Below are 57,671 nucleotides of genomic sequence, written 5' to 3'. Positions count from 1 at the left end.
AGCCGCGCGGCCAGTTGATCGAGATTGACCGAGGTCTTGCCTTCGCGCTGCAGGGTTTTTTCAACCATCGCGCGACCGTTCGCGATGTGCTCCTGTAACTCCACCGCGTTGAACCACGCGCGCACCTTCTGCCGCGCGCGCGGGCTTTGCAAATAGCCAAGTTGCGGATTAAGCCAGTCGCGCGACGGACCGCCCTCCTTCACCGCCACGATCTCGACCGTCTGGCCGTTCTGCAGCGGCGTGTTGAGCGGCACCATCGCGCCGTCGACGCGCGCGCCGCGGCAACGATGCCCAAGCTCGCTGTGCAGGTGAAATGCGAAGTCGATCGGCGTCGCGCCGTGCGGCAACGGAATCACGCGCGCCTGCGGCGTCAGCACGTAGATGTGATCGTCGTCGAGCGTGGCCTGGCGCAACTGCTCCCACGGCTGTGCCGAGCCCGCTTCGCCATGCTCGGCCTCGGAGACTTCGTCCTTCCACGCGAGCAACTGTCGCAGCCAGGCGATCTTCTCGTCGTATTTCTCGCTCGCGGTGAACGTGCCGCCATAGCCGCGCGCACCCGCTTCCTTGTAGCGCCAGTGCGCGGCCACGCCGTATTCGGCGAAGCGATGCATTTCCTGCGTGCGGATCTGCACTTCGAACGCGCGGCCGTCGTCGCCGATCACGACGGTGTGCAGCGACTTGTAGCCGTTCGGCTTCGGCCGGGAGATGTAATCGTCGAACTCCTTCGGCACCGGCTGCCACAGGTTGTGCACGATGCCGAGCACGGTGTAGCAGTCCTTGATGTCCGGCACGATCACGCGAAACGCGCGCACGTCGTACAGCTCGGCGAAGTCCAGCTCCTTGCCGCGCATCTTGCGCCAGATGCTGTAGATATGCTTCGGCCGACCGCTCACTTCCGCGCGGATATGCGCGGCAGCCAGCTCTTGCTGCAGGCGTTCGATCGCCTGCGCGACATAGCTCTCGCGCTCGACGCGCTTCTCGTCGAGCAGTTTCGCGATGCGCTTGTAGGTGTCCGGCTCCTCGAAACGGAACGCGAGGTCCTCGAGCTCCCACTTCAATTGCCAGATGCCGAGGCGGTTCGCGAGCGGCGCGTAGATATCGAGCGTTTCGCGTGCGACGTCGGGCGACGGCGCGAGCTTCGCGGCCGCGTAATAACGCAGCGTTTGCAGCCGCGACGCGAGGCGGATCAGCACGACGCGAATGTCTTGCGCGAACGCGAGCAGCATTTTGCGCAGCGCCTCGACCTGCACGCGGCGCGCAGCCTGCGCGTCACGCCCGGCCTCGGGCATCGCGTTTTGCGCCGCGCGCAAACTGACCGTGCCGAGCCGCAGCAGCTTGCGTACGTCGCCGACCAGTTGGGCGACTTCTTCGCCGAAGTCGTCGGCGATCACGCGCTCCGGATCGCGCAGATGCGGTGTCAGCGCAAACAGCGCAGCGGCCAGCACCGCCGGCGGATCGACGTTGAGCTTGCGCATGATCGACGCGGTGCCCGCCGCGTGATCCGCGAGCAATTCGCCCGACGACAGCCGCACCTCGCCCGCATGTTCGCGCACGAACGCCATCGCTTCGTCGAAGGAACGATGGGGATGAGGCGCGCTCGGAACGGTATCGGTGTTCATGGTGCGACGGCCCGCCGGGCCAGACGATTCAACGGAAAATCAACCACGGTGCTGCCGGACGGCCGCGACTCAGTTGCGCTGCGCCGCGATCACGACGATTTCGACGAGGCACTTCGGATTCGCAAGCTTTGCCTCGACGGTCGCGCGCGGCGGCGTGTCGCCCTGCGCGACCCACTCGTCCCACACGGCGTTCATGCCGGCGAAATGCGCCATGTCCGAGATATAGATCTGCACCGACAGCAACAGCGACTTGTCGCTGTTCGCTTCGGCGAGCAGACGGTCGATGTGGCCGAGCACTTCGCGCGTCTGGCCGGCGATGTCCAGATCGTCGTCTTCGGCGATCTGACCCGCGAGGTACACGGTGCCGTTGTGCACGGCCATTTCCGAGAGACGCTTGCCGACGTGATAACGAATGACTGCCATGAAAAGTCCTGAGCTGAGGGGTTAATCGAACTACGTCCCACACGACACTGCCGATGAAATCGTCATGCGGAACTCAATATTATGACGCGTTCGCGGCCTAACCGATGAAGAACTCCCTCGCGAGCGCGATCTGGTCCGCCGCCAGGAACGCCGGCGCATGCCCGACGCCGGCGATCTCCACGCTCGATGCGGCACGCGCGGTCGACACCATCTTCGCGACCGTTTCACGCGACAGCAAATCCGACTGCTCGCCGCGCACCACCAGCACCGGCCCCTGGAACGACGCGAGCGAATGCCACAGCGCCGCCTCGCCGAGCTTCGCCGCTTCCTCGGTGACCGCCGCGAACGGCTGCGCGATGCGCGGGTCATAGCGCAGCACCCATGCGCCGTCCTCTTCGCGCAGCAACGGCGTATTGATTTCGCGCCATTCGTCCGGAGTCAGCGGTCCGAAGCTCTGCGCGAGCTGCGCGGCATAGTCAACGCCCTGCTGCAGCGTTTCGAAGCGTGCGGGCTTGCCAAGGTAATCGCCGATGCGCTTGACCGCGACCGGCTCCAGATGCGGCCCGACGTCGTTCAGCAGCAGCTTGCGGATCGGCGTGTCCGGCAGGCCGGCGAGCCCCATGCCGATCAGGCCGCCCATCGAGGTGCCGAACCAGTCGACGGTGTCGACGTCGAGCCGCGCGATCAGTGTGACCATGTCGGCGACGTACTGCGGCACCGCGTATAAGTTGGGGTTCGCGAGCCACGACGACAAGCCCCGGCCAACCACGTCCGGGCACACCACGCGATAGGTGTCCGCGAAGTTGGCGGCGAGGCGGTCGAAATCGCGCCCCGATCGCGTGAGTCCGTGCACGCACAGCAACACGCGCGGATTGTCCGGGTCGCCCCACTCGGTATAGGCGACGCGATGCAGGCCGGCAGGGCTCGCGCACCGCACGTAACGTTGACGCGGCGCGGGCCGCCCGGTGGTGGAAGCGGAAGTCGTTGCGGTCATCTGGTGTCCTTGCAAAGACGCTGCGGATTGGGCTGCGAACGATTGTAAACCGCTTCGTCGCGCGGCAAGCATCGGCCAGAAGGCTTAGGAAAGTCGATCCAACCGTCCGGCGCATCCGCCGCCGCGCGCCAAAAACAGAACGGGCGAGACTCGCGTCTCGCCCGTCCGGAACACACCGTTGCCGCCGCGCGGTCGCGCCGACGCGCGCAGCGGCGTTTCAACCCGCGTCAGCTCACCGCGCTCACATCGAGCGGCGCGCCGGTTTTCGCCTTGATTTCGTCGACGCTCACACCCGGCGCGAGTTCGGTCACTTTCAAGCCGTTTTCGGTCACTTCGATCACGCCGAGATCGGTGATGATCTCGTCGACCACACCCACGCCCGTCAGCGGCAGCGTGCATTCTTCGAGGATCTTGTGCTGATCGCCCTTCGCGACATGCTCCATCAGCACGACCACGCGCTTGACGCCCGCGACCAGGTCCATCGCGCCGCCCATGCCCTTGATCATCTTGCCCGGGATCATCCAGTTCGCGAGATCGCCCTTGCTGCTGATCTGCATCGCACCGAGAATCGCGAGATTGATGTGGCCGCCGCGAATCATCGCGAACGAATCCGCCGACGAGAAAATCGACGAACCGGGCAGCGTCGTCACCGTTTGCTTGCCGGCGTTGATCAGGTCGGCGTCGACTTCGTCTTCGGTCGGCGACGGGCCGATACCGAGCAGACCGTTCTCCGACTGCAGCCACACTTCGACGCCCGCCGGCACGTGGTTCGCGACCAGCGTCGGCAAGCCGATGCCGAGGTTCACGTAAAAGCCGTCCTGCAGTTCCTTCGCCGCGCGCGCGGCCATTTCGTCACGAGTCCATGCCATGATCAGTCTCCTTTCGCGCGGACGACGCGTTGTTCGATGCGTTTTTCCGGATGCGCATTCAGCACGATGCGCTGCACGAAGATGCCAGGCGTATGGATCGCGTCCGGATCGAGCTCGCCCACTTCGACGATCTCTTCGACTTCCGCGACGGTGATGCGGCCCGCCATCGCGCACATCGGATTGAAGTTGCGCGCGGTGCGGCGATAGATCAGGTTGCCGGCCTTGTCGGCCTTCCATGCCTTGACGAGCGCGACATCGGCGGTCAGCGAATGTTCGAGCACGTAGTGGTTCTCGCCGAACTGGCGGGTTTCCTTGCCCTCGGCGATCTGCGTGCCGTAGCCGGTGTTCGTGAAAAACGCCGGGATGCCCGAGCCGCCCGCGCGCAGCTTCTCGGCGAGCGTGCCTTGCGGCGTGAATTCGAGCTCGAGTTCGCCGGCCAGGTACTGGCGCTCGAACTCCTTGTTTTCGCCGACGTACGACGAGATCATTTTCTTGATCTGACGCGTCTCGAGCAGCAGGCCGAGGCCGAAACCGTCGACGCCCGCGTTGTTGCTGATGCACGTGATGCCCTGCACCTTCGAATCGCGCAGCGCAGCGATCAGCGCCTCAGGAATGCCGCACAGCCCGAAGCCGCCGACGGCGAACGTCTGCCCGTCCTTGACGATGTCCTTCAGCGCCTCGGCGGCGCCTGGATAGACCTTGTTCATCTGTATGTCCCTTCCTCTATGGAAACCCGAAACGTGTACGCAGGCCGCCGGATCATTGCGGCTGATATCGCAACGGGCGAACTTCACGTCGCCTCACGATACCGCTACGTCATTCTAGTCATCCGCAGCTTGAGCCGCGTTGTCATCTGCGCGAAAGAGTACGCTGGGCCCGCCATGCGGCACAATACGCAAAAATACATAAGTACTTGCCTCCCGCCCATGCCCGCCCTGGATTACCGCACTGCGTTTCACCTCGCGCCGATCGGACTCGTGCTGTCCCGCGAGCGGACCATCGAAGACTGCAACGACGAGCTAGCGTCGATATTCGGCTACGCGCGCGACGCGCTGATCGGTCAGTCGTTCCAGGTGTTGTATCCATCGGCGGACGAGTTCGAGCGGATCGGCGCGCGCATTCCGCCGATCATGACCGCGCAAGGCAGCTACGCGGACGACCGGATCATGAAGCGCGCGAACGGCGAGCTGTTCTGGTGTCACGTGACGGGCCGCGCGCAGCAGCGCACCGACCCGCACGCGGCGGGTGTCTGGACCTTCGAGGATTTGAGCGCAACCCGGCGGGTCGCGGTGGAGCTGACGCCACGCGAGCGCGAAATCGCCGCGCAACTGGTGACGGGCAAGACCAGCAAGCAGATCGGCCGCGTGCTCGACATCAGCCCGCGCACGGTCGACGTCTACCGCGCGCGGCTCATGCGCAAATACGATACGGGCAATGCGACCGAGCTGTTGCAGCGGCTGCTCGGGGATTGAGAGAGGGCGTTTGAAGCGCGCGACAGCGCTGTCAAGCCGCGCGCTCAGGCCGCCTTGACGAGCGCCGCGCTCTCGATGGCCGCGCGCAGTACGTCAGGCACCGGCACCGACTTGCCCGCCGCGTAGTCGATCCACACGCATCGCGCGGCGCCTCGCGCATAGAGCGTATCCGGCTCATCGGCGCGCAGGAGCTCGAAAGCCGTATCGAAGCTGCTGCGCCCCGGTGTCGCCACCGACATCCGGCCGATCACGTCGCCCGGATAGTGCAGTTGCTTCAGAAACTCCATCGACGCATTGACGATCACCGGCCCCTGCCCGTGCGCGCGCTGGCCGACAAAGTCCATGTGCTCGAACCAGGAAATCCGCACCTGCTCCATGTAGCGGAAATAAACCGTGTTGTTGACGTGACCGAAGGCGTCCATGTCGCCCCAGCGGATCGGCATCGTCATTTCGAAAACTGCGTGAAAATCGCTCATTCTGTACTTCCGTTCTTCCTTTTTCTGCCTGGCTTTTGAAACTTTGGACGACCCGCTCACGCGAGTCCGAAGCCGTCGTCGGCGACGATCACCGAGCCGTTGATGAACTGCGATTCATCCGCCGCGAGCAGCAGGAGCAGCCCATCGAGATCCTCCGGCTTGCCGACCCGATGACGCGGCAGCATCGCCACGAGTTTCTGGCCCTGATCGGTCGACCAGTGGTGATGGTTGATCTCGGTGTCGATATACCCGGGGCAGATCGCGTTCACATTGATGCCATGCTTGCCCCACTCGAGCGCCATCGCCTTCGTCATGTGGACGACCGCGGCCTTGCTCATCGAATACAGGCCGATTTGCGGCAGCACGCGCAAGCCCGCCATCGACGCGATGTTGATGATCCGGTACGACGGCTTCTGCGCGTTGTTGCCGCGCATGATCATGCGCTTGGCGACTTCCTGCGCCACGAAAAACGCGCCGCGCGTATTCGTGTCGAACACGTATTCGAAGTCCGCCGGCGTGACCTCGGACAGCTTCTGCGTGGTCGACACGCCCGAGTTGTTGACGAGGATATCGATGGTGCCGGCCTCGGTCTCCGCATGCGCGACCGCCGACTTGATGCTCTGATAGTCGGTCACGTCGAGCGACACGACGTGCGCGGCGCCGCCGGACGCCTCGATTTCCGCGCGCAGCTCCTTGAGCCGCTCGGTACGTCGGCTCGCCAGCACGACCTTCGCGCCCGCCTGCGACAGCACCTGCGCGAAGCGCTTGCCCAGCCCGCTCGAGGCGCCCGTAATCAGCGCGACCTTGCCTTCCAGATTGATCGAACGGCCCATTGTCTTTCCTTGTTCGGTTGTGGTGACAACTGCGGTTGACGGGTTCGGTAGGACCCGACTAAGGGTCTATACCGTATCATGAAATAGTACGGTCGTGCTAATCTGCGGATTTCGGGTTGCGGCGCGGGAATCGATCGCCCACAATACGAACCCGAAAAAAGCATTCTAACGGTAAGAGGAGCATCAATGACCCCCGCAAGTCTCATTGAGCAGTACGGCCCGCGCGAGTCGATGGAGTATGACGTCGTCATCGTCGGCGGCGGCCCTGCGGGCCTGTCGGCGGCCATTCGCCTGAAGCAGCGCGCCGCCGAACGAGGCGCTGACATTGGCGTGTGCGTACTCGAAAAAGGCTCAGAGATCGGGGCCCATATTCTGTCGGGCGCGGTGATGGACCCGCGCGCGCTGACCGAGCTGATCCCGGACTGGAAGGAAAAAGGCGCGCCGCTGACGGTCGACGTGACCGAAGACCGCTTCCTGTTCCTGACGGAAACCGGTTCGAAGAGCGTGCCGACCTGGGCGCTGCCGGACAATTTCAAGAACCACGGCAACTACGTGATCAGCCTCGCGAACGTGACGCGCTGGCTGGGTCAGCAGGCCGAAGCGCTCGGCGTCGAGATATTCCCGGGCTTTCCGGCGGCCGAAGTGCTCTACAACGACGACGGCTCGGTCAAGGGCGTCGCGACCGGCAATCTGGGCATCGGCAAGGACGGCGAACCGACCGAAAACTTCCAGCTCGGCATGGAGCTGCACGCGAAGTACACGCTGTTCTGCGAAGGCGCGCGCGGCCACCTCGGCCGCCAGCTGAACGAGAAGTTCAAGCTGCGCGACGGCGTCGATCCGCAGGTGTACGGCCTCGGCATCAAGGAGTTGTGGGAAATCGATCCCGCGAAGCACAAGCCGGGTCTGGTGATGCACACGGCCGGCTGGCCGCTCGAAAACGACACCTACGGCGGCTCGTTCCTCTACCACATGGACAACAACCAGGTCGTGGTCGGCTTCGTGGTCGGCCTCGGCTATTCGAATCCGTATCTGTCGCCGTTCGAGGAATTCCAGCGCTACAAGACGCATCCGGCGATCCGCGCGATTCTCGAAGGCGGCAAGCGCGTGTCCTACGGCGCGCGCGCGATCACCGCGGGCGGCCTGATGTCGTTGCCGAAGCTGGTGTTCCCGGGCGGTGCCCTGGTCGGCGACGACGCGGGCTTCCTGAACGCGTCGCGCATCAAGGGTTCGCACGCCGCGATCAAGACCGGCATGCTCGCCGCCGATGCCGCGTTCGACGCCGTCCAGGCCGGCCGTCAGTCGGACGAACTGAGCGCCTACCCGGAAGCGTTCAAGACGTCGTGGCTCTACACCGAGCTGTATCGCGCGCGTAACTTCAAGCAGTGGATGAGCAAGGGTCTCTACCTTGGCACGCTGATGGTCGGTCTCGAGCAGAAGCTGCTCGGCGGCAACGTGCCGTGGACGCTGCATCATCAGCATTCCGATCACGAGATGCTGAAGCCGGCTTCGCAGTGCAAGCCGATCACGTATCCGAAGCCGGACGGCAAGCTGACGTTCGACCGGCTGTCCTCGGTGTTCATCTCGAACACGAATCACGAGGAAAATCAGCCGGCGCACCTGACGCTGAAGGATCCGACCGTGCCGGTCAACGTGAACTGGCAGACCTACGCGGGACCGGAGGCGCGTTATTGCCCCGCTGCAGTGTACGAGTTCGTGAAGAACGACGATGGCAGCGAGCGGCTCGTCATCAATGCGCAGAACTGCGTGCACTGCAAGACCTGCGATATCAAGGACCCGACGCAGAATATCGTGTGGGTCACGCCGGAAGGCGGTGGCGGTCCGAACTATCCGAATATGTGATGGATGTGCCGTCTGCCTTTGCGGCGCTGCGCGATAACCGGCAGCGTCGCGCAGGCAAATTCCGATAGCGCGCTCGCGCTTTCGTCTGCGCGCATTCTTGCGCGTTTCGTTGGTCCCCTTCCCTATTCTTTTTTATGGCGGCTCGTTCGCCGCCAATCGCGGGACCGCGTCAGGGTTACGGCGCGCTCGCCGCGATCTTCGGCGTGATCACGGCCACATCGCCGCATTGCGCGCGATGGCGCAGCGCGTGATCGATCAGCACGAGCGCAAGCATCGACTCGGCGATCGGCGTCGCACGAATGCCGACGCAGGGGTCGTGCCGCCCGAAGGTCTCGACGATCGCGGGGTTCCCCGCCTTGTCGATCGAACGGCGCGGCGTGCGAATGCTCGACGTCGGCTTGATCGCGATCGACACCGTGATGTCCTGCCCCGTCGAAATACCGCCGAGCACACCGCCCGCGTGATTGCCGACGAAACCTTCCGGCGTCAGCTCGTCGCCATGCACCGAGCCGCGTTGCGCGACGCTCGCGAAGCCCGCGCCGATCTCGACGCCCTTCACCGCGTTGATGCCCATCATCGCGTGCGCGATGTCGGCGTCGAGGCGGTCGAACAGCGGCTCGCCGAGGCCGACCGGCACACCGGAGGCAACCACGTTGATGCGCGCGCCGATCGAATCACCGTCCTTGCGCAGCGCGTCCATATACGCCTCGAGCTGCGGAACGATCTCCGCATTCGGCACGAAAAACGGGTTTTCGCGCACCTGCGCCCAATCGACGAATGGCACGTCGATCTCGCCGAGCGCGGCCATATAGCCGCGAATTTCGGTGCCGAACTTCTCGCGCAGCCACTTCTTCGCGACCGCGCCCGCCGCGACCGCCGGCGCCGTCAGCCGTGCCGACGAGCGGCCGCCACCGCGGTAATCGCGAATGCCGTACTTTTGCCAGTACGTGTAGTCGGCGTGGCCGGGGCGGAACGTTTCCGCGATGTTGCCGTAGTCCTTGCTGCGCTGGTCGGTATTGCGGATCAGCAGCGCAATTGGCGCGCCGGTGGTTTGACCTTCGAACACGCCCGACAGGATCTCGACCTTGTCTTCTTCCTGGCGCTGCGTCACGTGGCGCGACGTGCCCGGCTTGCGGCGATCGAGTTCGAACTGGATGTCGGCTTCGTTGAGCGCCATGCCCGGCGGGCAGCCATCGATCACGCAGCCGATAGCGGGGCCGTGCGATTCGCCGAAGGTCGTGACAGTGAAAAGCGTACCGAGCGTGTTGCCGGACATGAGCGTCGTCCAAAGAAATACGGGGAGAACGCTATTATGCCAGCCCGCCCGCCTCGAAGCCGGGCCTGGCGACGGCGATGGCCGATCGGCCAGGGCGCACTCGGCCGAAAGCGGGTGATGGTGTGCGAGTTCGCCATCTCGGCGTCCGCGCACCGGCCCACGGCTACTTGCGGGCGCCGCGCAGCTCGGTCACGATCCGCTGCAGCGTCTCCGGCGTCGCGAGCGCCGGGTCGATCGGCTCGCCGACGGCGAGGCTCAGCCGGCTCATCACACCTTTGCTGATCGGCCGCGGCCAGGTTGCGTCCACCGCACGCGAAAACACGCTGCCCCACAGCCCGCGCAACGCCATCGGAATGACGGGCGCCGGCGTCCGCCTGACGATCTCGGCGACGCCGTGGCGAAACGGATTCAGCTCGCCGGTACGCGTCAGCTTCCCTTCGGGAAAGATACAGACGAGCTCGCCGTCTGCGAGCGCCTGCGCGCACTGGTCGTACGCACGCGCGAGCAGCGCCGCGTCCTGATGCGCGGACGCGATCGGAATCGCCTTCGCGTGCCGGAACAGCCAGCCGACGAACGGCGAGCGGAAGATCTGGTGGTCCATCACGAAGCGGATCGGCCGCGGGCTTTCGGCCATGATGACGATCGCATCGACGAAACTGACGTGGTTGCACACGAGCACCGCCGCGCCCTGCTCCGGAATCCGCTCCGCGTGCACGAGCCGGATCCGGTAGAACGTATGCACGAGCAGCCACGCGATGAAGCGCAGCAGGAACTCGGGCACGAGCGAATAGATGTAGCCCGCGACGACCACATTCAGAAGCGCGGTGACGAGGAAGATCGCCGGAATACTGAAGCCCGCGGCGGTCAGGCCCACCGCCATCAGCGCCGACACGATCATGAACAGCGAATTGAGGATGTTGTTCGCGGCGATGATGCGCGCGCGATGGCTCGGCTGACTACGACTCTGGATCAGCGCATACAGCGGCACGCTGTAAAAGCCGCCGAACATCGCGAGCAGGAACAGATCGGCGAGCACGCGCCAATGCGCTAGCCGCGCGAGAAATTCGCCAACGCTGAGCAGATGCCCCGCCGGCGGCAGCGCGTGGCTCGCGAAAAAAAGATCGATCGCGAACACGCTCATGCCGATCGAGCCGAGCGGCACGAGGCCGACTTCGATCCGCCGCTTCGAGAGCCGTTCGCACAACAGCGAGCCGATGCCGATGCCGATCGAAAACGTGGCGAGCAGCACGGTCACGACGTCGGGATCGGCGGACAGCACGTCCTTCGCGAAGTTGAAGAACGACGCGAGGAACGTCGCGCCGACGAACCACAGCCACGAAATGCCGAGCAGACCAAGAAACACCGTGCGGTTTTCACGCGCGAGCTTCAGATTGCGCCACGTTTCGCTGACCGGGTTCCAGTTGATGCGCAACCCGGGCTGCGGCGCGGGCGTAGCCGGCACGAAGCCCGACACGGCGCGCCCGATCAGCGCGATCGCGATACACGCGCAAGCGAGCACCACCGCGCCATGCTCGGCGAACCCCGCGCCCGCGCCGCCGACGATCGTGCCGATCAGGATCGCGACGAAGGTGCCCATCTCGACCATGCCATTGCCGCCGACCAGCTCGGCCTGCGACAGATGCTGCGGCAGATACGAGTACTTGACCGGCCCGAATACCGTCGAATGCACGCCCATCAGGAACGTGCACAGGTACAGCAACGGCGCGGCATGCAGCCAGAACCCCACGCCGCCGACCAGCATCACCGCGATCTCGAAAGTCTTGACGAGGCGCGTGAGCAACGCTTTGTCGTACTTGTCCGCGATCTGGCCGGAAGTGGCCGAAAACAGCACGAACGGCAGAATGAAAATCGCGGAGATCAGGAACGCCGCGGTTTTCGGGTCGACGCCCGAAAACCGCGCCGCCTGATACGTGACGAGCGACGTGAAGCCGATCTTGAACACGTTGTCGTTCATCGCGCCGAGAAACTGTGTCCAGAAGAACGGCGCGAAGCGGCGCTGGCCGAGCAGGCGGAACTGGGATTCGTGCGCTTCGTGCGCGCGAGCGGCGCGGCGGGCAGCGGGCAACGGACGATCGTTCATGAAGTCAGGAGAACGGCGCGGAAAAATGGCGATGACGCGGGCGGCACGGCCGGCAAGCGGATCGCCGCGACTCGCGCACGCGGCTCCCGCAATCCGTCCGCACCAGCTCCAGACACAAAAAAAGCGCCCGCTTGCGCGCGCGCCCTGTCGGCGGATTCGCGCTCGCGGCGACGGCCGGAGCGCGACCTTCGAGCCACGCGCATCAACGCGCCGGCTGCTGGTCCTGTCCTTCCTGCTCTTCCGGCCAGTCGCGGATATAGGCCTTCAGCATGCGGTTCTCGAACCCCTGCTCCTCGACCACCGCCTTCGCGACGTCGTAAAACGAGATGACGCCCATCAGCGTGCGGCTTTCCATGACGGGCAGATAGCGCACGTGATGCTCGAGCATCATGCGGCGCACTTCGTTGACGTCGGTTTCGGGCGTGCAGGTGAGCGGATGGTCGTCCATCACCTTGCGGATCGTCGAGGTGCCGACGCTGCCGCCGTTCTCGCTCAAGGTCAAAATGATTTCGCGAAACGTCAGCATGCCGACGAGGTCGCCGTACTCCATCACGACGAGCGAGCCGATGTCGTGCTCGGCCATGGTATTGACGGCGTCATGCAGCGTGGTATCCGGCGTGACCGTAAAAAGGGTATTGCCCTTGACTTTAAGAATGTCGCTGACTCGCATGATCTATCTCCTGATACCGCCAATCTTGCAGTGCATGAAATGTTTTTTCGATCCTATCGGAAAGGCCCATAAAAGGAAAGCGGCCCGCCAGCCAAGGCGCGGCGGGCTTCGGAGACTCCAATTCGTCTGACTTCCAGATTGCGAGCATGCCCCGCTCCCGGCACGAGCCGCAGGAACCCGCGGGAAAACCGCGCTTGAAGCGGCGCGCGCCAATGGTAGGATGGCCGCCCACCCCGATCTTTCGCGAGGCCGCTCGCGGCCCGCCGCCCACGATGTCCGCCAACCGTTTCGATACGCTTGCGCTGCACGCCGGCGCAGCCCCCGACCCTGCCACCGGCGCGCGCGCGACGCCGATCTACCAGACCACGTCGTTTTCGTTCCGCGACTCGGATCATGCCGCCGCGCTGTTCAACATGGAGCGCGCCGGCCACGTCTACTCTCGCATCTCGAATCCGACCGTCGCCGTGTTCGAGGAGCGCGTCGCCGCGCTCGAAAACGGCGCCGGCGCGATCGGCACCGCGAGCGGGCAGGCCGCGCTGCATCTGGCGATCGCGACGCTGATGGGCGCGGGTTCGCACATCGTCGCGTCGAGCGCGCTGTACGGCGGCTCGCACAATCTGCTGCATTACACGCTGCGACGCTTCGGTATCGAGACAACCTTCGTCAAGCCCGGCGACTTCGACGCGTGGCGCGCCGCGCTGCGCCCCAACACGCGCCTGCTATTCGGCGAAACGCTCGGCAATCCGGGCCTCGACGTGCTCGACATCGCCGCGCTCGCACAGATCGCGCACGCGCACCGCCTGCCGTTGCTGGTCGACTCGACCTTCACGACGCCCTACCTGCTGCGCCCCTTCGAGCACGGCGCCGACCTCGTCTACCACTCGGCGACCAAGTTTCTCGGCGGCCACGGCACGACGATCGGCGGGGTGCTGGTCGACGGCGGCACGTTCGACTTCGAGGCTTCCGGCCGCTTTCCCGAATTCACCGAGCCGTACGACGGTTTCCACGGCATGGTATTCGCCGAGGAAAGCACCGTCGCGCCGTTCCTGCTGCGCGCGCGTCGGGAAGGCTTGCGCGACTTCGGCGCGTGCCTGCATCCGCAGGCCGCGTGGCAGCTGCTGCAAGGCATCGAGACACTGCCGTTGCGCATGGAGCGTCACGTCGTCAACACACGGCGCGTGGTCGAGTTTCTCGCCGGTCATGCGGCGGTCGAATCGGTCGCCTATCCCGAGTTGCCGACGCATCCCGACCACGCGCTCGCCAGGCGGCTGCTACCGCGCGGCGCGGGCGCCGTGTTCAGCTTCAACCTGCGCGGCGACCGCGCGGCCGGCCGCGCCTTCATCGAAGCGCTCACGCTCTTCTCGCACCTCGCGAACGTCGGCGACGCGCGCTCGCTGGTGATTCACCCGGCATCGACGACGCACTTCCGCATGGATGCCGCCGCGCTCGCCGCGGCCGGTATCACCGAAGGCACGATCCGTCTGTCGATCGGGCTCGAAGATCCGGATGACCTGATCGACGATCTCAAGCGCGCGCTGAAAGCCGCGCAAAAAACCGCGCAACCGGCGAGCGGCGGTCGTACCGCAACGCCGAGCAGCGCCTCGCAACAGACCGCCACTGCCGCGCCCGCCGCCACGAGCACCCCCGCCCGCCCGGAGTCCGCATGATCGTCACCGTTCAAGGCAAACCGGCCTACGCCTACACCGGCAGCAAACCCTTCGACGCGAGCCTGCCAACCGCCGTGTTCATCCACGGTGCCGAGCACGATCACAGCGTGTGGGCGCTGCAAAGCCGCTACTTCGCGCATCACGGCTTCGGCGTGCTCGCGGTCGATTTGCCGGGCCACCGACGCAGCGCCGGCCCCGCGCTCGTCAGCATCGCCGCGCTGGCCGACTGGCTCGCTGCGCTGCTCGACGCCGTGGGCGTCACGCGTGCGTTCGTCGCCGGTCACAGCATGGGCTCGCTGATCGCGCTCGACTTCGCCGGCCGCTATCCGCAGCGCGCAACGCATCTTGCGCTGCTCGCCACCGCGCTGCCGATGACGGTCTCCGACGCGCTGCTCGACGCCGCGCTCAATCGCGAGCCCGAGGCAATCGGCATGGTCAACCAGTGGTCGCATTCGACGCTCGCCGCGAAGCCCTCGTGCCCCGGCCCCGGTTTCTGGCTGCACGGCATGAACCAGCGGCTGATGGAGCACGTGTCCGCCAGCGGCGAGCCGCATCTGTTCCACACCGACTTCACCGCCTGCCATACCTATGCGGACGGCCACGCTCGTGCGGCGCAGGTGCGTTGCGCCACGCGCCTGATCGTTGGCCGGCGCGATGCGATGACGCCGCCGCGCGCGGCGAAAGCGCTTGCCGATGCGCTCGCGCAGGCGGGCACGCCGGTCGACACCGTCACGCTCGATGCGGGCCACGCGTTGATGACCGAGCAACCCGACGCGACGCTCGATGCGCTGTACGGCTTCGCTTCGCGGCCGCCGCACGAAGCGCGCTGATGGGGCGCGCGATGGCCGCTCGCCGCGCGCCTCGGTGCTCCGCGGGCGGCCGTCGGGAATGCCGTTGCGAATCGCCACCGAATCACTACCGAACGACCACGATACCCACGCCGAACCCGCCGCGCCATCTGCCGAATGGCCAGGTTGCGCCAGGCAGGCGATCGCCGGAGAATGATTGAAGCTGTCTTTCTCAGCCTCCGGAGGCCGTCATGGCTCATACAGCACATACCGATCACTTCACGAACTTCGCGGAGTTTTATCCGTACTACCTGAGCGAGCATCGCAATCTCGTGTCGCGGCGGCTGCATTTCGTCGGCTCGCTCGGCGTCATTGGCTGCCTCGCGATGGCGCTCGCCACCGGCAACTGGCTATGGTTGCCGGCGGCCGTGGTGTGCGGCTACGGCTTCGCGTGGGTCGGCCATTTCTTCTTCGAAAAGAACCGGCCTGCCACCTTCCGTCATCCGTTTTACAGCCTGATGGGCGACTGGGTGATGTTCAAGGACATCTGCGTGGGGAAGATTTCGTTGTAGTTTTATCGGGGCGGCTCGAAGTCTGGCCGCCCTGTCACGCTGCCTGGTGCGGCATCGAAGCCGCCGCGCGCTCGCCATCGCCGGGTCGCGCCGCCCGTGCCGCCGCGCGCGAGGCGAGCAACGCGGCGAGCGTCACCTTCAGTTGGTCGTTGTCGAGCGCGGCGAGCAGCATGCCGCCGTCCACGCGTGTGGAGTCGAGTTCGAGCTGATACGTAAGCTCCGCGCGGTCGATCACGAACAGGTCGTACAGCCGCTGCACGGTCACCTGCGCCGGGTTCGCGAGCAGCACGAAGTGCGGGCCGGTATGGTCCTCCTCCAGCCGCGCGATCCACTCGATCTCCTCGAGACGCTGCAACAGCATCAGCGTCGTATCCTTGTCGCGGCGAAGCATCCGGGCAAGCTCGGGCATCGTGTAGCCGCGTCTGCCGCCCTCACGCGCCTCGCACAGCCGCGCGAGCAATTCGAGCGAATCGAACAGATTGCTGCCATAGAACACAGGGCGGTGAAACTGACCGATGCGAATCGCCGGCAACGCCGATGCGATCATCGCGCCGGTCAGCGTGATGAACCAGCACAGGTACATCCACACCAGGAACAGCGGCACCGCTGCGAACGCGCCGTACACCGCCGTATAGGTCGGAATACGGCGCACGTAGTAGCCGAAGCCGCGCTTGGCGAGCTCGAACGCGACCGCGGCGATCACGCCGCCGACCACCGCGTCGCGCCATTCGACACGGCAGTTCGGCAGATAAACGTAAAGGATCGTGAACGCGAGCATCGTGAACGGCAGCGAGGCGCTCGCGAGCGCCCATTCGATCAGCGGTGTGATGCGCTGCGCGGCGCTAAACGACATCGATTGCGTGAACACATACGACGAAATGGACAGGCTCACGCCGATCAGGATCGGACCGAGCGTAATGATCGCCCAGTACACGAGAATGCGCTGCGCGACGGGCCGCGCCTTGCGCACGCGCCAGATCACATTGAACGCGGACTCGACGGTCATCATCGTCATCACCGCGGTGACGAACAGGATGATCATGCCGATCGTGGTCAGCCCTTTGGCCTTCGATGCGAACTGGTTCAGATACTTGAAGATCTGATCGTTCAGTTGCGCGGGCATCAGGTGGTCGGCAAGAAAAAACTGCAGCGACGCCTGGAACGAGCTGAAGATCGGAAACGCGGTGAACAGCGCAAACGCGACGGTGGCGAGCGGCACGAGCGCCAGCATCGTCGTGAACGTCAGGCTGCCCGCGACCTGCGGAATCCGGTCCTCGCCGATGCGTTGCGCCGCGAATTGCGCGAGCCGTTTGAGCGTGTCGAGATCGAAACGCATCCTAACCAACAAACCTGCCTCCTTGCTTGCTGAACCGTCAGACCGGGACTGCGGGAACTCCGCGCGGCGTTTGGCCGAAGCTCCTGGCCGAACGGCTATGAGCGGCCTGTGCAACTGACCGAACCCCTATAATACCCGTTCAATGATGAGGCCTATGAAAGACATTCTCGTGCTTTATTACAGCCGTCACGGCGCCACCCGCGAGCTCGCGCTGGCAATCGCGCACGGCGTCGACAGCGTCCCCGGCATGCAGGCGCGCGTGCGCACCGTGCCGGCGGTTTCCACGGTTTGCGAGGCGAGCGAGCCGGACATTCCCACCGAAGGACCACCGTACGTCGAGCTGCGCGACCTCGAAGAATGCGCGGGCCTCGCGCTCGGTTCGCCGACCCGCTTCGGCAACATGGCGGCCGCGCTCAAATACTTTCTCGACGGCACCACGCCGCAGTGGCTATCCGGTGCACTGTCGGGCAAGCCGGCCTGCGTGTTCACGTCGACCGGCAGCCTGCACGGCGGCCAGGAATCCACGCTGTTGTCGATGATGCTGCCGCTGCTCCATCACGGCATGCTCATCGTCGGCATTCCATACACGGAGAGCGCGCTGTCCACCACGCAGACCGGCGGCACGCCGTACGGCGCCTCGCATTACGCGCGCGCGGGCACGACCGGCCATGGCATCTCCGCCGACGAACGGACGCTGGCGATTGCGCTTGGTGCGCGCGTTGGGCGCACGGCGGCGTCGATGTCCGAAAGGCCGTGAGCGTAAAGCCGTGAACGAACCGGATCCGCAACCCACCGAACGCGACGACGCCCGTCGTGACGCGGGTGGCGCTGAACTCGCGGCCACGAACTCCGGGGACCACGCGAACGCGGCGCCCGCAAGCCTCGCGGCCAACGCGTCGGCATCTACAACCGTCGTGCCCGTGCAACCCAAAGCTGCCGCCGCGCTCGTCGCCGCTTTCACACTGGTCTCGATGATCGTGCTTGCCGTCGCATGGGAATGGTGGCTCGCGCCGTTGCGCTCTGGCGGCTCGCTGCTCGTGCTGAAAGCGTTGCCGCTACTCTGCGCGTTGCCGGGCGTGTGGCGACGTCGGCTTTACACGATGCAATGGGCGTCGATGCTGATCCTGCTGTATTTCGCCGAAGGCGTCGTGCGTGGCTGGAGCGATCATGGCTTGAGCGCGCGGCTCGGCTGGCTTCAAGCGGCACTCGCCATGATCTTCTTCACCTGCGCACTCGCGTATGTCGGACCGTTCAAGCGCGCGGCGAAACGAGCCGCGAAGCAGGCTGCAAAGCAGGCTGCAAAGCAGGCTGCAAAGCAAGCCGCCAGCGAACCGATCCCGCCCGCCTGAGGCCCAAGCCCCAACACCGTCAACCGATCCACATGACCCACACCGCTTTTCTCGCCGCCTGCCGCGACGCCATCGGCGCGACTTACGTACTGACCGATCCGCACGACACCGCTCCCTTTCTGACCGACTGGCGCCGCCGCTACACCGGCGCGGCCTGCGCGGTGCTGTGCCCAGCCACGTCCGCGGAAGCCGCCGCGCTCGTCAGGCTCGCGGTCGAACATTGCGTCGCGCTGGTGCCGCAGGGCGGCAACACCGGCCTCGCGGGCGGCGCGACACCCGACGCGAGCGGCGCGCAGGCGGTCATCAGCCTGCGCCGCCTGAATCGCGTGCGCGACATCGATCCGCACAACAACACGATCACGGTCGAAGCCGGCGTGATCCTCGCCGACGTGCAGAAGCACGCCGAAGCGGCCGGGCGTCTGTTTGCGCTGAGCCTCGCCGCCGAAGGCAGCTGCACGATCGGCGGCAATCTGTCGACCAATGCGGGCGGCACCGGCGTGCTGCGCTATGGCAACTCGCGCGAGCTATGCCTCGGCCTCGAAGTGGTGACGCCGCAAGGCGAACTGTGGGACGGCCTGCGCGGGCTGCGCAAGGACAACACCGGCTACGATCTGCGCGACCTGTTCATCGGCGCGGAAGGCACGCTGGGCCTGATCACCGCGGCGGTGCTCAAGCTGCATCCGCAGCCGGCCGCGCGCGTCACCGCGCTCGCCGCGCTCGCGTCGCCGCATGCGGCGCTCGATTTTCTCGCGCTCACGCAACGCGTCGCCGGACCGCTCCTGACCGGCTTCGAACTGATGTCGGATTTCTGCCTGCGCCTCGTCGGCCGGCACTTCGAGCAGACGCGTTATCCGTTCGCCGAACCACATGCGCAGGTCGTGCTGCTCGAACTGTCGGACAGCGAAAGCGAAGTGCACGCGCGCACGCTGTTCGAGGGGCTGATGGAAACCGCGCTCGAACAAGGTCTCGTGGAAGACGCCGTGGTGGCGGAAAACCTCGCGCAGTCTCGCGCGTTCTGGAATCTGCGCGAGCACATTCCGCTCGCCCAGGCCGAGGAGGGCCTGAACATCAAGCACGACATCGCGGTGCCGATTTCACGCATCGGCCACTTCATCGAAGCGACCGATGCGGCAATCGCGCAAGCCGCGCCGGGCGCGCGCATGGTCACGTTCGGCCATCTCGGCGACGGCAATCTGCACTACAACGTGCAGGCGCCCGAGGGCGTCGATGCGAAGGCGTTTCTGCGGCAGTACCAGAGCCCGATCAACCGGATCGTCTACGACAGCGTCGATGCGCATCGCGGCAGCATCAGCGCGGAACACGGACTCGGCCAGTTGAAGATCGACGAAGCCGCCCGCTACAAGCAGGACGTCGAGGTGCGGATGATGCGCGCGATCAAGCAGGCGCTCGATCCGCTGAACCTGATGAATCCGGGCAAGGTGCTACGCTAATATCTGAAGCCTGCGCGATCCGGCGCGCAGGCGTTTTGCAGGAGTCGCGTCCGTGAAGATTCGCGTGCTGTCCGATCTGCATCTGGAAAACGACGAGCCTGAACTGATCCCGCATGCGCAGGCGGATCTCGTGGTGCTGGCGGGCGACATCCACAATCATGCGGCCGGCCCGCGCTGGGCCGCGCAGGCGTTCGACGACGCGGTGCCGGTCGTCTACGTGCCGGGCAATCATGAGTACTACGACGGTGAATTCGGCGCGCTGGAGAGCGCGATGCTCGACGCGGCCGCGCAGGTCGACAACGTGCATATGCTGAACAACGCCGCGCTGGTCGACAGCCAGGGCCGCTGGCGCGTGCTCGGCACGACGTTGTGGACCGACTTCGCGCTGTACGGCGCGACGCCGGATGCAATCGAGGAATCGATCGTCGCCGCGCGCCGGGTCATGCTCGACTATCGCGGGCTGATCCAGATGAACTGGCCGCACGACCCGCGCGACGCCGCGCGCGACTTCACGCCCGCCGATTCGCTCGCGCTGCACCAGCATGCGCGCGCGTGGCTCGAAAGCGAGCTTGCCAAACCGTTCGCCGGCCAAACGATCGTGGTCACGCATCACGCGCCGCATCGGCTGAGCCTGGCCGGGCGTTTTGCCGAAGACCGCGTGTCGGCGGGCTTCGTCAACCATCTGCCCGAACTCGTGCGCGCGCCTGTCGCGTTGTGGATTCATGGCCACACGCATACGTCGTTCGACTACGTGGTGGACGGCACGCGCGTCGTGTGCAATCCGCGCGGCTATTTCGACCGGCGCACGCGCCAGTGGGAAAATCCGCTGTTTGCGTGGGACAAGGTCGTCGAGATCTAGCGGGTGCTCGGGCCTCTTGCATCAGATCAACCCGCCGCCGCTCACCGCTCGCGCCGCGGCGCATCCTGTGACTCGACCTCGACCGGCACGAGCCGCGGTTGCTGTTCGCGCATGCGGCGCAGCAGATCGCGCGACGCGGCGACGCCGATCAGTCCAAACATGACGGCCAAGCCGATCATCAGGTGCGTATCCATGAGTGTGTCGTCCTTCAGTGGTTGCGAGGCGCCGAACGGCGCCGAATCCAGCGCGTCCGGCCGAAGCGCCGGCGCGTGAACGACACGTTAACAAATCGACTGCGCGTGAGAAGTAAAGAAATGTTGCGGCGCGGCGCGTGTGTAACAGGCTGTCACGCCGCGTGCCCACGCCGCGTGCCCACGCCGCGTGCCCACTCCGCTTGCCGCACTCCGCGTGCCGCTCGAACGTCAATGCATGACGAGCAGATCGGTCAGGTCCGCGCGAACTGCCGCAACTCCTCCTGATCCGCCGCCAGCGTCGAAGGCAACTCGTCGCGCAGGAATTCGACCCACGTGCGGATCTTCGCATCGAGATACTGCCGCGACGGATACAGCGCATACAGATTCATCTGCTGCGACGTGTACCCGGGCATCAGCCACAGCAGTTCGCCGCTGCGCAAACGGCTGATCGCCGAGTAGATCGGAATCAGCGCTACGCCCATGCCCTGGGCGACGGCCACGACCATCGCCTCGGCCACGTTCACCTGAAACGTCGCCGCGCCGAGCGAGACCACTTCCTCGCCGTTCGGGCCGTCGAAGGTCCATTTGTCCGGCGGATTCACCGGCGTCACCATCTGCAGGCAGACGTGCTGCGCCAGGTCCGCAGGCGTTTGCGGCACGCCGCGCCGTTCGAGGTACGCCGGCGACGCGCACGCAATGCTGAACGCGCTGCCAAGGCGCTGCGACACGAGCCCCGAATCCGGCAGGTTGGTCGCGAGCGTCAGCGACACGTCGAAGCCTTCGTCGAGCAGATCGGGCATGCGCTGCGCGAGCGTCAGTTCGATCTGCACGTCCGGGTAGCGCTGCTGGTAACGGCCCACGGCCGGCACCACGTAGTGCTGGCCGAAGCTCGTCATCGCGTGAACCTTCAGCTTGCCGGACGGACGCGCGTGCGCATCGCTCGCCTCGGCCTCCGCCTGATCCACGTACGCGAGAATCTGCTCGCAGCGCTGCAGATAGCGCTCGCCAGCTTCGGTCAGCGCGATGCGGCGCGTGGTCCGGTTCAAAAGCCGCGTGCGCAGATGCGCTTCCAGATCGGAAACCGCGCGCGACGCGTAGGCCGTCGTCGTATTCAGATGCTGCGCGGCGCCCGTGAAGCTGCCCGCTTCGACGACGCGGACGAAAACGCGCATGTTTTGAAGCGTGTCCATACCTATCCTCAGAAATCGGCAGCGATTGTTACACGATCAGCAATGGCGATTGTCTCATGTCTGGTAAAAATGCCTTGCATCCTTACCGGTTATTCCGCAATCGATCAAAAAATATAATTGCGCACAAGCTTCTATAGTCAAATTTGGAGGAAACCGTGCAGTCTCCGGTACCCAAAGGGATCGCCGCAGTCGCGGTTCTTACGATCCTATTAACAATCGCCGGATGCGCAAGTACCGGAGGCGTCGCGCCGCAAACGCACACGATCAATCCTGCGTCGCTTGATGCGGGCAACGCAATCCGCGCCGCCAACGCCGATGCGCAGTGGCCCGCCGCCGACTGGTGGCGCGCCTATGACGATCCGCAGCTGGACCGGTGGATCGCGGACGCGCAAGCCGGCAATCCCAGTCTCGCGGTCGCCCAGGCGCGCGTGCGTGAGGCGGCGTCGATGGCCGGCGTCGCGCGCGCGGCGCTCGCGCCGCAAGTCAACGGCAGCCTGTCGATCCAGCGCCAGCAGTGGGCCGACAACGTGTTCTACGGCCCGGGCCCGCTCGCCGGCGAGCAGTCGTGGAACAACACCGGCACGCTCGGCCTCGCCTATCACCTCGACTTCTGGGGCAAGGACAAGAACGCCGCCGAGCGCGCGCTCGACCTCGCGCACGCCAGCGCCGCCGACGCGCGCGCCGCGCAGCTCGAACTGCAGGCGAATGTCGTGCGCACCTATATCGAGATGTCGCTGAACTACGCTTTGCTCGACATCGCGAAGGCCACGCTGCAGCAACAGCAGCAGATCGTCGACCTCGCGAACCGGCGCCTGAAGGGCGGCATCGGCACGCAGCTCGAAGTGAGCCAGGCCGAGACGCCGATGCCCGAGTACGAGCGCCAGATCGACGCGATCGAGGAGAAGATCGCGCTCGGCCGCAATCAGTTGGCCGCGCTCGCGGGCAAGGGTCCGGGCGCCGGCGACGCGATCCAGCGCCCGGCGCTGTCGCTCGCCGCGCCCGCCGGTCTGCCGGCCGCGCTGCCCGCGGATCTGATCGGCCACCGGCCGGACGTGGTCGCGGCACGCTGGACGGTCGCCGCGCAGGCGCGCGGCATCGACGTCGCCAAGGCCGGGTTCTATCCGGACATCAACCTGCTCGCGTCGATCGGCGGCTATGCGGCGATGGGGCCGCTGTTCCAGTTCCTGAAGAGTCCGTCGCATAGCTGGAGCGTGGGTCCCGCGCTGACGCTGCCGATCTTCGACGGCGGCCGGCTGCGCTCGCAGCTCGGCGCGGCGTCGGCGGGCTACGACGAGGCCGTCGAGCGCTACAACCAGTCGATCGTGGGCGCGCTGAAGGACATCTCCGACCAGGTGATCCGCATCCGTTCGCTGACCACCCAGGCCGACGACGCCGACCGCTCGGTCGCCGCCGCGCGCAGGAACTACGAGCTGTCGCGCGAAGGCTACCGGCGCGGCTTGACCGACTATCTGAACGTGCTAGTCGCGCAAAACCAGTTGCTGCGCGCGCAGGAAGGTGTCGCCAAAGTGCAGGCCGAGCGGCTCGGCGCGCATGCGTCGTTGATGACGGCGCTCGGCGGCGGTCTCGACGATCCGGCCAACGGTCCGCGGGATAACGAAACGTTGCCGGCGCATGGCAAGGGCAGCGGCGAGAGCAAGAGCGGCGCGGCGAGTAGCGACAAGGCAACAGCGGATGCGAACGCCAACGCCAGGACCAACGCAGCCATCACCGCCGCCACCACCGCCTCGCGCGCCCCGAACGCGCCCGCGTCCGAGTAAGGAAGGCCATGTCCTCCTCGCCCTCCCCGTCGAGCGCGCGCCCCGCCTCGTTCGCCGCGCTCTACGAAGCCGCCGCCCACTGGGCGCGCACCGACGGCCTCGTATGGATCTATCTGTTCAAGGCGCTCGCCGCGTGCTTCCTCGCGCTCGGCATCGCGATGAAGCTCGATCTGCCGCAGCCGCGCACCGCGATGACCACCGTGTTCATCGTGATGCAGCCGCAAAGCGGCGCAGTGTTCGCGAAGAGCTTCTATCGGATCTGCGGCACGCTGGTCGGTCTCGTCGTGATGCTCGCGCTGATCGGACTGTTCGCGCAGCAGCCGGAGCTGTTCCTCGTCACGACCGCGATCTGGGTCGGCATCTGCACCGCCGGCGCCGCGCGCAATCGCAACTTCCGTTCGTACGGCTTCGTGCTGGCGGGCTACACGGCCGCGCTGATCGGCATCCCCGCTTCGCAGCATCCGGACGGCGCGTTCCTGAGCGCGCTCACGCGGGTCGCGGAAGTGGTGATCGGGATCATCTGCGCGGGCGCGGTCAGCGGCCTCGTGTTTCCGCAGTTCGCCGGCCTGCAGATGCGCAGCACCGTGCGTGCGCGCTTCTCCGCGTTCGTCGAGTACGTGTCGGCGTCGCTTGCCGGGCGCAACGACCGCGCCCAGATCGAGGCGACCAATGCACGCTTCGTCGCCGACATCGTCGGCTTCGAGGCCGCGCGCAGCATCGCCGTGTTCGAAGGCCCCGATTCGCGGATGCGCGGCGGGCGCCTCGCGCGTCTGAACAGCGAGTTCATGACCGCGTCGACGCGCTTTCACGCGCTGCATCAGCTGATGAACCGTCTGCGCGACAGCGGCACGCACGGCGCGGCGATCGCGATCGCCGCGCTCGAACCGTACTTCAAGGAGATCGCGCCGTTGCTCGCGAAGTCGGGCGAGCCGGTGCTGAGCGCGGCCGACGCCGCGCACGCCGCGGCCCAGCTCGACACCTACAGGAGCGAGTTGCCCAAACGCGTGCGCGCGACGCGCGACGAGCTCGAAACGCACCCCGACGCGCCGTTGCTCGATTTCGACACGGGCGCCGAGCTGCTGTACCGCTTCATCGACGACCTGCATGCGTACGCGGCGACCTACGCGTCGCTCGCCGTCGACAAGCACGCGCGCGAACGCTGGATCGAGCGCTACGAGCCGAAAACCAACGCAATCGCGGCCGGCGTCGCGGGCCTGCGCGCGGCCATCGTGATGATGGTGCTCGGGGCGTTCTGGATCGCCACCGCTTGGCCGAGCGGCTCGACGTTGACGCTGGTCGCAGCGGCCGTGTGCGCGCTCGCGTCGGCGTCGCCGGATCCGAAGCGCACCGCGTTCAAGATGGCCGGCGGCACGGTGCTCGCGACGCTGATGGGCATGATCGCGGTGTTCGGCGTGTATCCGCACATCGACGGCTTCGTGATGCTGTGCGTCGCGCTCACGCCGTTCCTGCTGCTCGGCGTGTTGATGACCACGCGTGCGACGCTCGCGGGCTACGGCGTCGGCTACTGCATCTTCTTCTGCTTCCTCGCCGGCCCCGACAACGTGATTCACTACGACCCGAGCGCGTTCATGAACGACGCGCTCGCGCTGGTGCTGTCGATGCTGGTGTCGTCGATCGCGTTCGCGGTGCTGCTGCCGCCGTCGACGCCGTGGCTGCGCAACCGCCTGCTCGTCGACCTGCGCCGCCAGGTGGTGCTGGCCGGCCGCGCGGATCTGGCACGCGTGCGCTCGCGCTTCGAAAGCGGCGCGCGCGATCTGATGTTCCAGATCAACGCGCTGTCGCAGAACGAGCCCGAAACGAAGCGCGACACGCTGCGCTGGCTGTTTTCGGTGTTGGAGGTCGGCAACGCGGTGATCGACCTGCGCCGCGAAATCGCGACGCTGCCCAACGAGCCGCGCTACCACCAAGCGGCACCGTGGCGCGTCGCGCTGCGCGCGCTGCGCGATGCGCTCGCGGCGCTGTTCGAGCGGCCGCGGCAGCAGCACTTCGCGCGCGCGCTCGCGGCGACCGCCGATGCGATCGCGCAAGTGCAGCAGCTGACGGCCGGCTTCACGCCATCGCGTGAAGAACGCCATCAGCTGTTGCGCATCCTCAGTCAACTGCATTTCATCCGTACCGCGCTGCTCGATCCGCAGTCGCCGCTTGCCTCGGCGATCGGCGCGCGCGCGGACGCATCAGAAGAAAAAGGAGTTCCTCATGCCGCGTGATATCGCCGTGCTCGATGCCTATGTGCCGGCCATTGTGCTGCTGTTCATCGCGGGCGCCGCGCTGACCTGGCTCGTCGATCGCGTGATCGCCTATACGGGCCTGTATCGCGTGGTGTGGCACCCCTCCCTGTTCCGGGCCAGCTTGCTCGTGTCCGTGTGCGGCCTTCTCGGCCTCGCCGTTTATCGTTGATCAGAGTCGAAACATGACCATCCGAAATCTTGTGGGCTTCATCGCGACAGCCGTCATTTTCATCGTCGCGATCGTGATTGGCCGCGTGCTGTGGGTCCATTACATGGACGAACCGTGGACCCGCGACGGCCGCGTGCGCGCCGAGATCGTCAACGTCGCGCCGGACGTGTCGGGCGCGATCGTCGATCTGCCGGTCAAGGACAACCAGTTCGTGAAGAAGGGCGACCTGCTGATGCAGATCGATCCGTCGCATTACCAGATCGCGGTCGAGCAGGCGCAGGCCGCCGTTGCCGCGCGCAAGGCCGAATTGCAGATGAAGCGCGACGACGCGCAACGGCGTGCCGACATGGATTCGCAGGTGGTGTCGAAGGAAAGCCGCGAAAACGCGACGCATACCGCGTCCGCCGCCGATGCCGCCTATCAGCAGGCACTCGCCGCGCTCGACGCCGCGAAGCTGAACCTCGAACGCACGCGCGTGGTGTCGCCGGTCAACGGCTACGTGACGAACCTGTCCGTGTTCCGCGGCGACTATGCGAGCGCCGGCGCCGCGAAGCTCGCGATCGTCGATAGTCACTCGTTCTGGGTGTATGGCTACTTCGAGGAAACCAAGCTGCCGCACGTGCGCGTCGGCGATCAGGCCGAAGTGCGGCTGATGAGCGGCGGCACGCTGCAAGGCCACGTGGAGAGCATCTCGCGCGGCATCTACGACCGCGACAATCCGCAAAGCCACGAACTGCTCGCGGACGTGAATCCGACCTTCAACTGGGTGCGCCTCGCGCAGCGCGTGCCGGTGCGCGTGCGGATCGACTCGGTGCCGCCCGACGTGATGCTGGCGGCGGGCACGACCTGCACGGTGGTGGTGCGGCCGGGGACGGGCTCCGGCTCCTCGTCGGCCAACGCGAGCTGACGCCCGCGCCGCCTTTTATAGCCTGAACTGCCCCACCATCGCCTTCAGCCCGCGCGCCTGATCGTCGAGCGAGCGGGCCGCGGCGGTGGCCTCCTCCACCAGCGCGGCGTTCTGCTGCGTGCCCGAGTCCATCTGCGTGACCGCGAGACTGATCGCCTCGATACCGGCGCTCTGCTCGGACGACGCCGCCGAAATCTCGCCCATGATGTCGGTCACGCGCTTCACGGCCTTGACGACTTCGTCCATCGTCTGACCGGCGTCCGCGGCGAGCGTCGAGCCGTTGCCGACGCGCTCGACCGAAGTCTGGATCAAGCCCTTGATCTCCTTCGCGGCCGCCGCGCTGCGCTGCGCGAGATTGCGCACTTCCGCCGCGACGACCGAAAAGCCGCGCCCCTCCTCGCCCGCGCGCGCCGCCTCGACGGCCGCGTTCAACGCGAGGATGTTGGTCTGGAACGCGATCCCCTCGATCACGCCGATGATGTCGCCGATGCTGCGCGCGCTGTCGTTGATGTCGTTCATCGTCGCGACCACGCGGCTCACGACCGCGCCGCCCTGCTCGGCGATCGCCGACGCGTTGTTCGCGAGCGTGCTCGCCTGCTTTGCGTTGTCGGCGTTCTGACGCACCGTCGAGGTCAGTTGCTCCATGCTGCTCGCGGTGCGCTCGAGCGCGAGCGCCTGCTGCTCGGTACGCTGCGACAGATCGAGATTGCCCATCGAAATCTGCGCGGACGCGGTCGCGATCGCATCGGCGCTCGACGCGATGTCGGCAACCGTCGTCGCGAGTCCGCTTTGCATGTCGGACAGCGCGAACAGCATGCTCGCACGGTCCTTGCCGCCGAGCGCGATGCGATTCGACAGATCGCCCGCGGCGATGCGGCGCGCGATCTCCTTCGCGTACGCGGGCTCGCCGCCGAGCTGCGCGGTGAGGCGCCGCACGACCCACGCGGCGATGCCGATCGCGAGCACGATCAGTGCGAACGTCATCACCGCGATCATCACGAACGACGAGTGATAGATGAAGCCGGACGCGTCGATCGTCGCCTTCGCGGCGGTGCCGCGCTGCGCGACGAGTTCGTCGACGAGCTTTTCGAGCTTGCCGGTTTCGACGAGCAGCGACACGTCCTGCGTGCCGACCTGCCAGTTCATCTGCGACAGATCGAGCGGCTGCGCTTTCACGAGCGTGACGAAGTCGCGCAGATGACTGCTCCATGCCGCGACCGCCGCGGTGAACGCCTTCTGCGCGTCGACCGCCTTCACGTCCGACTTATCGACGTACTGCTGGAGCGTACGCAGTTGCTCGTTGAGACCCGCGAGGCCGCTCTCGATGTCGGCCCCGAGTTCGTCGCGCTCCTTCGCGGTGGTCGCGGTGAGCAGCATCTTTTGCGCGCGGCTCGCGCGCAGCATGTGGCCGCGCGCTTCCTCGGCGGCACGGCTCGCGACGTGGCCCTGTTCGTAGATCGATTGCGCGGACGCGTTCAGCCGGCCGATCTGCAGCAGCGAAAACACGCCGATCAGCAGCGTGCCGGCGAGCAGAATCGCAAACGCGATCCGCAGCGTCGCCTTGACCGACAGGCCGTTGAACTTCGTTGCCGCTGCGCTGTGTGCCACTGCTTTCATCATCCCCGTCCCCACATGTCGACGCGCCGGACGGTCGGTTCCGGCATCACCACTTATCTCTCCGGGTCTACGGCAGCCCGCCCCGCGATCTTGAATTTCGCTTGCGCAGGCCGCGGCGGGTCGTGCGCCGCTTGCCGTTCCCGGTTCCATGTTCGACGCGCCGCTTCGTGAGCCGCGCAATCGCGAGCGCTTTATACCGTGGCCAAAAACTCGCCAAAAAAAGTTTCTTCAGGCAAAGAGCTGACGATTCGTCCTTTCACGTCCTTTCACCGCCGAATGAAAAGTCATCCGCCCCCTTGTCCGATTCGCGACAAAACTTGTCCTTACAATTCGCATCGGCCACATTAAACTTCGGCTAGATATTCAAAACGCCGGTTGCCGCGACGAAACGCCGCAGTGCTTCGCGCAACGCGCCTACGAGGCGTGCTGCCCGCACCGGTTTTCGGTGCCGATCTTTCATTCCACCGTTTTCCCGATCTTTTTTCTAGCGTATGGAAACGAGCCTCGATAAAAGCGCCCTTGCCGGCGCATCCGCCACGGGGGCGAGCGCGTCCCCGGCCGCCGCTGCGCCGGCGGCCGCCAAGGTCCAGCGCACGGTGTATTCCGTGCTCGGTGCGATCAGCTTTTCGCACCTGCTCAACGACATGATCCAGTCGCTGATCCTCGCCATCTACCCGATGTTCAAGGACAACTTCTCGTTGTCGTTCGGGCAGATCGGTCTGATCACGCTGACCTACCAGGTCACCGCGTCGCTGCTGCAGCCGCTTGTCGGCAGCTATACCGACAAACATCCGAAGCCGTACTCGCTGCCGGTCGGCATGGGCTTCACGCTGACCGGGCTGCTGTTGATGTCGGTCGCGCCGAACTTCGGCGTGCTGCTGGTCGCCGCGGCGCTGGTCGGCTGCGGGTCGTCGGTGTTCCATCCGGAGTCGTCGCGAGTCGCGCGGATGGCCTCGGGTGGCCGTCATGGGCTCGCGCAGTCGTTGTTCCAGGTCGGCGGCAATGCGGGTTCGTCGCTCGGGCCGCTGCTCGCCGCGCTGATCGTGATTCCGCACGGGCAACGCAGCATCGCGTGGTTCTCGGCGGCGGCGCTCGTCGCGATCGTCGTGCTCACGCAGATCGGCCGCTGGTACAAGCGTCATCCGTCGGTCAGGAAGACGCGCGGCCAGGGCGCGCATGTGACGCTGCCGCGTAACAAGATCATCCTGGCGATGAGCGTGCTGGTGTTGCTGGTCTTCTCCAAGTACTTCTATCTCGCCAGCATCAATAGCTATTTCACGTTCTATCTGATCGACAGGTTCCATCTGTCGGTGCAGGCCGCGCAGATCCATCTGTTCGTGTTCCTCGCGGCGGTCGCGGCGGGTACGGTGATCGGCGGGCCGATCGGCGACAAGATCGGGCGCAAGTACGTGATCTGGGTGTCGATTCTTGGCGTCGCGCCTTTTACGCTGCTGTTGCCGTATGCGAATCTGTTCTGGACTGGTGTGCTGACGGTTGTTATTGGGGTGGTGCTCGCCTCGGCGTTCTCGGCGATTCTTGTTTATGCGCAGGAGTTGATTCCCGGGAAGGTTGGGATGGTGGCTGGGTTGTTCTTTGGTTTTGCCTTTGGGCTTGGCGGCGTGGGCGCCGCCGTGCTTGGGGAACTCGCTGACGCTACCAGTATTGTGTTTGTTTATAAGGTTTGTTCGTTTTTGCCGTTGATTGGGGTGCTCACTGTTTTGTTGCCGGATGTTGAGGGGAAGCGGGTTAAAGGGTGAGCGCGTGCTGCGGGGTTGGGGCTTTTTCCTTATCGTGTGGTGTTGGCCTTTCCTTGCTGGCTTGTCGGTTTATTAGCGTTGCCCCTGTGCGGGGAATTTGTATAGTCCATGCCGGTGTACTAAAGTCAACTTTGTCAATAAAATCAGTGACTTACGTTAAAGGACGTCAACGGAAGGACACCGGTGTCTACCGCAGTCATAGTCAACGAATAGTCAACGGCGACACAGCCAGCGACGCGACGGCGGACGACAGACCCACTGACCGAGGGAAAACCATGGCACGCCAACGCATCAACCGCGAACGCATCCGCCAGCTGCTCGACATCAACCTCAGCGAGCCGAAGTTGCGCGAAATCTACGATGACCAGATCACCGGCTTCGGCGTGCGCGTCACGCCGAAAGGCACCGTCAGCTTTATCTATCGCTGGACCACGCCGGAAGGAAAACAGGATCGCAAGACGATCATGCCGATGACGTGCGAAGCGGACGTGAAGAAGGCGCGCGATCAGGTCCTTGAGGAAATCCGCCGCCTTGACCATGTGAGCGACACGCCCGCCGCACGCGTGCTGAAACACGAACGGCGCACCGCCGACCGAAAGATGCTGGCAATGCCGACCGTGGGCGACTACCTCGATGGCGACTATCGCACGTACTGGCTCGGCGCGACGCAGAGCGAGACACCCGAGCAGAACCTGAAGAACATCCGGCGCGACTTCGCTGACCTGATGGATGCACGGCTCGATGAAGTCACGCGCCCGATGATCAAGCGCTGGGTCGAGAAGCGGACCGCCGCGAAGAAGCACAAGCCACCCGCGATCCGCCGCACGCTTGGCGCGCTGGGCGGCCTGTTCTTGTACGCGGTCGAGCATGAACTGATCGACGTGAGCCCGTGCGCGAAGCTGCGCCCGAAGGTGGACCTGGAAGAAGCCGACAAGCTCGGCCGCGAACTGACCACTGATCAAGAACAGCAACTGCGCGCCGCGCTCGATGCACGCGAAACGGCGATCCGCGCACAGGCGGTGGCGCTTGGCGGTCGCGACCCGCAAACTGGCGGGCATACCCGGCGACCATCATGCGTATGTCGCTCATGTCAAGCCCGCGATCCTGCTCGCGATCAATACCGGGATGCGTCGCTCCGAACTGCTGCGCCTTCGCTGGACCTCGATTGACTGGAGCGCGAAGACCGTCACCATCGAGCCGTGGACGACCAAGGCCAAGTGCATGCGCGTGCTGCCGCTGAACGACGAAGCGCTCGCCGTGCTGAAGGCGTGGCGTCGCCAGGTCAAGTTCGAGTTCGTGTTCACCAATGAGGTCTGTGAACGGCTGCGCGAAGTGCGTGACTGGGACAGGATCAAGACGGTGGCGCAGATCGAGGACTTCCGTTTCATGGACACGCGCCACCATACGGCCACGCGGATGATCAACGAAGGCGCGCCGGTTTATCACGTGCAGAAGATTCTCGGTCACACCGACAGCCGCATGACCCAACGGTACCTAAAGGCGCGCGATATCAAATTACAGGAGGCGCTGGCTGTACTCGACCGGCCGCGTTCGCCGGCACCGATGACGGAAGCCGCTAACAGGATTCTGGTGGTCCAAGGCGATACATGGGGTCGCACCCGTGCGGGCTTTCTTTCAGGTCCCCGCAAATTAGTGGGGACGGAGGGCATATGCCGACCGCTTTCAGACGAATGGCAGTCTCTAATCGGTACGTTCATAAGCTTAACCGTTATCCCCTTCCTATTGGGCGGCAAGTGATCGCCACAGCAAACTGGCGACGATGAATCGAGAAACTGCAAGGGATATGCTAAGATGCCCGCGGGCTTGTAGACAGATTTTTTGTCATGTTTCGTGACATGTGAAAGCAATGTTGGGGTTATTGCTCCTCATTATTCCCATTATGCAATTTCTTAGCAAATTGCAGATACCGCATAGGAGTGTCTGCAAGCCCACTTCTTATTCTGGATTTGGCTGTCAATGTCAAAACTGAAAATACTGCAGGCTGCGACGAGTCTGCACGAACTAGCCGATTTGCTCGGATTCAAACCGAAGGCAGTTTCCTACATTCTTTTCAAAAAAGATCTAGCTGCGAAGTATACAGAGTTTGAGATTCCCAAGCGCGCAGGGGGGAAGCGGCTCATCCAGGCGCCTTACCCAGAGCTCATGAATCTGCAGCGAAGATTATCAGAGCTTCTTCAAGACTGCATTGCGGAAATCAATGCTGCGAGAGACATCGACTCGGTGCTCTCACATGGGTTTCGTCGTAAATATTCAATTATTACGAATGCCGTCGTTCATAGAAGTAAACGTTTCGTTTTGAATATTGACTTGGCGAATTTCTTCGGCACCATCAATTTCGGGCGAATACGCGGCTTCTTTATAAGTAACCGCAATTTTGCGCTTCAACCCAAGGTGGCTACGCTAATTGCTCAGATTGCTTGCCATGATCACGTCTTGCCGCAAGGAAGCCCTTGCTCCCCAGTCATCTCAAATCTGATTGGGCATCTATTAGACGTTCGACTTTCGGCTCTCGCATTCCAAACTGGATGCACTTACTCGCGCTACGCCGACGACATCACTTTCTCAACGAACAAGCCACTGTTCCCAGCTAAGCTGGCGAAGGCAGTAGAAGGCGACGAACATCGATGGGAAGTCGGTAAGACGCTGTTTCGAGCCATCACGAAGGCCGGCTTCGAAGTCAATGCGGAAAAGACGCGACTTCAATACACCGATTCTCGTCAAGAGGTTACTGGCTTAGTTGTTAACTCGAAAATTAATACACGTTCCGAATACCGGCGCACAGCAAGGGCAATGGTCCATCGCCTGGTTTCCACAGGAAGTTTCTACAGAAAGCGTGTCGAACGCGATGGCGACGGCGAGGTTGTCATCTCGGAGAAACTAGGGACGCTCGAGCAACTCAACGGTATTCTGAGCTTCATTGACTCGGTCGGCGTATACAACAAGAAAAAGGGTATGAAGGATGATGAGCGTGAAAAGCCGCTTACGATGCCTAGTAGCCCTGATTGCCAAGAGAAAGACTATCGAAAATTTTTGTTCTATAAGCATTTTTTCGCAATCAAGCAACCAATGATCGTTTGCGAGGGGAAGACCGATAACATCTATTTATCGTGCGCGATTCGGCGACTTGCCAAAAGCCACCTCTTGCTTGCTAGTCCCGATGGGAAAGGCGGCTCGAGGCTACAGGTTTCGTTCTATAAACGAACCGCAACCACCGATCGCACCATAGGATTGACGGGTGGAACCGATCAGCTAATCAGCCTTATAAAAGAATACCGGGCTGAAAGCAGGCGAATAAAAATCGCGGGCAAGGTTCAACCGCTTATTCTGCTAATAGATAATGATAATGGCGCCAAAGGCATTTTTGCATATCTAAAAAATCTGCTTAAAGTGCAAATTGACCCCAATGCCCCTTATTTTGAGGCTCACGAAGGTCTGTACGTCGTGCCAACACCTTTAACCTCCGACGCGAAAGGCACCATGATTGAGGATTTCTTTGATGAATCGGTTCTAAAAACCATGCTCAACGGCAAAACCTTCAATCCGAGCAATGAAGGAGTCAACCACAAAACCGAGTATGGAAAAGCGTACTTTGCGTCGCATGTGATCAAGAAGCACGAAAACACAATCGATTTCAGTGGTTTCAAGCCAATTTTGGACCGGCTTGAAGAGGTCATTGCTCATCATCAAAAGAAACACCAGTAGCTTAGATAGGGCAAGTTCGCGCGGCAATTGGTCGTTCGGCAGCAGTTGATTGCCTACGTCATTGCTCTACGCGGGGCCTAGGCGCCTAGGAGATTGACTTGTGCGTGGAAGCGGGTGGTACTTGAAGTTCACTTGAAATTCATTGAGTGCTGTGGCAATGCTCGCCTTGCCTGCGAGCCAGTGTTTCAGGCGATCGTCATCTGACGCCGCAGCAGCACATCGTTCCCTAACAACATGCAGCTCGTGCCACGCGCCTCGGTAGGGCGCTTCACAGGATTCGTCCAGCCTATCCAATTGATAGACTACTTTCTCGATGTCTTCGTCACAAGTTTTGCTTACGTCCGGGTTAAACGCTTTCTCCTCTACTTTCACTATGGAATGGTAAAAAGCGTTGAGTGCCCGTGAGAGTTCGGTGTAAGCGTTGCTCGCAGCTGCAAGCGCCGTCTTGGTCGCTTCAATATCAACCGTCAAGTCGGCTTTCAGCTTTTCCACCTGTTTGGTAAGTTTCGTCTGCCTATTTACATTCAGGTACGCGATTAGGGCTGCCAAAAGGCTGGTCAATGCTGCCACATACGGCGTGAACAGTTTTGCAAAATCGTCGACGATTCCTCCAGTATGCACCCATGCTACGAGTGCGCCCAGAACGAACAGTATGAGGTAAAAGAGTACGAAGATTACCAAGGTCATTTACAGCACCGACCTTGGGCGTCATTGCATACACAGTCGTGCCCGCGTCGCCAGCATTCCCCGTTGCATGGGCCCTTGCAATTTGTGGCGTTTGCCGCCTCAAGATCTTGAGCCTTCCTGTTTGGGACCCATCTGTATCCCATCGTGAACTCGCCACGACGTATGCAGTCGCTGTACGTGATGTCCGTCTTTGGAACTTTCGTGGCCGCTCCATATTCGTCGCTTTCGACGTCGGGAATGAGAAAGTAACCCGTTCCCAACTCTTCAGGCTGGATGTCGAACAGGTCGTCGGGATTGGTTTGATTTAGCAAGGTTTGACTCCGTATTTGTCAGAAGATACCAGCATAAAGCTGCGCCAAGCGCTGCTTCGCGCCCGTCGTTTCTGTTCGAATGCCTGCCGGTGACACTGCCACATTCGCAGAATAGTCAGAATAAGATTTGCCGCCATGTTGGTTTACCACGACTACAAAGTCGGCCCTGAACAATTCGTGTTGTCGACCGATCAACTCACGCCGTTGAGATAGCGGTCCCACATCGCGCATCACCCGGCCGACCCGGGAGCGCAGCGCACGCAATGCTTTGCTGCTCATGCGCTTATACTGCTTCGCGTGCGCGTAGCGGCCAATCTGTAATACGAGGCGCCGCGCTTCGCGCTTGTAGTTCTGCCGCAGCTTCAGGCCATGCCGGGCCGCAGCCCTCACCAGATGTTCGCGACACTGCTCGATCAGGCGCGAATCGGTTGGATGTGCGATCGCCTTCTCCATCACCGTCGTGTCAACGATCACGCGCTTCACGCTCGAAGCCTTGATCGCTCGGCGCGTTTGGCGATCTGAGTATGGAAGTTGCCCCTGTGCGGGGCAACGCTAATAGACCGATAACAAAGCAAGGAAAGGCCAACCAAGCCAGAACAACGACTTTCTTCTGTTGCCCTTCGCCCTTACGGCGAACCCGCTTGCCCCCCCTCCCGCCCGTGGCTATGCTTGTGCGCATAACCAGCGCCGCACCGGGCGCGCAATTTGCGATTCCGTTTCATCCAACCCCGTCCACTCCCGCCGCACGAGGATCGCCGCCGATGACCCGCTACCGCGATTTCCACCGCCGCTCGATCGACCATCCCGAAGCCTTCTGGCGCGAAGAAGCCCGGCGCATTCACTGGCACACGCCATTCGGCACCGTGCTCGACCGCTCGAAGCCGCCGTTCGCGCGCTGGTTCGTCGGCGGTCGCACGAACCTCTGCCATAACGCGGTCGACCGGCATCTGGCCGAACGCGCGCAGCAGAACGCGCTCGTCTACGTATCGACCGAAACCGGCATCGAGCGGCACTACACGTATGCCGATCTGTACGCCGAAATCAACCGGATGGCCGCCGTCATGCGCTCGCTCGGCGTGAAGCGCGGCGACGTCGTGCTGATCTATCTGCCGATGATCCCCGAGGCGCTGTTCGCGATGCTCGCCTGCGCGCGGCTCGGCGCGATCCACTCGGTCGTGTTCGGCGGCTTCGCGGCGCCGAACCTCGCCACGCGTATCGACGACGCGAAGCCCGTGCTGATCGTCACTGCCGACGCCGGCGCGCGCGGCGGCAAGGTGGTCGACTACACGCCGCTCGTCGACGAAGCGCTCGCGCGCGCCATGCACAAGACACCGCATGTGCTGCTGATCGACCGGCAGCTCGCGCCCGCGCGACTGAACGCACCCTACCTCGTCGCCTACGAGCCGCTGCGCGAACAGTTCTTCGACGCCCACGTCCCGTGCGAGTGGCTCGAATCGAACGAGCCGTCGTACGTGCTGTACACGTCGGGCACGACCGGCAAACCGAAGGGCGTGCAGCGCGATGTCGGCGGCTATGCGGTCGCGCTCGCGGCATCGATGGAATACATCTTCGAGGGCAAGCCCGGCGACACCATGTTCACCGCGTCCGACGTCGGCTGGGTGGTCGGCCACAGCTACATCGTGTACGCGCCGCTGATCGCGGGGCTGACCACCGTGATGTACGAAGGCACGCCGATTCGTCCGGACGGCGGCATCTGGTGGCGGCTCGTCGAACAGCACAAGATCAACCTGATGTTCACCGCGCCGACCGCGATACGCGTGCTGAAGAAGCAGGACCCGGCGCTGATGAAGGCAGCCGATCTGTCGAGCCTGCGCACGCTGTTTCTCGCCGGCGAACCACTCGACGAACCGACCGCCGAATGGATCTCCAACGCGTTGAACAAGCCGGTGATCGACAACTACTGGCAGACCGAAACCGGCTGGCCGATGCTCGCCATTCCGCGCGGCATCGAGGCACTGCCGACCAGGCTCGGTTCGCCGGGCCTGCCCTCGATCGGCTATAGCCTGACCGTGCGCGACGAGCTGACCGGCGAGCCCTGCGCGCCCGGCGAGAAAGGCGTGCTGACGCTCGACTATCCGCTGCCGCCGGGCTGCATGTCGACGGTATGGCGCGACGACAAGCGCTTCGTCGGCACCTACTGGTCGAGCGTGCCGAACCAGCAGGTGTATTCGACGTTCGACTGGGGCGTGCAGGACGAGGACGGCTACGTGACGATCCTCGGCCGCACCGACGACGTCATCAACGTCGCGGGCCATCGCCTCGGCACGCGCGAGATCGAGGAGGCGCTGTCGAGCCACGCGGCTGTCGCGGAAGTCGCGGTGGTCGGTGTGACCGATCCGGTCAAGGGTCAGGCGGCGATGGCCTTCGTCGTGCTGCGTGGCGCGCAGGGAGAAGGCGACCCGAGCGAGCGCGCGCGGCTCGAAGCCGAGCTGGCGATGACGGTCGACCGCCATCTCGGCTCGATTGCGCGGCCCGCGCGCGTGGTGATGGTATCGATGCTGCCGAAGACGCGCTCCGGCAAGCTATTGCGCCGCGCTATCGCGGCGCTCGCCGAAGGGCGCGAGCCGGGCGATTTGCCGACGATCGAAGATCCGGCCGCGCTGCAGCAGGTGCGCGACGCGCTCGGCGACGGCAGGAAGGAATAAGCGGGCCAATCAGCGGGCGACCAGGCGGACGAACAAGCGGGCGCTCAGCCCGCGGTGTCTCGCGTGCCGAGAAAGCGCGCGAGAATCGCGTTCGAATACGTGCCCGCGATCCCGGTCAGGAACGACATGAACGATCCGGGCGCGTGGTCGTCGGCGGTATCGGAGATCGTGCGCACGACCGCGCACGGCACGCCGTACTCGTAGCAGACCTGCGCGATCGCCGCGCCTTCCATCTCGACCGCGAGCGCGTCGGGCAGCGCGTCGCGCAACGCCGCGACGGCCGCCGCGCTCGCGACGAACTGATCGCCGCTGACGATCAAGCCGCGATGCACGCGCGGCGCGCGCGTGCCGAAGCGCGCCGCGCAGGCCGCGCCTTCCTCGGCGACGAACTGCTCGCATGCGGCCATCAGACGGTCGGCGAGCGCCGCATCGGTGGTGAAGCGCGACAGGCCGAGCAGCGGCACCTCGAAGCGCGGAAAAAGCGGCGACGCGTCGACATCGTGCTGCATCAGCGCGCTCGCAACGACGATATCGCCGACATGCACTTCGCCGCCGACACCGCCCGCGACACCGGTGAACACGATCGCCTCGACATCGAACGCGTGGATCAGCGCACTGACCGTCGCGGCCGCCGCGACCTTGCCGACGCGCGCGAGCGTGACGACGCACGGCGTGCCGTGCACGGTGCCGACGTGGTAGTCACGCTGGCCGTGCGTGACCGTGCGCACGCCGGACTCGGCGCGCATCGCTTCGATCAGGTCGCCGAGTTCCTGCGGTAACGCGGCCAGAACGCCGAGCGGCCGCCGCGCATCGTGGCAGAGATTCAAGGGCGTGCTCATTCGACCGCCTGCAATTTAGCCACCGCCAGCGCCAGCCACTTTTCGCCGTGACGCTTGAAGCGGACCTGCGCTTTCGCGTCGGTGCCGTTGCCTTCGAGTGCGGTGATCGTGCCTTCGCCGAACTTCGTATGGAACACCTGCTGGCCGACGCGAAAGCCCGTGTCGGCCGCGCGCTGCTCGTTCGCGAACGCGGGCGCCGGCGCGGAGGTCACCGCCGCCGTCGACGCCGAACCGCCGCCGTACCCCGGCCGCGCGAACCAGTCGCGCCCGTAGCCGGCGTTGTCCGACCGGCCGCCCCAGCGCGAGCCCGCCTCGACCTTCGGCGTCAGCCACTTCAGCGTTTCGTGCGGCAATTCGTCGAAGAAACGCGAGCGGATGTTGTAGCGGGTCTGGCCGTGCAGCATCCGGCTCTGCGCGAAAGACAGGTACAGCCGCTCCTTCGCGCGCGTGATCGCGACGTACATCAGACGCCGCTCCTCTTCGAGGCCGTCGGCCTCCATCGCGCTGTTCTCGTGCGGGAACAGCCCCTCTTCGAGGCCGGTGATGAACACCGCGGTGAATTCGAGCCCCTTTGCCGCGTGCACCGTCATCAGCTGCACCGCTTCCTGGCCGGCCTGCGCCTGGTTGTCGCCCGCTTCGAGCGATGCGTGCGACAGAAAGCCCGCGAGCGGCGTCATCGTGTCGGGGTTTTGCGCCGGATCGGCGACGCCCGGTGCGTCGAGGACCACCGTGGTCGGATCGTCGGTCGCGACCGCGAGTTCGGGCGCGGCGCTGGCTCCTGGGCGCAGCGGAATCGAGCGCGCGGGCGTATCGAGCCCGTAGCCTTCCTCGCTGACGAACGCGGCGGCCGCGTTGACGAGTTCCTGCAGGTTCTCGAGCCGCTCCTGGCCTTCGCGCTCGTTCTGATAGAAGTCGGCGAGACCGCTCGCGCGGACCACGTACTCGACGGTCTCCGGCAGGCTCATCTGCTGCGTGTCGGCGCGCATCTTGCCGACGAGGTTCGCGAACGCGGCGAGGCTCGAGCCGGCCTTGCCGGCGACGTACGGAATCGCCGCGGCCATCGAGCAGTTGTACAGACGCGCCGCGTCGGCGAGCTGTTCGATCGAACGCGCGCCGATGCCGCGAGTCGGGAAATTGACGACGCGGCCGAACGCGGTGTCGTCGTTCGGGTTGTCGATCAGGCGCAGGTATGCGAGCGCGTGCTTGACTTCCTGACGTTCGAAAAAGCGCAGGCCGCCATACACGCGATACGCGATGCCCGCGTTGACGAGCGTGTGCTCGATCGTGCGCGACTGCGCGTTGCTGCGGTAGAGCACCGCGATTTCGCTGCGCGACAGGCCGGTGTTGATCAGCGCGCGGATCTCTTCGACGATCCAGCCGGCCTCCTGCGAATCGGTCGCCGATTCGTAGACGCGCACCGGTTCGCCGTGACCCGCGTCGGTACGCAGATTCTTGCCGAGGCGTCGCGAGTTGTTCGCGATCAGCTGGTTGGCGGCATCGAGAATATGGCCGTGCGAACGATAGTTCTGCTCGAGCTTGATCAGATTGCGCACGTTGAACTCGTGCTCGAAGTCGCGCATGTTGCCGACGTTCGCGCCGCGGAACGCGTAGATCGACTGGTCGTCGTCGCCGACCGCGAAGATTGCGTTGTGCTGGCCCGCGAGCAGCTTCAGCCACGCGTATTGCAGCTTGTTGGTGTCCTGAAACTCGTCGACGAGGATGTGCCTGAAGCGCGCCTGGTAATGCGCGCGCAGCGGCGGATTGTGCGCGAGCAGTTCGTAGCAGCGCAGCAGCAGCTCGGGGAAGTCGACGACGCCTTCGCGCTGGCATTGCTGATCGTAGGCTTCGTAGAGTTCGACGAACTTGCGGTTGAAGTTGTCGGTGGCGTCGACGTCTTTGGGGCGCAGGCCCTGCTCTTTCGCGTTGTTGATGAAGTACTGGAGATTTTTCGCGGGGTACTTTTCGTCGTCGATGTTGAGCCCCTTCATCAGGCGCTTGATCGCCGACAGCTGGTCCGCGGTATCGAGAATCTGGAACGTGGCGGGCAGCCCGGCGTCGCGGTGATGCGCGCGCAGCATACGGTTGCACAGGCCGTGGAACGTGCCGATCCACATGCCGCGCGTGTCGATCGGCAATAGCGCCGAGAGGCGCGCCATCATTTCGCGGGCGGCTTTGTTCGTGAAGGTCACCGCGAGAACGGTCGCGGGGGACGCGAGGCCTTGCTGAATCAGCCACGCGATGCGGGTGATCAGGACGCGGGTTTTGCCGCTGCCGGCGCCCGCCAGGATCAGGGCGGGCTCATTCGGGAGCGTTACGGCGGCGTGTTGTTCGGGGTTTAGATTCGAGAGGAGGTCGGGCATTTTTTTGCTTAGGCGCAGTTCGGGGGACATTATATGCCCCGGCGGGGGCGGCGCTTTTTTTGGTTTTTTTGTTCTTCTGGATATGGGTTGGGGTTTTTTCGTTGTTCTGGCTTTGTTGGCCTTTCCTTGCTGACTTATCGGTCTATTAGCGTTGCCCCTGTGCGGGGCGGCACCTACTTTCTTTGCTGCTGCAAAGAAAGTAGGCAAAGAAGACAGCTCAAACCGCCAACTCTTAAGCGGGTCCCTCGGTCTGCATGAGGTAGTGGTGCATCTGGAATCCGTGCTCCCGCACATTCCGCGCTAGTGACAAGGCAGTCATTCTTCCGGCGGCGCTACGCGCGCCGAAATCCCGTTCAAAAACCACTGGTGGTTTCGGCGCATCGCCGAGGCGCAGCCGACGGCCCCCGCTGCGCGGGCCAAACCATTGGTTTCCCTGGCAGACCCGTCCGCGACGCACGTAGTGCGGAGTGGGAGGGATGATGGCTTTGTCACGAACGGGGAATGTGCGGGGGCCCGGATTCCAGATGCACCACTACTCCTTCCAAGCCAGGGGACCCGCTTAAAAGTTTGCGGTTTGAGCTGTCTTCTTTGCCTACTTTCTTTGCAGCAGCAAAGAAAGTAGGTGCCGCCCCGCACAGGGGCAACGCTAATAGACCGATAAGTCAACAAGGAAAGGCCAACAAAGCCAGAACAACGAAAAAAGCATAACCCCTGTCCACACCGGCCGCCGGCCGGCAAAAAACCTCGTCCAGCTATAATCAACCCTTCCCCGCCTCCAAAATCCTGCCTTTAACAGAAACATGAGCGACACCCCGAGCGACCCGACCTCGACGCTTGCAAAAAGCTTCGAACCCCACACCATCGAAGCCCACTGGGGCCCTGAATGGGAAAAGCGCACCTACGCCGCGCCCTCCTTCGACGCGAACCGCAAGGATTTCTCGATCCAGTTGCCGCCGCCGAACGTCACGGGCACGCTGCACATGGGCCACGCGTTCAACCAGACCATCATGGACGGCCTGACCCGCTATCACCGCATGCTCGGCGAGAACACGCTGTGGGTGCCGGGCACCGACCACGCGGGCATCGCCACGCAGATCGTCGTCGAACGCCAGCTCGACGCGCAGGGCGTGTCGCGCCACGACCTCGGCCGCGAAAAGTTCGTCGAGCGCGTGTGGGAGTGGAAGCAGCAATCCGGCTCCACGATCACGAATCAGGTGCGTCGTCTCGGTGCATCGATCGACTGGTCGCGCGAATACTTCACGATGGACGACAAGACGTCGGCCACCGTGCGCGACGTGTTCGTGCGTCTGTATGAACAGGGCCTGATCTATCGCGGCAAGCGCCTCGTGAACTGGGACCCGGTGCTGCTCACCGCCGTATCCGACCTCGAAGTGGTCAGCGAAGAAGAAAACGGCCACCTGTGGCACATCCACTATCCGTTGACCGACGGCTCGGGCCATCTGACCGTCGCCACCACCCGTCCGGAAACCATGCTCGGCGACACCGCCGTGATGGTGCACCCGGAAGACGAACGCTACGCCCACCTGATCGGCAAGACCATCACGCTGCCGCTGTCGAACCGCGAAGTGCCGATCATCGCCGACGATTACGTCGACCGCGAATTCGGCACAGGCGTCGTCAAGGTCACGCCCGCGCATGATTTCAACGATTATCAGGTCGGCCTGCGCCACAAGCTGCCGCAAATCGAAATCCTCACGCTCGACGCGAAGATCAACGACAACGCGCCCGAAAAATACCGCGGCCTCGACCGTTTCGAAGCCCGCAAGCTGGTGGTCGCCGATCTCGAGGCGCTCGGTGCGCTCGAATCGGTCAAGCCGCACAAGCTGATGGTGCCGCGCGGCGACCGCACCGGCGTCGTGATCGAGCCGATGCTGACCGACCAGTGGTTCGTCGCGATGAGCAAGCCGGCGCCCGAAGGCACGTTCAATCCGGGCAAGTCGATCACCGAAACCGCGCTCGACGTCGTGCGCAACGGCCAGATCAAATTCGTGCCGGAAAACTGGACCACCACGTACTACCAGTGGCTCGAAAACATCCAGGACTGGTGCATCTCGCGTCAGCTGTGGTGGGGTCACCAGATTCCGGCGTGGTACGGCGAGAACGGCGAAGTGTTCGTCGCCAGTACCGAGGAAGACGCGCGCGCGAAGGCCGTCGCGGCCGGCTACACCGGCGCATTGAAGCGCGACGAAGACGTGCTCGACACGTGGTTCTCGTCCGCTCTGGTGCCGTTCTCGTCGCTCGGCTGGCCGAACGAAACCGAAGAGCTGAAGCACTTCATGCCGTCGTCGGTGCTCGTCACCGGCTTCGACATCATCTTCTTCTGGGTCGCGCGCATGGTCATGATGACCACGCACTTCACGGGCAAGGTGCCGTTCGAAACGGTCTATATGCACGGTCTGGTGCGCGACGCCGAAGGCCAGAAGATGTCGAAGAGCAAGGGCAACACGCTCGACCCGATCGACATCGTCGATGGCATCGACCTCGACGCGCTCGTCGCGAAGCGCACCACCGGCTTGATGAATCCGAAGCTGGCCGCGTCGATAGAGAAGAAGACCCGCAAGGAGTTTCCGGACGGCATTGCGGCGTTCGGCACCGACGCGCTGCGCTTCACGATGGCGTCGATGGCCACGCTCGGCCGCAACGTCAATTTCGACCTCGCGCGCTGCGAAGGCTATCGCAACTTCTGCAACAAGCTGTGGAACGCCACGCGCTTCGTGCTGATGAACTGCGAAGGCCACGACTGCGGTTTCGGCCAGCCGGCGCAATGTGGCGAATGCGGGCCAGAAGGCAATCTGCATTTCTCGCAGGCCGACCGCTGGATCGTGTCGCAACTGCAGCGCGTGGAAGCGGAAGTCGTCAAGGGTTTTTCCGACTATCGTTTTGACAATGTGGCCAACGCCATATACAAGTTCGTATGGGACGAATATTGTGACTGGTACGTTGAACTCGCCAAAGTGCAGATCCAGACGGGGCAGCCGAACCAGCAGCGTGCCACTCGGCGGACGCTTTTGCGTGTGCTCGAAACGGTGCTGCGCCTCGCGCATCCGGTGATCCCGTTCATCACCGAAGCGCTGTGGCAGAAAGTGGCGCCGCTCGCGGGACGCTACCCGGAAGGCAAGGCCGAGGGCGAGGCGTCCATCATGGTGCAGCAGTACCCCGTCGCGGAGCCGTCGAAGCTCGATGAAGACGCCGAGCGGTGGGCGACCGACCTCAAAGCGGTGATCGATGCATGCCGTAATCTGCGCGGAGAAATGAACCTGTCGCCGGCGGTGAAGGTGCCGTTGCTCGCCACCGGCAATGCGGAGCGTCTTCGTACTTTCGCGCCTTACGCTCAGGCACTTGCGCGTCTGTCGGAGGTGCAGATCATCGCCGACGAGGCCGCGCTCGACGCCCAGGCGGATGGCGCGCCGATTGCTATCGTAGGAACGGACAAGCTCGTGTTGAAGGTCGAAATCGACGCAGCGGTCGAACGCGAACGCCTGTCGAAAGAGATCACGCGGTTGAGCGCCGAAATCGTCAAGTGCAACGGTAAGCTACAGAATCAGGCCTTCGTTGCGAAGGCGCCGGCGGCGGTCGTGGAACAGGAGCAGAAGCGGCTGGCCGATTTCGAAGCCACCGTGGGCAAGCTGAAAGCCCAACTGGCCCGCTTGCCGGCCTGACCGACGCGCCCGCCCCCTCAACGACGGGCAAGGATTTAAACCAGAGGACTCAGGGTATTCACATGCTAAAAGTTACGAAGGCGGTCTTTCCGGTAGCCGGTCTTGGCACCCGCTTCCTCCCCGCCACGAAGGCTAGCCCGAAGGAGATGCTGCCGATCGTCGACAAGCCGCTGATTCAGTACGCGGTCGAAGAGGCGATGGCGGCCGGCATCACCGAAATGATCTTCGTCACGGGCCGCAGCAAGCGCGCGATCGAAGACCATTTCGACAAGTCCTATGAGATCGAGGCCGAACTCGAGGCGCGCGGCAAGGACAAGCTGCTCGAACTCGTGCGCAGCATCAAGCCGAGCCACGTCGACTGCTTCTACGTGCGCCAGGCCGAGGCGCTGGGCCTCGGCCACGCCGTGCTGTGCGCCGAGAAGCTGGTAGGCGACAACCCTTTCGCCGTGATTCTCGCGGACGACCTGTTGTACGGCACGCCGCCCGTGATGACGCAGATGATCGAGGTGTTCGATCACTATCACAGCTCGGTGATCGGCGTCGAAGAGATCCCGCCGCAAGATACCAAATCGTACGGCATCGTCGACGGCAAGGAATGGGAAGACTCGATCATCAAGATGTCGGGCATCGTCGAAAAGCCGGAACCGGGCGTGGCGCCGTCGAACCTCGGCGTGGTGGGCCGTTATGTGCTGAAGCCGCGCATCTTCGATCACCTGCGCTCCATCAAGCCGGGCGCGGGCGGTGAATTGCAACTGACGGACGCGATCCAGTCGCTACTCGCCGACGAACAGGTGCTCGCGTACAAGTATCACGGCACACGTTTCGACTGCGGCAGCAAGCTGGGCTACCTGAAGGCGACCGTCGAGTTCGCCCTGCGTCACCCGGAAGTAGCCGCCGATTTCGAAGAATATCTGCGTACCCGCTCGCCGGTTCTCGAAGGCTGACGTCGAAAGTCCGGCTGAAACGAAGAAGGCGCTGTACCCCGAATAATGGGGACAGCGCCTTCTTTTTTACATCGGACCGACAGTTTTACCGAACGCAGCTCAACGACGCCGCATCAGAAACGTAAACACCTTGTCATGCGCCGAGCTTTCGACGATCTCGTTGCCGGTCTGCTTCGCGAACGCGGCGAAATCGCGCTGCGAGCCGGGATCGGTGGCGAGCACCTTGAGAATCTGGCCGCTTTCCATGTCGGCGAGTGCCTTTTTGGCGCGCAGGATGGGCAGCGGGCACATGAGCCCGCGCGCATCGACTTCCTTGTGAATCTGAATTTGCATCGACGATGACCTTCGGGACGGGGCGTCGCTGACGACGCCGGACAGAGGGTCAAATTTTACAGCAGGCGGAGCGGCGGCGCCGGACATCGCCACGACGCCCATTTCCACGCGAGCCGTGCCGCGCGCCGTTACAGCGTCACCGCCTCGCCGCTTTGCAGCGACTCGCGCAGCGCCACGCCGATACGCGTCGCTTCGAGCGCATCGGCGAGCGTCGCGCCACGCTGTACCGCTTCGCCCTTCCCCGGTCCTTTTAGCACCGATGCGACGAACGCGCGTGCCTCGTGCAGAAACGCGTCCTCGAACCGGTCGAAAAAGTTCGGCGTGCACTCGTTGCGAATGCCGGTCGCGTCGTAGATCTCGACGCGGTTCGCGCGCGGATTGCGGCCGATCGTCAGCGCGCCCGCCGTGCCGATCACTTCGCTGTGCGTATCGTTGCCGTGCGCCTGGGTGCGCGACGCGTAGAACATCGCGAGCTTGCCGCCCTCGAATTGGCAGATCGCGACACCGTTGTCGACGTCGCCGAATTCGCGCAGACCCTCGTGCAGCGCGACCGTGCCCGCCGCGAACACGCGCGTCGCGCGCGGCTTGCCGAGCAGCCAGCGGGCGACGTCGATGTCGTGCACCGTGCAGTCGAGAAAGATGCCGCCCGAGGTCGCCGCGAAGCGCACGAAGAAACCGTCGTCGTCGTTTTTATCGGTGGTTTGCGAGCGCACGAGGAACGGCCGGCCGATCTGGCCGGCGGCGATTTTATCGAACGCGTCGCGGTAGCTCGGATCGAAGCGGCGCATGAAACCGATCGTCGCCTGCAGGTGCGGATAGCGCGCCGCTTCGGCCAGCACGTGCTCGCATTCGGCGACATCGAGCGACAGCGGCTTTTCGCAGAACACATGCTTGCCGGCGCGCAATGCGTCGACGATCTGCTGCGCGTGCAGCGACGACGGCGTGACGAGCCATACCGCGTCGACGTGCGGATCGGCGAGCAGGTCCGCGTAATCGGCGTAGAGACGCGGCTCGTGCAGCGACCCATGCATCGCATCACGCGCCCATGCCAGTTCATCTTCGAGCGGACTGCACGCGGCCGTGAGCGTCGCGCCCGGCACGCCATACGCGAGGTTCTCCGCATGCCGCTTGCCAAGCCGCCCAAGGCCGACCACGCCGATCCGCAAGCGCTCCGTGGCGGGCTTCATTGCGCTGCCTCGCCGAGTTTGACCGCGCGGCCCTCGCGCCACGACCGCGTCGCGGCTTCCGCGAGTTCGAGCGCTTTCAGGCCATCCGCGACGGTCGTGCGCACCGGCTTGCCATGCGTAACCGCGTCGAAGAAATGCGCGATTTCGAGCGCGTATGCCGCGCGATAGCGTTCGAGAAAAAACGCCTCGGGCACGTCGGTCGATACTTCCGTCTTCGAGTACGCGGTGACTTCGGTGGGGCGAACGTTGCCTGCCTGCAGCATGCCGGTGCTGCCGAGCACTTCGAAACGATGGTCGTAGCCGTAGGCAGCGCGCCGCGCGGTGTTGATCTGGCACAGCCGCCCGCGCTTCGTGCGGATCGTCACCGCGGTCGAATCGATGTCGCCCGCGTCGGCGATCGCGGGGTCGGTGAGGCAACTGCCGGTGGCGTGCAGCGTGTCGGCTTCGTCGTCGAGAATCCAGCGACAGATGTCGAAGTCGTGAATCAGCATGTCCTTGAAGATGCCGCCCGAGTGCCGGATGTACTCGAGCGGCGGCGCGCCCGGATCGCGGCTCGTGACGACGAGCATTTCCGGCGTGCCGATCTCGCCCGCGTCGAGACGCGCTTTCAACGCGGAAAACGTCGGATCGAAGCGCCGTTGAAAACCGATCATGCACACGACACCGGCGCGCTCCACCGCTTCTGCGCACATCCGCGCGCGCTCCAACGTGAGATCGACCGGCTTCTCGCAGAACACGTGCTTGTTCTGCGCGGCCGATTTGACGATCAGGTCCGCATGCGTGTCGGTGCTCGAACAGATCACGGTCGCGCCGATCGATGCATCGCCGATCGCGCCGTCGCTATCCGCAACCTGCGCGCCATGCTGCGCGGCGAGCGCGGCGGCCGCCTCGCGATTCACGTCGACCACGTATTTGAGCCGCACGCCGGGCTGCCGCGCGAGATTCGCCGCATGGATCTTGCCGATGCGCCCCGCGCCGAATACGGCGACGTCGATCGTATTTACCGCGTCAGTCATCGTAGCCTCCAGTGTCGTTGGATTCTTCAACGTTCAGTTCGAGCTTGTACGCGAGCGCGATGAAGAGCGCCTGGCACAGGCAGATCGTGCTGGTCAGCGAGCGGAACGCGAACGCGCTGCCCTCTTTCACGTACAGCTGCGTGCTGGCGTAGCGTGCGAGCGGCGATAGTTGGCTATCCGTAATGACGAGCGTCTTCGCCTGATGATGATGCGCGACGCGCAGACAGTACTGCGTCTCCTTGCCGTATGGCGCGAAGCTGATCGCAATCACCACGTCGCCCTTCCTGACGCTGCGGATCTGCTCGCGATACATGCCGCCGAAGCCAGACACCAGATGCACGCGCTTATGCGTGTGCTGCAACGCATAGACGATGTAGCTCGCGACCGGAAACGAGCGCCGCACCCCGATCACGTAGATGTTGTCGGCCTGCTGCAGCATCTTCACGGCGGCGTCGAACTGCTTGTCGTCGAGGCCCGCTTCGAGTTCTTCGAGGCCGCCGCGCGACGCGGCGATGAACTCGCGCGCGACCGCGCCGCCCGACAAGGTGCCGGGCTTCTCGTCGATCAGCTTGCGGATGCGCTGCTGATAGCTCGACGACGACACGCCCTGCCCCGTATACGCCTGACGAAACACCGCCTGCAGATCCGAAAACCCGGAAAAGCCGAAACGCTGCGCAAAGCGCACGACCGCCGACGGATGCACGCCGCAGCTCGCGGCGATATCGCTCGTGCGATCCATCATCACGCTCGCGCGATGCTGCTCGATGTACGTCGCGACGCTTTTCAACTGCCGCGGCAGCGACTCGTAGGTATCCGCGATGCGCTGCATCAATTCGTCGACGCTCGGCACCGTTTCTTCGGTGATCTGTTCCGCCATGACTGCCTCTCGGGGTTTCCTGCAATGCGGCAGACGCGCCCACGGCCCGCCGCAACGTGCATCCGACGTTGCCGAGTATAGGCGGCCGCCCCGTCAAATGGAACGTATTTTCCATTTTTATTTGTCATGAAATTTTCTTTGCAAGGCTTCGGAAGATGACCTACTCTTGGTCGTGAGCGATGGCGCTTCGGCCTCGTTGTGTGGGTCATCGGAATGGAAAGCCGCCCGCCAGTCGCTCCCTCAATAACGAACGACAGACCGAGAAAGGTGGAGACAATGAGACTTTGCAGAGGCAAGGCAACGCTCAGGATTCTGGTGACGGCGTTGACGTTGGCGACGGGATTCGGCGCGGCCTCGGCCGCCCGCGCGGCGGAGGCCCACTTCGTGCTGATCAGCCACGCGCCGGATTCGGACTCGTGGTGGAACACGATCAAGAACGCGATCAAGCAGGCCGACGAGGACTTCAACGTTCAGACCGACTACCGCAATCCGCCGAACGGCGACATCGCCGACATGGCGCGTCTCATCGAACAGGCGGCCGCGCGCAACTACGACGGCGTGATCGTGTCGATCGCCGACTTCGACGTGCTGAAGAGTTCGATCGCGAAGGTCACCGAGAAGCACATTCCGCTCGTCACGATCAATTCGGGCACCGAGGAGCAAAGCGCGAAGCTCGGCGCGATCATGCACGTCGGCCAGCCCGAGTTCGCGGCCGGCAAAGCCGCCGGAGAAAAGGCCAAGGCCGCCGGCATCAAGTCGTTCCTGTGCGTGAACCACTACGCGACGAACCCGGCTTCGTTCGAACGCTGCCGCGGTTTCGCCGAAGCGATCGGCGCCAACTTCAAAACATCGACGCTCGACACGGGCCAGGACCCGACCGGCGTGCAGTCGAAGGTCAGCGCGTTCCTACGCAATCATCCGGATACCCAGGCGGTGCTGACGCTCGGTCCGCTGTCGGCCGATCCGACGCTGAAGGCGCTGCAGCAGATGGGCCTCGCCGGCAAGATCTGGTTCGCGACGTTCGACTTCGACAGCGACATCGCGAAGGGCATCCAGGACGGCACGATCCAGTTCGCGATCGACCAGCAACCGTACCTGCAGGGCTATATCCCGGTTGCCGTGCTCGCGATCGTGAAGAAGGACCACACCACCGATCCGGCCAAAATCCGCGAGATCCTGCAGGCGAATCCGAAGTTCAAGGAGCGTCTTGCCACTTATGGGCTCACGCCGTCCTACGGGCCGCGCAATATCGGTTCGGGCCCGGGCTTCATCACGAAGGCCAACGTCGACAAGGTGCTGAAGTACGCGGGTCAGTACCGCTGAACGCACGGCAACGCATCGCATCGCGCGCCTGAGCCGCCGCGCCGGCGGCAAGGTTAAAAGGCAGTGACCGGCGGGACGCATGGCGTCTTGCCGGCGCCAGCCCGCTCAGCGGATTCGCAAACGCCCACGGCATTGCGCCGACCCGCCGGTCGCGGGCGTATCAAGGAGAGCTTCAATGGGTGTCGCCGACCTGTTTCATCCCCATCACCGCAAGCAACCGCCGCCTGATCCGCAGGACCCGGCGAAGTCTGCTGCGACGACCGCCTCGCAATCCGCTGCCGTCGACGAACGCGTGCGCGAGGAATCCTGGTTCCGCCATCTGCTCGGCCGACCGGAATTCGCGGCGCTCGCCGGCACCGTGATGGTGTTCATCGTGTTCGGCGTGGCGGCCGGCAACTCGGGGATGTTCAACCTCGACGGCGTGATGAACTGGGCGCAGGTCGCCGCCTATCTCGGTCTGATCTCGGTCGGCGCGTGCCTGCTGATGATCGCCGGCGAGTTCGATCTGTCGATCGGTTCGATGATCGGCTTTGCCGGCATGATGGTCGCGCTGCCGACCATGTACTTCCACTGGCCGATCTGGCTGGCGATCCTGTTCGCGTTCGTCGGCTCGATGCTGCTCGGCGCGCTCAACGGCTATCTGGTGATACGCACGCGCCTGCCGTCGTTCATCGTCACGCTCGCGTTCCTGTTCATACTGCGCGGTCTCACGCTCGCGCTATCGGTGATGTTCGCCGATCGCACCATCATCTCCGGCGTCGGCGACGTCGCGCGTCAGGACTGGTTCGCGCACACGTTCTTCCAGGGCGTCGCGTTCAAAGGTCTGTTCGTGTGGCTCGGCCACCTCGGCCTCGTGAAGCTGCTCGACAACGGCACGCCGCTCGTGCCGGGCATTCCGAAGGTGCTGCTGTGGTGGCTCGTGCTCGCCGTGGTCTGTGCGTTCACGCTCGCCAGGACGCGCTTCGGCAACTGGATTTTCGCGGTCGGCGGCGATGCCAACGCGGCCAAGAACGTCGGCGTGCCGGTACGTCGCGTGAAGATTTCGCTGTTCGTGCTGACCGCGTTCTGCTCGGCCCTGTATGCAGTACTTCAGGTGTGCGACATCGGTTCGGCCGCGGCCGACCGCGGTTTGCAGGCGGAGTTCGAGGCGATCATCGCCGCGGTGATCGGCGGCACGCTGCTGACAGGCGGCTACGGCTCGGTGATCGGCGCATGCTTCGGTGCGCTGATCTTCGGCGTCGTGCAGATCGGCATCACGTACACCAACGTCGATTCCGACTGGTTCCGCGTGTTCCTCGGCGTGATGCTGCTGTTCGCCGTGCTGTTCAACCACTACGTGCGCGGCCGCGTCGCGGCATCGCGCTAGACGGAGGTTCACGATGAGCACCCCCGAACAAAACACCGACGACATCATTTTGTCGCTGGAAAACGTCAGCCGTTATTTCGGCAACATCATCGCGCTGAACGACATCACGCTGCGCCTCATACGCGGCGAAGTGCATTGCCTGCTCGGCGACAACGGCGCCGGCAAGTCGACGCTGATCAAGACGCTCGCGGGCGTGTATCAGCCGAGCAAAGGCACCTACCGGGTGGACGGCAAACCGGTGCACTTCACGTCGCCGAAAGACGCGCTCGATCTCGGTATCGCAACCGTCTACCAGGATCTCGCGCTGGTGCCGCTGCTATCGGTCGCGCGCAATTTTTTCATGGGCCGCGAGCCGCAGAAAAAGCTGTTCGGCCTTCTGAACGTGATGGACCTCGAAACCTGCGCAACCACCGCGCGCGACAAGCTCGCCGAAATGGGCATCAACGTGCGCGACCCGCATCAGCCGATCGGCACGATGTCGGGCGGCGAGCGTCAATGTCTGGCGATTGCGCGTGCGATCCACTTCGGCGCGCGCGTGCTGATTCTCGACGAACCGACCGCCGCGCTCGGCGTCAAGCAGAGCTTCAACGTGCTGAAGCTGATCCACAAGGCGCGCGCCAAAGGCATCTCGGTGATCTTCATCACGCACAACGTGCACCACGCGTATCCGATCGGCGATTCGTTCACGCTGCTCAATCGCGGCCGCTCGCTCGGCACGTTCACCAAACAGACGATCAGCAAGAACGAAGTGCTCGACATGATGGCCGGCGGCGCCGAGATGCAGAAGATGATCGGCGAACTCGAAGGCGCGACGATCTGACCGATTCGCGCGGCACGTCCAGCCTCGGCGCGTTTCGCCCGGCTGGCCGACGCGCACCTCCCGCGCACTGTTACTCAGGACTATTCATGGCTCACTCCAGCACCTCCAGCGGTAACGCAGCGGACAGCCGGTTCGCGCCGGGGCGCGCCCGCGACATCGTGTGCCTCGGCCGGCTGGCCGTCGATCTGTACGCGCAGCAGGTCGGCGCACGGCTCGAAGACGTGTCGAGCTTCGCGAAGTATCTCGGCGGCTCGTCGGCGAACATCGCGTTCGGCTGCGCGCGGCTCGGGCTTGCCGCAGCCATGCTGGCGCGCGTCGGCAACGATCACATGGGGCGCTTCCTGACGGAGACGCTCACGAAGGAAGGCTGCGACGTGAGTCGCGTGCGCATCGATCACGATCGGCTGACCGCGCTCGTGCTGCTCGGCCTGAAGGACCGCGACACCTTTCCGCTGATCTTCTACCGCGAGAACTGCGCGGACATGGCGGTCGACGAGGCCGACTTCGACGAGGCGTTCATCGCGTCGTCGAAAGCGCTGCTGATCACCGGCACGCATTTCTCGACCGAGCAGGTCAATCGCACGAGCCGTCGCGCGCTCGACTACGCGCGCCGCAACGACGTGCGCACCGTGCTCGACATCGACTACCGCCCGGTGCTGTGGGGACTCACGGGCAAGGCCGACGGCGAGACGCGTTTCGTCGCGAGCGAAGGCGTCAGCGCGCATTTGCAGCGGATTCTGCCGCTGTTCGATCTGGTGATCGGCACCGAGGAAGAGTTTCGCATCGCCAGCGGCAAGGCCGACCTCGTCGACGCGCTCGCGATGGTGCGCGCGGTGACGCCGGCCACGCTCGTGCTGAAACGCGGGCCGCTCGGCTGTCAGATCATCGACGGCGAGGTGCCTGCATCGCTCGACGATGCGCCGGTTCATGGCGGCGTCGAAGTCGAAGTGCTGAACGTGCTCGGCGCGGGCGACGCGTTCGCTTCCGGCTTCCTTTCCGGCTGGCTGCGCGATCAGCCGCTTGACGCCTGCGCGCACGCCGCGAATGCGAGCGGTGCGCTGGTCGTGTCTCGGCACGGCTGCGCCCCGGCGATGCCGACACCGGCCGAACTCGACTACTTCCTGCGCGAAGCGCAGGCCGATCCGCAACGCATGCGCCGCCCCGATCGCGATGCGAAGCTCGCAAGACTGCATCGCGTGTCGCCGGCGCGCAAAGCGTGGCACGAGGTGCTCGGCTTCGCATTCGATCATCGCAACCCGTTCTTCGAACTCGCGCAGCAGACCGGTGCCGACGAAGCGCGCATTGCCCGGTTGAAGGGCTTGTTCGTCGAAGCGGTCGCGCAAACCGAACGTGCATTGAACTTGCAGGGACGCATCGGCGTACTGATCGACGACCGCTATGGTCAGGACGCGCTGAATGCCGCGACCGGTCGCGGCTGGTGGATCGGCCGCCCGGTCGAACTGCCCGGCTCCGTGCCGCTCGTGTTCGATCATGGTCGTTCGATCGGCACCACGTTGATCGCGTGGCCGCAGGAACACGTCGTCAAATGCCTCGTGCAGTTTCATCCCGACGAGCCGATCGAGCAGCGGCTCGAACAGGAGGCGCAACTGCGCGCGCTGTACGACGCGACCCAGGCAAGCGGCCACGAACTGCTGCTCGAAGTGATTCCTCCGAAGCATGCGTCGCTGCCGCAGGGACCGGACATCGCGTATCGCGCGTTAAAGCGCATCTACAACCTCGGCATCTACCCCGAGTGGTGGAAGCTCGAACCGATGGACGCCGCGCAATGGCAGGCCATCGACGCGCTGATCGCCGAGCGCGATCCGTATTGCCGTGGCGTCGTGCTGCTCGGTTTATCGGCGGCGGTCGAGCAATTGAGCGAGGGCTTTCGCGCGGCCGCGCAAGCGGCGACGTGCCGCGGCTTCACGGTCGGCCGCACGATCTTTCACGAACCGAGCCATGCGTGGCTCGCCGGCGAAATTGGCGACGACGAACTGATCGCGCGCGTGCGCCTCACGTTCGAAACGCTGATCGCCGCATGGCGCGGTGCGCGCGGCGAACCGGCGGCGCATGGCACACCTCATCACGCTCATCAGGAGCAGGCCGCATGAACGAGCGCATCATGGATGACGACACCCCATCCGCCAGCGGCGCGACGCAAGCGCACGCGCCTGCGCGCACCGGCGGCACGATTCGCCTGACGATGGCGCAGGCGCTCGTGCGCTATCTGGCCGCGCAACGCGTCGCCAGCGAAGACGGCACCAACGTCGAACCGCTGTTCGGCGGCGTGTTCGCGATTTTCGGTCACGGCAACGTCGCGGGCATCGGCGAGGCGCTGTATCAGCATCGCGACGCGCTGCCGACCTTGCGCGCGCACAACGAGCAGGCGATGGCGCACAGTGCGATCGCCTACGCGAAGGCGCACTTTCGCCGCCGCATGATGGCCGTGACGACGTCGATCGGCCCAGGTGCCACCAATCTGCTGACCGCGGCCGCGCTCGCGCACGTGAACCGTTTGCCGGTGCTGCTGTTGCCCGGCGACATCTTCGTGTCGCGCGCGCCCGATCCGGTCTTGCAGCAGGTCGAGGATTTCAACGATGGCGGCGTGTCCGCGAATGACGCGTTCAAGCCGCTGTCGCGCTACTTCGACCGCATCGTGCATCCTGCGCAATTGCTGAGCGCGCTGCCGCGCGCGATCCGCGTGCTCACCGATGCCGCGTTGTGCGGCCCCGTCACGCTGGCGCTGCCGCAGGACGTGCAGGCGCAGGCGTGGGACTTCCCGGAGGACTTTTTCACGCCGCGTGTCGTGCGCTTTCATGCACCCGCGCCGCGTAGCGACGATATCGACGCCGCGTGCGCGCGCTTGCGGCACGCGAAGCGTCCGTTGATCGTCGCGGGCGGCGGCGTGCTGTACAGCCGCGCGGCCGATGCGCTGCACCGCTTCGCGAGCGCGCATGGCGTGCCGATCGCGGAAACGCAGGCCGGCAAAAGCTCGCTCGCGTGGAACGATCCGCTGAATGCCGGCGCGCTCGGGGTGACCGGCTCAGTGGCTGCCAACGCGCTTGCGCATGACGCCGACTGCGTGCTCGCGCTCGGCACGCGGCTGCAGGACTTCACGACCGGCTCGAACACGCTGTTCACGCAAGCCGACGTGATCGCGATCAACGCGAACGGATTCGACGCGCTCAAGCATCGCGGCTTCGTCGTCGAAGCCGATGTGAAACTCGCGCTCGATGCGCTAACGGGGCCGCTGCATGGCTGGCACGCCGAGCGCAGCTGGACCGCGCGCGCACACAAGCTCGCGGCGAGCTGGCGCGACACCGTGCAAACGCTCACCCATGCGCCGCAACGCGACGCGGTACTGCCCTACGAGGGCGACGTGATCGGCGCGGTGCAGCGTTCGAGCGCGCACTCGCCGACCGACGACGTCGTCGTCTGCGCGGCCGGCACGCTGCCCGCCGATCTGCACAAGCTATGGCGCGCGGGCCGGCCCGGCGCGTATCACGTCGAATACGGCTATTCGTGCATGGGCTACGAGATCGCGGGCGGCCTCGGCGTCAAGCTCGCGCGGCCCGAGCGCGAGGTGATCGTGATTCTCGGCGACGGCAGCTATCTGATGATGAACAGCGAGATCGCGAGCTCGGTGATGCTCGGCGCGAAGCTGATCGTCGTTGTGCTCGACAATCGCGGCTTCGGCTGCATCAATCGACTGCAACAGGCTTGCGGTGGCGCACCGTTCAACAATCTGCTCGACGATTGCGTGCACGCACCGGAAGGCGCGCCGCGCATCGACTTCGCCGCGCATGCGCGCGCGCTCGGCGCGCAAGCCGAGCATGCGCGCAATCTCGCCGAGCTCGAAGCGGCACTGCAACGCGCGCGCGCCGCGCGAGGCACGTACGTGATCAGCATCGACACCGACCCGGCTCGCACCACCGAAGACGGTGGCTGGTGGTGGGAAGTCGCGGTGCCCGAAGTGTCGACGCGCACCGAGGTACGCGAGGCCCGCGCGAAGTACGACGCGCAGCTCGCCGCGCGCGCGGCGCCGCCCGCGACGCCTGCGCCGTCACAGGGTGCCGATCGTGACTGAGAACCATGAGGACTCCGGCATGACTGCTTTCGACGTACGCATCGGCATCAACCCGCTGTCGTGGATGAACGACGACCTGCCGTCGCTCGGCGGCGAGACGCCGCTCGAAGTCGCGCTGACCGAGGGTCGCCAGATCGGCTATCAGGGCTTCGAACTCGGCAACAAGTTTCCTCGCGAGCCGCAAGCGCTGAAAACGCTGCTCGCGCAATACGACCTCGCGCTCGTGTCCGGCTGGTACTCGGGACAACTGGCCAGGCGCAGCGTCGCCGAAGAAATCGACGCGGTCGGCCCGCATCTGGAGTTGCTCGCGCAGAACGGCGCGACCGTGATGGTGTATGGCGAAGTCGCCGATTCGATCCAGGGCGCGCCGCGCCCGCTGTATCAACGGCCGCGCTTTTTCGGCGACGCGCAATGGGCCGGCTACGCGGCGCGCGTCGATGAATTCGCGCGTTATACGCTGAGTCGCGGCGTGCGGCTCGCCTATCATCATCATATGGGCGCGTACGTCGAAACGCCGGCCGACGTCGATCAGTTGATGGCGCGCACAGGCGACGCGGTCGGCCTGCTGTTCGACGCCGGGCACATCACGTTGGCGGGCGGCGATCCGTTGGCCGTGCTCGACCAACACATCGCGCGCGTTTGCCACGTGCACTGCAAGGACGTGCGCCCCGCCGTGATGAAGCTCGCACGCAATCGCAACTGGAGTTTTCTCGATGCGGTGATCGCCGGTGCGTTCACGGTGCCCGGCGACGGCGCGGTCGATTTTCCGGCGCTGATCGACCGGTTGAAGCGGCACGGTTATTGCGGCTGGCTCGTCGTCGAGGCGGAGCAGGACCCGGTGGTCGCGCCGCCGTTCGACTATGCGCAGAAGGGATATGGAACTTTGCGGGCGCTCGTCGATGCGCCGCTCGGCAAGGAGGCAGAATGAGCTTATTGGTGAAGGCAGAGCGCGAAGGCCAGACGATCGCGCGCGTGA

48 protein-coding genes and 1 pseudogene (2 of these 49 cut by a window edge) are annotated in these 57,671 nt (G+C 64.4%); 27 read left to right on the top strand and 22 right to left on the bottom strand.

Features of this window, described 5'->3' with window-relative positions; all coding sequences use genetic code 11:
• The 5 genes from HWY30_RS17795 to HWY30_RS17775 form a co-directional block, all read right to left on the bottom strand.
• A protein-coding gene (locus HWY30_RS17795; RefSeq protein ID WP_090800982.1) for a RelA/SpoT family protein crosses the window boundary here: on the bottom strand, positions 1-1,619 show its 5' portion. Its footprint begins 625 nt before the window's first position; 1,619 of the gene's 2,244 nt are visible here — the first part of the coding sequence; the start codon lies at positions 1,617-1,619; its stop codon lies beyond the left edge, outside the window.
• Positions 1,620-1,688: 69 nt separating this feature from the next.
• On the bottom strand, positions 1,689-2,042 hold the full coding sequence (locus HWY30_RS17790; protein WP_090800984.1) for a RidA family protein: 354 nt from the start codon (positions 2,040-2,042) through the stop codon (positions 1,689-1,691).
• 97 nt (positions 2,043-2,139) lie between these two features.
• Positions 2,140-3,036: an alpha/beta fold hydrolase gene (locus HWY30_RS17785; protein WP_090800986.1), complete on the bottom strand. Its 897-nt coding sequence runs from the start codon at positions 3,034-3,036 to the stop codon at positions 2,140-2,142.
• Positions 3,037-3,263: 227 nt separating this feature from the next.
• On the bottom strand, positions 3,264-3,905 hold the full coding sequence (locus HWY30_RS17780) for a CoA transferase subunit B (protein ID WP_090800987.1): 642 nt from the start codon (positions 3,903-3,905) through the stop codon (positions 3,264-3,266).
• 2 nt (positions 3,906-3,907) lie between these two features.
• On the bottom strand, positions 3,908-4,612 hold the full coding sequence (locus HWY30_RS17775) for a CoA transferase subunit A (RefSeq protein ID WP_090800989.1): 705 nt from the start codon (positions 4,610-4,612) through the stop codon (positions 3,908-3,910).
• Between the two features lie 219 nt (positions 4,613-4,831).
• On the opposite strand from HWY30_RS17775, the gene HWY30_RS17770 reads away from it, so the two are divergent.
• A complete protein-coding gene (locus HWY30_RS17770; RefSeq protein WP_018421157.1) occupies positions 4,832-5,377 on the top strand; it encodes a LuxR C-terminal-related transcriptional regulator in 546 nt (181 codons plus the stop codon).
• Between the two features lie 44 nt (positions 5,378-5,421).
• Here HWY30_RS17770 and HWY30_RS17765 read toward each other — a convergent pair whose 3' ends face one another.
• Complete coding sequence (locus HWY30_RS17765; protein WP_090800991.1) at positions 5,422-5,853, bottom strand: acyl-CoA thioesterase; 432 nt, start codon at positions 5,851-5,853, stop codon at positions 5,422-5,424.
• Positions 5,854-5,909: 56 nt separating this feature from the next.
• Positions 5,910-6,686, bottom strand: coding sequence for an SDR family oxidoreductase (locus tag HWY30_RS17760; protein ID WP_018421159.1), 777 nt, complete (start codon positions 6,684-6,686; stop codon positions 5,910-5,912).
• Positions 6,687-6,872: 186 nt separating this feature from the next.
• On the opposite strand from HWY30_RS17760, the gene HWY30_RS17755 reads away from it, so the two are divergent.
• Entirely contained in the window at positions 6,873-8,546 is a 1,674-nt protein-coding gene (locus HWY30_RS17755) for an electron transfer flavoprotein-ubiquinone oxidoreductase (protein WP_090800993.1), read from the top strand.
• 175 nt (positions 8,547-8,721) lie between these two features.
• On the opposite strand, the gene aroC is transcribed toward HWY30_RS17755, so the two are convergent.
• The 3 genes from aroC to HWY30_RS17740 all read right to left on the bottom strand — a co-directional run bounded on the left by aroC (position 8,722) and on the right by HWY30_RS17740 (position 12,593).
• A complete protein-coding gene (gene aroC / locus HWY30_RS17750; protein WP_090800995.1) occupies positions 8,722-9,822 on the bottom strand; it encodes a chorismate synthase in 1,101 nt (366 codons plus the stop codon).
• Between the two features lie 163 nt (positions 9,823-9,985).
• Positions 9,986-11,923, bottom strand: coding sequence for an MFS transporter (locus HWY30_RS17745; RefSeq protein WP_090800997.1), 1,938 nt, complete (start codon positions 11,921-11,923; stop codon positions 9,986-9,988).
• Between the two features lie 202 nt (positions 11,924-12,125).
• The gene (locus HWY30_RS17740; protein ID WP_018421164.1) at positions 12,126-12,593 is read right to left on the bottom strand and encodes a CBS domain-containing protein; all 468 of its coding nucleotides are present in this window, start codon (positions 12,591-12,593) and stop codon (positions 12,126-12,128) included.
• A 272-nt stretch (positions 12,594-12,865) separates the two neighbouring features.
• Between HWY30_RS17740 and HWY30_RS17735 the strand changes: the two genes are divergently transcribed.
• The 3 genes from HWY30_RS17735 (at position 12,866) to HWY30_RS17725 (ending at position 15,620) form a co-directional block, all read left to right on the top strand.
• Positions 12,866-14,260 (top strand): O-acetylhomoserine aminocarboxypropyltransferase, encoded by a 1,395-nt coding sequence (locus HWY30_RS17735; RefSeq protein ID WP_090800999.1) that lies wholly within the window; start codon positions 12,866-12,868, stop codon positions 14,258-14,260.
• Complete coding sequence (locus tag HWY30_RS17730; protein WP_090801000.1) at positions 14,257-15,090, top strand: alpha/beta fold hydrolase; 834 nt, start codon at positions 14,257-14,259, stop codon at positions 15,088-15,090. Before HWY30_RS17735 ends, HWY30_RS17730 begins: the two co-directional genes overlap by 4 nt.
• A gap of 209 nt (positions 15,091-15,299) precedes the next feature.
• Positions 15,300-15,620 (top strand): Mpo1-like protein, encoded by a 321-nt coding sequence (locus HWY30_RS17725; protein WP_090801002.1) that lies wholly within the window; start codon positions 15,300-15,302, stop codon positions 15,618-15,620.
• A 34-nt stretch (positions 15,621-15,654) separates the two neighbouring features.
• Here HWY30_RS17725 and HWY30_RS17720 read toward each other — a convergent pair whose 3' ends face one another.
• Positions 15,655-16,968, bottom strand: coding sequence for a YihY family inner membrane protein (locus tag HWY30_RS17720; protein WP_090801004.1), 1,314 nt, complete (start codon positions 16,966-16,968; stop codon positions 15,655-15,657).
• Between the two features lie 142 nt (positions 16,969-17,110).
• Between HWY30_RS17720 and wrbA the strand changes: the two genes are divergently transcribed.
• The 4 genes from wrbA to HWY30_RS17700 are packed head-to-tail and all read left to right on the top strand — an operon-like array spanning position 17,111 to position 20,615.
• Positions 17,111-17,713: an NAD(P)H:quinone oxidoreductase gene (gene wrbA, locus HWY30_RS17715; protein WP_090801006.1), complete on the top strand. Its 603-nt coding sequence runs from the start codon at positions 17,111-17,113 to the stop codon at positions 17,711-17,713.
• A gap of 10 nt (positions 17,714-17,723) precedes the next feature.
• Positions 17,724-18,305 carry a DUF2069 domain-containing protein gene (locus tag HWY30_RS17710; RefSeq protein WP_090801008.1) on the top strand — a complete coding sequence of 194 codons (582 nt, stop codon included), beginning with the start codon at positions 17,724-17,726 and terminating at the stop codon, positions 18,303-18,305.
• Positions 18,306-18,337: 32 nt separating this feature from the next.
• Positions 18,338-19,756: an FAD-binding oxidoreductase gene (locus HWY30_RS17705; RefSeq protein WP_090801009.1), complete on the top strand. Its 1,419-nt coding sequence runs from the start codon at positions 18,338-18,340 to the stop codon at positions 19,754-19,756.
• Between the two features lie 52 nt (positions 19,757-19,808).
• Entirely contained in the window at positions 19,809-20,615 is an 807-nt protein-coding gene (locus HWY30_RS17700; RefSeq protein ID WP_018421172.1) for a metallophosphoesterase, read from the top strand.
• 41 nt (positions 20,616-20,656) lie between these two features.
• Here HWY30_RS17700 and HWY30_RS17695 read toward each other — a convergent pair whose 3' ends face one another.
• Complete coding sequence (locus HWY30_RS17695) at positions 20,657-20,809, bottom strand: hypothetical protein (protein WP_167368600.1); 153 nt, start codon at positions 20,807-20,809, stop codon at positions 20,657-20,659.
• Positions 20,810-21,060: 251 nt separating this feature from the next.
• Positions 21,061-21,999, bottom strand: a complete 939-nt coding sequence (locus HWY30_RS17690) for a LysR family transcriptional regulator (protein ID WP_090801011.1) — start codon at positions 21,997-21,999, stop codon at positions 21,061-21,063.
• 155 nt (positions 22,000-22,154) lie between these two features.
• On the opposite strand from HWY30_RS17690, the gene HWY30_RS17685 reads away from it, so the two are divergent.
• Genes HWY30_RS17685 through HWY30_RS17670 form a run of 4 tightly spaced genes read left to right on the top strand, consistent with a single transcriptional unit; the run spans position 22,155 to position 27,102 of the window.
• A complete protein-coding gene (locus HWY30_RS17685; RefSeq protein ID WP_090805390.1) occupies positions 22,155-23,777 on the top strand; it encodes an efflux transporter outer membrane subunit in 1,623 nt (540 codons plus the stop codon).
• A gap of 8 nt (positions 23,778-23,785) precedes the next feature.
• Positions 23,786-26,005, top strand: coding sequence for an FUSC family protein (locus HWY30_RS17680; protein WP_090801013.1), 2,220 nt, complete (start codon positions 23,786-23,788; stop codon positions 26,003-26,005).
• The gene (locus HWY30_RS17675; RefSeq protein WP_018421177.1) at positions 25,995-26,195 is read left to right on the top strand and encodes a DUF1656 domain-containing protein; all 201 of its coding nucleotides are present in this window, start codon (positions 25,995-25,997) and stop codon (positions 26,193-26,195) included. The genes HWY30_RS17680 and HWY30_RS17675 overlap by 11 nt, the downstream gene beginning before the upstream one ends.
• Before the next feature lie 13 nt (positions 26,196-26,208).
• On the top strand, positions 26,209-27,102 hold the full coding sequence (locus HWY30_RS17670; protein WP_090801015.1) for an efflux RND transporter periplasmic adaptor subunit: 894 nt from the start codon (positions 26,209-26,211) through the stop codon (positions 27,100-27,102).
• A gap of 15 nt (positions 27,103-27,117) precedes the next feature.
• Here HWY30_RS17670 and HWY30_RS17665 read toward each other — a convergent pair whose 3' ends face one another.
• On the bottom strand, positions 27,118-28,719 hold the full coding sequence (locus HWY30_RS17665; protein WP_090805392.1) for a methyl-accepting chemotaxis protein: 1,602 nt from the start codon (positions 28,717-28,719) through the stop codon (positions 27,118-27,120).
• Between the two features lie 491 nt (positions 28,720-29,210).
• Here HWY30_RS17665 and HWY30_RS17660 point away from each other — a divergent pair, with 491 nt between their 5' ends.
• From HWY30_RS17660 to HWY30_RS17650, 4 genes are all read left to right on the top strand, one after another.
• The gene (locus HWY30_RS17660) at positions 29,211-30,476 is read left to right on the top strand and encodes an MFS transporter (RefSeq protein WP_090801017.1); all 1,266 of its coding nucleotides are present in this window, start codon (positions 29,211-29,213) and stop codon (positions 30,474-30,476) included.
• A gap of 275 nt (positions 30,477-30,751) precedes the next feature.
• Positions 30,752-31,645 carry a hypothetical protein gene (locus tag HWY30_RS41700; RefSeq protein WP_244144933.1) on the top strand — a complete coding sequence of 298 codons (894 nt, stop codon included), beginning with the start codon at positions 30,752-30,754 and terminating at the stop codon, positions 31,643-31,645.
• Positions 31,602-32,234 (top strand): tyrosine-type recombinase/integrase, encoded by a 633-nt coding sequence (locus HWY30_RS41695; protein ID WP_244144932.1) that lies wholly within the window; start codon positions 31,602-31,604, stop codon positions 32,232-32,234. Before HWY30_RS41700 ends, HWY30_RS41695 begins: the two co-directional genes overlap by 44 nt.
• Positions 32,235-32,453: 219 nt before the next feature.
• Positions 32,454-34,199, top strand: coding sequence for a retron Ec67 family RNA-directed DNA polymerase/endonuclease (locus HWY30_RS17650; RefSeq protein ID WP_090801019.1), 1,746 nt, complete (start codon positions 32,454-32,456; stop codon positions 34,197-34,199).
• Between the two features lie 66 nt (positions 34,200-34,265).
• Here HWY30_RS17650 and HWY30_RS17645 read toward each other — a convergent pair whose 3' ends face one another.
• Both HWY30_RS17645 and HWY30_RS17640 read right to left on the bottom strand, forming a co-directional pair.
• Positions 34,266-34,886, bottom strand: coding sequence for a hypothetical protein (locus HWY30_RS17645; protein WP_090801021.1), 621 nt, complete (start codon positions 34,884-34,886; stop codon positions 34,266-34,268).
• A gap of 530 nt (positions 34,887-35,416) precedes the next feature.
• Positions 35,417-35,695 (bottom strand): annotated as a pseudogene (locus tag HWY30_RS17640) (IS5/IS1182 family transposase); the annotation flags it as partial.
• A gap of 263 nt (positions 35,696-35,958) precedes the next feature.
• Here HWY30_RS17640 and HWY30_RS17635 point away from each other — a divergent pair.
• Entirely contained in the window at positions 35,959-37,863 is a 1,905-nt protein-coding gene (locus HWY30_RS17635) for a propionate--CoA ligase (RefSeq protein ID WP_090801023.1), read from the top strand.
• Positions 37,864-37,907: 44 nt separating this feature from the next.
• Here HWY30_RS17635 and HWY30_RS17630 read toward each other — a convergent pair whose 3' ends face one another.
• On the bottom strand, positions 37,908-38,702 hold the full coding sequence (locus tag HWY30_RS17630; protein ID WP_090801025.1) for a 5'-methylthioadenosine/adenosylhomocysteine nucleosidase: 795 nt from the start codon (positions 38,700-38,702) through the stop codon (positions 37,908-37,910).
• The gene (locus HWY30_RS17625) at positions 38,699-41,062 is read right to left on the bottom strand and encodes a UvrD-helicase domain-containing protein (protein WP_090801027.1); all 2,364 of its coding nucleotides are present in this window, start codon (positions 41,060-41,062) and stop codon (positions 38,699-38,701) included. Before HWY30_RS17625 ends, HWY30_RS17630 begins: the two co-directional genes overlap by 4 nt.
• 800 nt (positions 41,063-41,862) lie before the next feature.
• Here HWY30_RS17625 and HWY30_RS17620 point away from each other — a divergent pair.
• Positions 41,863-44,742, top strand: coding sequence for a valine--tRNA ligase (locus tag HWY30_RS17620; RefSeq protein ID WP_090801029.1), 2,880 nt, complete (start codon positions 41,863-41,865; stop codon positions 44,740-44,742).
• A 62-nt stretch (positions 44,743-44,804) separates the two neighbouring features.
• Complete coding sequence (gene galU / locus HWY30_RS17615) at positions 44,805-45,686, top strand: UTP--glucose-1-phosphate uridylyltransferase GalU (protein ID WP_090801031.1); 882 nt, start codon at positions 44,805-44,807, stop codon at positions 45,684-45,686.
• Between the two features lie 99 nt (positions 45,687-45,785).
• Here galU and HWY30_RS17610 read toward each other — a convergent pair whose 3' ends face one another.
• The 4 genes from HWY30_RS17610 to HWY30_RS17595 all read right to left on the bottom strand — a co-directional run bounded on the left by HWY30_RS17610 (position 45,786) and on the right by HWY30_RS17595 (position 49,099).
• Complete coding sequence (locus tag HWY30_RS17610) at positions 45,786-46,013, bottom strand: sulfurtransferase TusA family protein (protein ID WP_026225937.1); 228 nt, start codon at positions 46,011-46,013, stop codon at positions 45,786-45,788.
• 134 nt (positions 46,014-46,147) lie between these two features.
• On the bottom strand, positions 46,148-47,206 hold the full coding sequence (locus HWY30_RS17605; protein WP_090801033.1) for a Gfo/Idh/MocA family oxidoreductase: 1,059 nt from the start codon (positions 47,204-47,206) through the stop codon (positions 46,148-46,150).
• A complete protein-coding gene (iolG, locus tag HWY30_RS17600; RefSeq protein WP_090801035.1) occupies positions 47,203-48,222 on the bottom strand; it encodes an inositol 2-dehydrogenase in 1,020 nt (339 codons plus the stop codon). The genes HWY30_RS17605 and iolG overlap by 4 nt, the downstream gene beginning before the upstream one ends.
• Positions 48,215-49,099, bottom strand: a complete 885-nt coding sequence (locus HWY30_RS17595; protein WP_090801038.1) for a MurR/RpiR family transcriptional regulator — start codon at positions 49,097-49,099, stop codon at positions 48,215-48,217. The genes iolG and HWY30_RS17595 overlap by 8 nt, the downstream gene beginning before the upstream one ends.
• A 276-nt stretch (positions 49,100-49,375) precedes the next feature.
• Between HWY30_RS17595 and HWY30_RS17590 the strand changes: the two genes are divergently transcribed.
• From HWY30_RS17590 to iolB, 7 genes are all read left to right on the top strand, one after another.
• Positions 49,376-50,422, top strand: coding sequence for a sugar ABC transporter substrate-binding protein (locus tag HWY30_RS17590; protein ID WP_090801040.1), 1,047 nt, complete (start codon positions 49,376-49,378; stop codon positions 50,420-50,422).
• 175 nt (positions 50,423-50,597) lie between these two features.
• Complete coding sequence (locus tag HWY30_RS17585; protein ID WP_090801041.1) at positions 50,598-51,788, top strand: ABC transporter permease; 1,191 nt, start codon at positions 50,598-50,600, stop codon at positions 51,786-51,788.
• Between the two features lie 13 nt (positions 51,789-51,801).
• On the top strand, positions 51,802-52,608 hold the full coding sequence (locus HWY30_RS17580) for an ATP-binding cassette domain-containing protein (protein WP_090801043.1): 807 nt from the start codon (positions 51,802-51,804) through the stop codon (positions 52,606-52,608).
• A gap of 86 nt (positions 52,609-52,694) precedes the next feature.
• Complete coding sequence (locus HWY30_RS17575; protein ID WP_090801045.1) at positions 52,695-54,719, top strand: bifunctional 5-dehydro-2-deoxygluconokinase/5-dehydro-2-deoxyphosphogluconate aldolase; 2,025 nt, start codon at positions 52,695-52,697, stop codon at positions 54,717-54,719.
• Complete coding sequence (gene iolD / locus HWY30_RS17570; protein WP_090801047.1) at positions 54,716-56,695, top strand: 3D-(3,5/4)-trihydroxycyclohexane-1,2-dione acylhydrolase (decyclizing); 1,980 nt, start codon at positions 54,716-54,718, stop codon at positions 56,693-56,695. The genes HWY30_RS17575 and iolD overlap by 4 nt, the downstream gene beginning before the upstream one ends.
• A gap of 19 nt (positions 56,696-56,714) precedes the next feature.
• Positions 56,715-57,623: a myo-inosose-2 dehydratase gene (gene iolE, locus HWY30_RS17565; RefSeq protein ID WP_090801049.1), complete on the top strand. Its 909-nt coding sequence runs from the start codon at positions 56,715-56,717 to the stop codon at positions 57,621-57,623.
• Positions 57,620-57,671: the 5' portion of a 5-deoxy-glucuronate isomerase gene (gene iolB, locus HWY30_RS17560; protein WP_090801051.1), read on the top strand. 749 nt of this gene lie beyond the right edge of the window; 52 of the gene's 801 nt are visible here — the first part of the coding sequence; the start codon lies at positions 57,620-57,622; the stop codon falls past the right edge of the window. Before iolE ends, iolB begins: the two co-directional genes overlap by 4 nt.

Source organism: Paraburkholderia tuberum STM678 (assembly GCF_902833905.1).
Classification (GTDB): domain Bacteria; phylum Pseudomonadota; class Gammaproteobacteria; order Burkholderiales; family Burkholderiaceae; genus Paraburkholderia; species Paraburkholderia tuberum.
This window is presented reverse-complemented; position numbering and strand designations above follow the sequence as displayed.

Coding starts and splice junctions, on each gene's coding strand:
- HWY30_RS17585 (WP_090801041.1), top strand. CDS start 50,598: ATGGGTGTCGCCGACCTGTTTCATCCCCATCACCGCAAGCAACCGCCG.
- HWY30_RS17730 (WP_090801000.1), top strand. CDS start 14,257: ATGATCGTCACCGTTCAAGGCAAACCGGCCTACGCCTACACCGGCAGC.
- HWY30_RS17725 (WP_090801002.1), top strand. CDS start 15,300: ATGGCTCATACAGCACATACCGATCACTTCACGAACTTCGCGGAGTTT.
- iolG (WP_090801035.1), bottom strand. CDS start 48,222: ATGACTGACGCGGTAAATACGATCGACGTCGCCGTATTCGGCGCGGGG.
- HWY30_RS17745 (WP_090800997.1), bottom strand. CDS start 11,923: ATGAACGATCGTCCGTTGCCCGCTGCCCGCCGCGCCGCTCGCGCGCAC.
- HWY30_RS17595 (WP_090801038.1), bottom strand. CDS start 49,099: ATGGCGGAACAGATCACCGAAGAAACGGTGCCGAGCGTCGACGAATTG.
- HWY30_RS17775 (WP_090800989.1), bottom strand. CDS start 4,612: ATGAACAAGGTCTATCCAGGCGCCGCCGAGGCGCTGAAGGACATCGTC.
- HWY30_RS17675 (WP_018421177.1), top strand. CDS start 25,995: ATGCCGCGTGATATCGCCGTGCTCGATGCCTATGTGCCGGCCATTGTG.
- HWY30_RS17680 (WP_090801013.1), top strand. CDS start 23,786: ATGTCCTCCTCGCCCTCCCCGTCGAGCGCGCGCCCCGCCTCGTTCGCC.
- HWY30_RS17580 (WP_090801043.1), top strand. CDS start 51,802: ATGAGCACCCCCGAACAAAACACCGACGACATCATTTTGTCGCTGGAA.
- HWY30_RS17635 (WP_090801023.1), top strand. CDS start 35,959: ATGACCCGCTACCGCGATTTCCACCGCCGCTCGATCGACCATCCCGAA.
- HWY30_RS17770 (WP_018421157.1), top strand. CDS start 4,832: ATGCCCGCCCTGGATTACCGCACTGCGTTTCACCTCGCGCCGATCGGA.
- HWY30_RS17630 (WP_090801025.1), bottom strand. CDS start 38,702: ATGAGCACGCCCTTGAATCTCTGCCACGATGCGCGGCGGCCGCTCGGC.
- HWY30_RS17605 (WP_090801033.1), bottom strand. CDS start 47,206: ATGAAGCCCGCCACGGAGCGCTTGCGGATCGGCGTGGTCGGCCTTGGG.
- HWY30_RS17575 (WP_090801045.1), top strand. CDS start 52,695: ATGGCTCACTCCAGCACCTCCAGCGGTAACGCAGCGGACAGCCGGTTC.
- HWY30_RS17740 (WP_018421164.1), bottom strand. CDS start 12,593: ATGCGAGTCAGCGACATTCTTAAAGTCAAGGGCAATACCCTTTTTACG.
- aroC (WP_090800995.1), bottom strand. CDS start 9,822: ATGTCCGGCAACACGCTCGGTACGCTTTTCACTGTCACGACCTTCGGC.
- wrbA (WP_090801006.1), top strand. CDS start 17,111: ATGAAAGACATTCTCGTGCTTTATTACAGCCGTCACGGCGCCACCCGC.
- HWY30_RS17670 (WP_090801015.1), top strand. CDS start 26,209: ATGACCATCCGAAATCTTGTGGGCTTCATCGCGACAGCCGTCATTTTC.
- HWY30_RS17695 (WP_167368600.1), bottom strand. CDS start 20,809: ATGGATACGCACCTGATGATCGGCTTGGCCGTCATGTTTGGACTGATC.
- HWY30_RS17780 (WP_090800987.1), bottom strand. CDS start 3,905: ATGGCATGGACTCGTGACGAAATGGCCGCGCGCGCGGCGAAGGAACTG.
- galU (WP_090801031.1), top strand. CDS start 44,805: ATGCTAAAAGTTACGAAGGCGGTCTTTCCGGTAGCCGGTCTTGGCACC.
- HWY30_RS17645 (WP_090801021.1), bottom strand. CDS start 34,886: ATGACCTTGGTAATCTTCGTACTCTTTTACCTCATACTGTTCGTTCTG.
- HWY30_RS17625 (WP_090801027.1), bottom strand. CDS start 41,062: ATGCCCGACCTCCTCTCGAATCTAAACCCCGAACAACACGCCGCCGTA.
- HWY30_RS17590 (WP_090801040.1), top strand. CDS start 49,376: ATGAGACTTTGCAGAGGCAAGGCAACGCTCAGGATTCTGGTGACGGCG.
- HWY30_RS41695 (WP_244144932.1), top strand. CDS start 31,602: ATGCGTCGCTCCGAACTGCTGCGCCTTCGCTGGACCTCGATTGACTGG.
- HWY30_RS17765 (WP_090800991.1), bottom strand. CDS start 5,853: ATGAGCGATTTTCACGCAGTTTTCGAAATGACGATGCCGATCCGCTGG.
- iolD (WP_090801047.1), top strand. CDS start 54,716: ATGAACGAGCGCATCATGGATGACGACACCCCATCCGCCAGCGGCGCG.
- HWY30_RS17665 (WP_090805392.1), bottom strand. CDS start 28,719: ATGAAAGCAGTGGCACACAGCGCAGCGGCAACGAAGTTCAACGGCCTG.
- HWY30_RS17760 (WP_018421159.1), bottom strand. CDS start 6,686: ATGGGCCGTTCGATCAATCTGGAAGGCAAGGTCGCGCTGATTACGGGC.
- HWY30_RS17690 (WP_090801011.1), bottom strand. CDS start 21,999: ATGGACACGCTTCAAAACATGCGCGTTTTCGTCCGCGTCGTCGAAGCG.
- HWY30_RS41700 (WP_244144933.1), top strand. CDS start 30,752: ATGGCACGCCAACGCATCAACCGCGAACGCATCCGCCAGCTGCTCGAC.
- HWY30_RS17620 (WP_090801029.1), top strand. CDS start 41,863: ATGAGCGACACCCCGAGCGACCCGACCTCGACGCTTGCAAAAAGCTTC.
- HWY30_RS17650 (WP_090801019.1), top strand. CDS start 32,454: ATGTCAAAACTGAAAATACTGCAGGCTGCGACGAGTCTGCACGAACTA.
- HWY30_RS17735 (WP_090800999.1), top strand. CDS start 12,866: ATGTCCGCCAACCGTTTCGATACGCTTGCGCTGCACGCCGGCGCAGCC.
- HWY30_RS17785 (WP_090800986.1), bottom strand. CDS start 3,036: ATGACCGCAACGACTTCCGCTTCCACCACCGGGCGGCCCGCGCCGCGT.
- HWY30_RS17705 (WP_090801009.1), top strand. CDS start 18,338: ATGACCCACACCGCTTTTCTCGCCGCCTGCCGCGACGCCATCGGCGCG.
- HWY30_RS17660 (WP_090801017.1), top strand. CDS start 29,211: ATGGAAACGAGCCTCGATAAAAGCGCCCTTGCCGGCGCATCCGCCACG.
- HWY30_RS17790 (WP_090800984.1), bottom strand. CDS start 2,042: ATGGCAGTCATTCGTTATCACGTCGGCAAGCGTCTCTCGGAAATGGCC.
- HWY30_RS17755 (WP_090800993.1), top strand. CDS start 6,873: ATGACCCCCGCAAGTCTCATTGAGCAGTACGGCCCGCGCGAGTCGATG.
- iolE (WP_090801049.1), top strand. CDS start 56,715: ATGACTGCTTTCGACGTACGCATCGGCATCAACCCGCTGTCGTGGATG.